The 45,378-nt window shown below is 55.3% G+C and carries 41 protein-coding genes, 1 rRNA gene and 3 pseudogenes (1 of these 45 running past the window's edge); 14 read left to right on the top strand and 31 right to left on the bottom strand.

Annotated elements, in window-relative coordinates; genetic code table 11:
• Positions 1–1,051: the 3' portion of an MFS transporter gene (locus tag AACY09_RS17825; RefSeq protein ID WP_339489915.1), read on the top strand. 320 nt of this gene lie to the left of the window's left edge; 1,051 of the gene's 1,371 nt are visible here — the last part of the coding sequence; its start codon lies beyond the left edge, outside the window; its stop codon occupies positions 1,049–1,051.
• Between the two features lie 13 nt (positions 1,052–1,064).
• Here AACY09_RS17825 and AACY09_RS17830 read toward each other — a convergent pair whose 3' ends face one another.
• The gene (locus AACY09_RS17830; RefSeq protein ID WP_339489916.1) at positions 1,065–1,808 is read right to left on the bottom strand and encodes a glutaredoxin; all 744 of its coding nucleotides are present in this window, start codon (positions 1,806–1,808) and stop codon (positions 1,065–1,067) included.
• 33 nt (positions 1,809–1,841) lie between these two features.
• Here AACY09_RS17830 and AACY09_RS17835 point away from each other — a divergent pair, with 33 nt between their 5' ends.
• Complete coding sequence (locus tag AACY09_RS17835; RefSeq protein WP_339489917.1) at positions 1,842–2,045, top strand: hypothetical protein; 204 nt, start codon at positions 1,842–1,844, stop codon at positions 2,043–2,045.
• Here the strand turns inward: AACY09_RS17835 and AACY09_RS17840 are convergent, their stop codons facing one another.
• The 3 genes from AACY09_RS17840 to AACY09_RS17850 all read right to left on the bottom strand — a co-directional run bounded on the left by AACY09_RS17840 (position 2,046) and on the right by AACY09_RS17850 (position 5,183).
• Complete coding sequence (locus tag AACY09_RS17840; protein ID WP_339489919.1) at positions 2,046–2,537, bottom strand: GNAT family N-acetyltransferase; 492 nt, start codon at positions 2,535–2,537, stop codon at positions 2,046–2,048. It abuts the gene before it with no gap.
• A gap of 160 nt (positions 2,538–2,697) precedes the next feature.
• Positions 2,698–3,882 (bottom strand): M20 aminoacylase family protein, encoded by a 1,185-nt coding sequence (locus AACY09_RS17845; RefSeq protein WP_445323867.1) that lies wholly within the window; start codon positions 3,880–3,882, stop codon positions 2,698–2,700.
• The gene (locus tag AACY09_RS17850) at positions 3,882–5,183 is read right to left on the bottom strand and encodes an MFS transporter (RefSeq protein WP_339489920.1); all 1,302 of its coding nucleotides are present in this window, start codon (positions 5,181–5,183) and stop codon (positions 3,882–3,884) included. Before AACY09_RS17850 ends, AACY09_RS17845 begins: the two co-directional genes overlap by 1 nt.
• Before the next feature lie 387 nt (positions 5,184–5,570).
• On the opposite strand from AACY09_RS17850, the gene AACY09_RS17855 reads away from it, so the two are divergent.
• Positions 5,571–6,710 (top strand): porin, encoded by a 1,140-nt coding sequence (locus AACY09_RS17855; RefSeq protein ID WP_339489921.1) that lies wholly within the window; start codon positions 5,571–5,573, stop codon positions 6,708–6,710.
• Positions 6,711–6,715: 5 nt separating this feature from the next.
• Here the strand turns inward: AACY09_RS17855 and AACY09_RS17860 are convergent, their stop codons facing one another.
• Positions 6,716–7,627 (bottom strand): LysR family transcriptional regulator, encoded by a 912-nt coding sequence (locus AACY09_RS17860; protein WP_339489922.1) that lies wholly within the window; start codon positions 7,625–7,627, stop codon positions 6,716–6,718.
• Positions 7,628–7,946: 319 nt separating this feature from the next.
• Between AACY09_RS17860 and AACY09_RS17865 the strand changes: the two are divergent.
• Positions 7,947–8,500, top strand: a pseudogene (locus tag AACY09_RS17865) (HD domain-containing protein).
• A gap of 65 nt (positions 8,501–8,565) precedes the next feature.
• Here the strand turns inward: AACY09_RS17865 and AACY09_RS17870 are convergent.
• From AACY09_RS17870 to AACY09_RS17895, 6 genes are all read right to left on the bottom strand, one after another.
• Positions 8,566–8,853 (bottom strand): type II toxin-antitoxin system RelE family toxin, encoded by a 288-nt coding sequence (locus AACY09_RS17870; RefSeq protein WP_339489923.1) that lies wholly within the window; start codon positions 8,851–8,853, stop codon positions 8,566–8,568.
• Positions 8,843–9,082, bottom strand: coding sequence for a type II toxin-antitoxin system RelB/DinJ family antitoxin (locus AACY09_RS17875; protein WP_339489924.1), 240 nt, complete (start codon positions 9,080–9,082; stop codon positions 8,843–8,845). The genes AACY09_RS17870 and AACY09_RS17875 overlap by 11 nt, the downstream gene beginning before the upstream one ends.
• A 180-nt stretch (positions 9,083–9,262) precedes the next feature.
• Complete coding sequence (locus AACY09_RS17880; protein WP_339489925.1) at positions 9,263–10,552, bottom strand: NAD(P)/FAD-dependent oxidoreductase; 1,290 nt, start codon at positions 10,550–10,552, stop codon at positions 9,263–9,265.
• Complete coding sequence (locus AACY09_RS17885) at positions 10,549–11,295, bottom strand: amino acid ABC transporter ATP-binding protein (RefSeq protein WP_339489927.1); 747 nt, start codon at positions 11,293–11,295, stop codon at positions 10,549–10,551. Before AACY09_RS17885 ends, AACY09_RS17880 begins: the two co-directional genes overlap by 4 nt.
• Positions 11,292–11,948 carry an amino acid ABC transporter permease gene (locus tag AACY09_RS17890; RefSeq protein WP_339489928.1) on the bottom strand — a complete coding sequence of 219 codons (657 nt, stop codon included), beginning with the start codon at positions 11,946–11,948 and terminating at the stop codon, positions 11,292–11,294. Before AACY09_RS17890 ends, AACY09_RS17885 begins: the two co-directional genes overlap by 4 nt.
• A 60-nt stretch (positions 11,949–12,008) precedes the next feature.
• The gene (locus AACY09_RS17895) at positions 12,009–12,755 is read right to left on the bottom strand and encodes an ABC transporter substrate-binding protein (protein ID WP_339489929.1); all 747 of its coding nucleotides are present in this window, start codon (positions 12,753–12,755) and stop codon (positions 12,009–12,011) included.
• Between the two features lie 160 nt (positions 12,756–12,915).
• On the opposite strand from AACY09_RS17895, the gene AACY09_RS17900 reads away from it, so the two are divergent.
• The 3 genes and pseudogenes from AACY09_RS17900 to AACY09_RS17910 all read left to right on the top strand — a co-directional run.
• Positions 12,916–13,692 carry an IclR family transcriptional regulator gene (locus AACY09_RS17900; RefSeq protein WP_339489930.1) on the top strand — a complete coding sequence of 259 codons (777 nt, stop codon included), beginning with the start codon at positions 12,916–12,918 and terminating at the stop codon, positions 13,690–13,692.
• A 496-nt stretch (positions 13,693–14,188) separates the two neighbouring features.
• Positions 14,189–14,389, top strand: a pseudogene (locus AACY09_RS17905) (purine permease); the annotation flags it as partial.
• Positions 14,375–14,559: pseudogene (locus AACY09_RS17910) on the top strand (nucleoside deaminase); the annotation flags it as partial. The pseudogenes AACY09_RS17905 and AACY09_RS17910, both read left to right, overlap by 15 nt.
• 2 nt (positions 14,560–14,561) lie before the next feature.
• Here AACY09_RS17910 and AACY09_RS17915 read toward each other — a convergent pair.
• The 5 genes from AACY09_RS17915 to AACY09_RS17935 form a co-directional block, all read right to left on the bottom strand.
• On the bottom strand, positions 14,562–15,398 hold the full coding sequence (locus AACY09_RS17915) for an energy transducer TonB (protein WP_339489931.1): 837 nt from the start codon (positions 15,396–15,398) through the stop codon (positions 14,562–14,564).
• A complete protein-coding gene (gene tolR, locus AACY09_RS17920; protein ID WP_339489933.1) occupies positions 15,395–15,838 on the bottom strand; it encodes a protein TolR in 444 nt (147 codons plus the stop codon). The genes AACY09_RS17915 and tolR overlap by 4 nt, the downstream gene beginning before the upstream one ends.
• A gap of 10 nt (positions 15,839–15,848) precedes the next feature.
• The gene (gene tolQ / locus AACY09_RS17925) at positions 15,849–16,556 is read right to left on the bottom strand and encodes a protein TolQ (RefSeq protein WP_339489935.1); all 708 of its coding nucleotides are present in this window, start codon (positions 16,554–16,556) and stop codon (positions 15,849–15,851) included.
• A 135-nt stretch (positions 16,557–16,691) separates the two neighbouring features.
• Complete coding sequence (locus AACY09_RS17930; protein ID WP_339489936.1) at positions 16,692–18,629, bottom strand: phytase; 1,938 nt, start codon at positions 18,627–18,629, stop codon at positions 16,692–16,694.
• Positions 18,630–18,730: 101 nt separating this feature from the next.
• Positions 18,731–21,256 (bottom strand): TonB-dependent receptor, encoded by a 2,526-nt coding sequence (locus AACY09_RS17935; protein ID WP_339489937.1) that lies wholly within the window; start codon positions 21,254–21,256, stop codon positions 18,731–18,733.
• A 326-nt stretch (positions 21,257–21,582) separates the two neighbouring features.
• On the opposite strand from AACY09_RS17935, the gene AACY09_RS17940 reads away from it, so the two are divergent.
• Both AACY09_RS17940 and AACY09_RS17945 read left to right on the top strand, forming a co-directional pair.
• Positions 21,583–22,500, top strand: a complete 918-nt coding sequence (locus tag AACY09_RS17940) for a GGDEF domain-containing protein (RefSeq protein WP_339489939.1) — start codon at positions 21,583–21,585, stop codon at positions 22,498–22,500.
• Between the two features lie 9 nt (positions 22,501–22,509).
• Positions 22,510–23,547, top strand: a complete 1,038-nt coding sequence (locus AACY09_RS17945) for an AraC family transcriptional regulator (RefSeq protein ID WP_339489941.1) — start codon at positions 22,510–22,512, stop codon at positions 23,545–23,547.
• 98 nt (positions 23,548–23,645) lie between these two features.
• Here the strand turns inward: AACY09_RS17945 and AACY09_RS17950 are convergent, their stop codons facing one another.
• The 9 genes from AACY09_RS17950 to AACY09_RS17990 all read right to left on the bottom strand — a co-directional run bounded on the left by AACY09_RS17950 (position 23,646) and on the right by AACY09_RS17990 (position 32,474).
• The gene (locus AACY09_RS17950) at positions 23,646–24,392 is read right to left on the bottom strand and encodes a fumarylacetoacetate hydrolase family protein (RefSeq protein WP_339489942.1); all 747 of its coding nucleotides are present in this window, start codon (positions 24,390–24,392) and stop codon (positions 23,646–23,648) included.
• The gene (gene hydA / locus AACY09_RS17955) at positions 24,389–25,825 is read right to left on the bottom strand and encodes a dihydropyrimidinase (protein ID WP_339489943.1); all 1,437 of its coding nucleotides are present in this window, start codon (positions 25,823–25,825) and stop codon (positions 24,389–24,391) included. The genes AACY09_RS17950 and hydA overlap by 4 nt, the downstream gene beginning before the upstream one ends.
• A gap of 117 nt (positions 25,826–25,942) precedes the next feature.
• On the bottom strand, positions 25,943–26,854 hold the full coding sequence (locus tag AACY09_RS17960) for an allantoinase PuuE (RefSeq protein WP_339489944.1): 912 nt from the start codon (positions 26,852–26,854) through the stop codon (positions 25,943–25,945).
• A gap of 44 nt (positions 26,855–26,898) precedes the next feature.
• On the bottom strand, positions 26,899–27,759 hold the full coding sequence (locus tag AACY09_RS17965; protein ID WP_339489946.1) for a MurR/RpiR family transcriptional regulator: 861 nt from the start codon (positions 27,757–27,759) through the stop codon (positions 26,899–26,901).
• A gap of 21 nt (positions 27,760–27,780) precedes the next feature.
• Entirely contained in the window at positions 27,781–29,028 is a 1,248-nt protein-coding gene (locus AACY09_RS17970; RefSeq protein ID WP_339489948.1) for a cysteine desulfurase-like protein, read from the bottom strand.
• A 19-nt stretch (positions 29,029–29,047) separates the two neighbouring features.
• Entirely contained in the window at positions 29,048–29,782 is a 735-nt protein-coding gene (locus AACY09_RS17975) for an amino acid ABC transporter ATP-binding protein (protein ID WP_339489949.1), read from the bottom strand.
• Entirely contained in the window at positions 29,779–30,456 is a 678-nt protein-coding gene (locus AACY09_RS17980; protein WP_339489950.1) for an amino acid ABC transporter permease, read from the bottom strand. Before AACY09_RS17980 ends, AACY09_RS17975 begins: the two co-directional genes overlap by 4 nt.
• 33 nt (positions 30,457–30,489) lie before the next feature.
• Positions 30,490–31,266 (bottom strand): transporter substrate-binding domain-containing protein, encoded by a 777-nt coding sequence (locus AACY09_RS17985; protein ID WP_339489951.1) that lies wholly within the window; start codon positions 31,264–31,266, stop codon positions 30,490–30,492.
• 269 nt (positions 31,267–31,535) lie between these two features.
• The gene (locus AACY09_RS17990; protein WP_339489953.1) at positions 31,536–32,474 is read right to left on the bottom strand and encodes a LysR family transcriptional regulator; all 939 of its coding nucleotides are present in this window, start codon (positions 32,472–32,474) and stop codon (positions 31,536–31,538) included.
• Between the two features lie 125 nt (positions 32,475–32,599).
• On the opposite strand from AACY09_RS17990, the gene araD1 reads away from it, so the two are divergent.
• Both araD1 and AACY09_RS18000 read left to right on the top strand, forming a co-directional pair.
• Entirely contained in the window at positions 32,600–33,595 is a 996-nt protein-coding gene (gene araD1 / locus AACY09_RS17995) for an AraD1 family protein (protein ID WP_339489954.1), read from the top strand.
• 166 nt (positions 33,596–33,761) lie between these two features.
• Positions 33,762–35,345 carry an aldehyde dehydrogenase (NADP(+)) gene (locus AACY09_RS18000; protein WP_339489955.1) on the top strand — a complete coding sequence of 528 codons (1,584 nt, stop codon included), beginning with the start codon at positions 33,762–33,764 and terminating at the stop codon, positions 35,343–35,345.
• Positions 35,346–35,470: 125 nt separating this feature from the next.
• On the opposite strand, the gene AACY09_RS18005 is transcribed toward AACY09_RS18000, so the two are convergent.
• The 4 genes from AACY09_RS18005 to AACY09_RS18020 form a co-directional block, all read right to left on the bottom strand.
• Entirely contained in the window at positions 35,471–37,207 is a 1,737-nt protein-coding gene (locus AACY09_RS18005; RefSeq protein WP_339489957.1) for an IlvD/Edd family dehydratase, read from the bottom strand.
• Between the two features lie 66 nt (positions 37,208–37,273).
• Complete coding sequence (locus tag AACY09_RS18010; RefSeq protein WP_339489958.1) at positions 37,274–38,578, bottom strand: TRAP transporter large permease; 1,305 nt, start codon at positions 38,576–38,578, stop codon at positions 37,274–37,276.
• Between the two features lie 15 nt (positions 38,579–38,593).
• A complete protein-coding gene (locus tag AACY09_RS18015; RefSeq protein ID WP_339489959.1) occupies positions 38,594–39,151 on the bottom strand; it encodes a TRAP transporter small permease subunit in 558 nt (185 codons plus the stop codon).
• 56 nt (positions 39,152–39,207) lie between these two features.
• The gene (locus AACY09_RS18020) at positions 39,208–40,236 is read right to left on the bottom strand and encodes a TRAP transporter substrate-binding protein (protein WP_339489960.1); all 1,029 of its coding nucleotides are present in this window, start codon (positions 40,234–40,236) and stop codon (positions 39,208–39,210) included.
• A 192-nt stretch (positions 40,237–40,428) separates the two neighbouring features.
• Here AACY09_RS18020 and AACY09_RS18025 point away from each other — a divergent pair, with 192 nt between their 5' ends.
• Positions 40,429–41,394, top strand: coding sequence for a LysR family transcriptional regulator (locus AACY09_RS18025; protein WP_339489961.1), 966 nt, complete (start codon positions 40,429–40,431; stop codon positions 41,392–41,394).
• 36 nt (positions 41,395–41,430) lie between these two features.
• On the opposite strand, the gene AACY09_RS18030 is transcribed toward AACY09_RS18025, so the two are convergent.
• On the bottom strand, positions 41,431–43,077 hold the full coding sequence (locus AACY09_RS18030; protein ID WP_339489962.1) for a L,D-transpeptidase family protein: 1,647 nt from the start codon (positions 43,075–43,077) through the stop codon (positions 41,431–41,433).
• Between the two features lie 127 nt (positions 43,078–43,204).
• Between AACY09_RS18030 and AACY09_RS18035 the strand changes: the two genes are divergently transcribed.
• Complete coding sequence (locus AACY09_RS18035; protein WP_339489964.1) at positions 43,205–43,924, top strand: murein L,D-transpeptidase catalytic domain family protein; 720 nt, start codon at positions 43,205–43,207, stop codon at positions 43,922–43,924.
• A 217-nt stretch (positions 43,925–44,141) separates the two neighbouring features.
• Positions 44,142–45,029, top strand: coding sequence for a serine hydrolase domain-containing protein (locus AACY09_RS18040; protein ID WP_339489984.1), 888 nt, complete (start codon positions 44,142–44,144; stop codon positions 45,027–45,029).
• 253 nt (positions 45,030–45,282) lie between these two features.
• Here AACY09_RS18040 and rrf read toward each other — a convergent pair.
• Positions 45,283–45,378 (bottom strand): 5S ribosomal RNA (rrf, locus tag AACY09_RS18045); the annotation flags it as partial.

The following is a 45,378-nucleotide window of genomic DNA, read 5'->3' on the forward strand; positions in this document are numbered from 1 at the left end:
GACCCTCGCCCGAGTCCTGCAAGGCTTTGGTGGCGCCGCCTTAATGAGTGTTAACACCGCGCTGATACGGCTTATTTATCCACAGCGCTTTCTCGGCCGGGGCATGGGGATTAATTCCTTTGTCGTGGCCGTTTCATCTGCGGCAGGCCCGACTGTTGCGGCCGCCATCTTGTCGGTTGCGTCTTGGCAGTGGCTGTTCTTAGTCAACGTGCCCATTGGAATTTTCGCGTTGCTGCTGGCACTGAAGTTTCTTCCGCCCAATCAGCAAAAAGCCGCCAATCAGCGTTTCGACATTCCAAGCGCAATCATGAATGCATTGACCTTTGGCTTATTAATTTCAGCCATCAGTGGATTTGCACAAGGACAACCCGGCTTATTAATTGCCAGTGAGCTCGCAGCCTTTGTGGTGGTTGGGTACTTTTTTATTCGTCGCCAACTGAAACTTCCGGTCCCATTACTGCCCGTTGATTTACTGCGAATTCCTATTTTCTCGTTATCGCTGTGCACCTCGGTCTGTTCGTTTTGTGCGCAAATGATGGCACTGGTATCGCTGCCGTTTTTCATGCAAACAGTCCTGGGCAGAACCGCCGTTGAGACGGGCTTACTGTTAACCCCATGGCCACTGGCAACTATGGTTTTGGCACCGGTTGCCGGTTATTTGATTGGCCGCGTCCATGCCGGTTTATTAGGCTGTATTGGGCTGGCGGTTATGGCAGTGGGTTTGTTTGGCTTGGTCCTGCTGCCTCAAGACCCCAGCAGCCTCGACATTATTTGGCGCATGGCCTTGTGTGGCGCCGGCTTCGGTTTATTCCAATCGCCCAATAACCACACCATTATCTCGGCCGCCCCGAAAAACCGCAGTGGCGGTGCAAGTGGCATGTTGGGAACGGCGCGTTTGCTTGGGCAAAGCTTAGGTGCGGCGTTGGTAGCCTTGATGTTCAACCTGTTTCACGACAACGGCACCCACGCCTCACTAATTTTGGCCGGATGCTTTGCGGTGCTGGCCGCCATCGCGAGCAGTTTACGCATGTCACAATCCAGAACCTCGTAAACCGCCGAATCGCCTAATGAGCGACTAACATCCACAGCCCCATACCGACCATCATCAGGTTCTCGGTTAAGGATACAAACCCCAGCGGAACGTTGCTGTCGCCGCCAACGCAAGCGCACTTCAGCTCTCGTTTATCAAGGTATACCGCTTTAAACACGGAATAAGCGCCGATACTGCCAATGAAAATGGCCAGCGGAGCTGAAAGCCAAACCAGCGAACCGGATATCATCAGCACGCCGGCAATGAGTTCCCCGAACGGGTATGCATAGGCATACCTAACCACCCGGCGAGCCAATAAGTCGTAGCCCAGAAACATGTTGGAAAAGCTTTCCAGGTCGCGCAACTTGAGCGACGCCAAGATGCACATGCTGAACGCCACGAACCACTCAAGGGCTTGTAGTGTAAACAGGCTGCCAAACGCCAACCAGGATGCAGCCAACGCCATCAGCGCCGCCGTTGCAAACACCACGATTACCGGTTGATAGGTGACTTCATCCGGGTCTTTAACGGGTTTGCCCAGGTGCTTTTTCAGATCATCAAAACCACCAATTCGGTCGCCGTTGATAAAGACCTGCGGCGTTGTTTCTACCGAGTGTTTAGCCATAAATGCATCGGTTTCTTCGCGAGTGCGAAGCCAGTTGTCCTCGACTTCGAAGCCTTCTCTTTCAAGCAGGTCGAGTGCTTTCAAACCGAACGGGCACAGGTGCTTTTCCATAACCATTCGATAAATCGTTGCGTGCTTCTGATTGTTACTCATGCGTAATCCCCATTCAGCCTGGAGGCTTTTCGCATGCCAAGCGCCGTAGCGAACTGCCTCGCGCATGATGCTAAAAAGCCATTTGGTGTACAAAAATGGGAAAATTGTCAGGTGTTAAAGTTCATTGAGAATGAGCAGGCGCATACGTCAGGACAGTTCAGAGATCGAAAAGAGAACGGGCATATTTCCAAGGTAGCCAAGCAGAAAGGTAAATCACTTTGGGCTAAAAGGGATTGATCACTGGCAGCCGCTATCAACAGTCCAGACCATTGTCTGGACGGTGATATGCGGATGGCTATCCAGGGGTTCCCATTCCTCAATAGGTGAAAAACCCTGCTTAAGGTAGAAGTTCAAGGCTCTGATGCTGTCTGAGGAGACCTCAAGAAAAACCCGATCATGGCCTTTCTCAAGCGCACGAGACTTGACTGCCGCAACGAGTTGAGTTGCCACGCCAGAGCCGCGTGCAGCGGGTTCGACCCACATGCCTATCAAGTTATAGCGATTCGCGCTGCTGAGCACTGCCCCCACCATTCCCACCGGCTTATCATCACAGATGGCCAACCAGAACTCTGTTGTGGCGGACGATGCGCGTACCTGCCACTGTTCGTCACTGTAATTCGCTGCAGTTTGATAGCTCACGGCAAACGCTGTCGGCGTGTCCAAAAGCGCGGCAAGCCGGACGTGCTTCAAAAGCATCCAGTCCTTTGCTTGGGTCAATCGAATACCCATGGTCTTCCTGATAATCGGTAAAACCTCAACGTCTCACAACAATGTTGAGGGAGCAACCGCAATGAAAGACCCACACCAGCCGTTACCCAAGCAAGAGCAAGAGCAACGGCGGACAAACCGCCAAGGGGGCATCAGGCCTTTGACCCAGCCTGTTAAACCACTAGGCCAAGTAACGCTCGGTCAGTTTGATCCAACAATCTGCGCCGAGGTCGATCAGTTCATCGTTAAAGTCGTAATGCGGGTTATGGACCGAGCAACCGTGGAACTCGCCAGTGCCGTTGCCCAACATGAAATAACAGCCGGGCCGTTCTTCCAGCATATAGGCGAAGTCTTCGGTACCCATGACTTTTTTCGGCAACGTCGAGAGCACCTGACCTTCGGCAAACAGTGGGCTAAGGCTCTGGCGTAGTATTTCGGTTTCATGTTCGTGGTTGACCAGAGCCGGAGCCAGCTGAGCCATGCTCATGTCGATCTTCACGCCAAAGCTCAGCTCATGGCCTTTAACGATCTCAGTCAGACGGGCGTTGATCTTTTGCTGAGTCTCGGTGGTGTCGGTGCGCACGCTAATCAGCATCGACGCTTCATCAGGAATGATGTTGTAGACCGTGCCCGCTTGCACGGAGCCAATGCTGATGACGGCATACTCCTGCACTGCCAGCACCCGAGATTTGATGGTCTGGATGGCGTTGATCAGGCTCGCCAATACCGGAACCGGATCCAGGGTTAGCTCAGGCATGGCGCCATGGCCACCCTTGCCGGTGATATTGATGGCGACCCGCTCTGAAGACGCCATGGTTGGCCCGGCCTGAACGACACAGGTTCCGACAGGGATGCCTGGCATATTGTGCAATGCGAAGACGGCATCGCAGGGGAAGCGCTCGAACAAGCCGTCGTCGATCATAGCCTTGGCGCCGGCAAGGCCTTCTTCGTCGGGCTGGAATATCAGGTTAAGGGTGCCATTGAACTGGCGCGTCTCAGCAATTCGCGCAGCGGCGGCGAGCAGAATCGTCGTATGGCCATCGTGACCACAGGCATGCATGCGGCCTGGGACACGGCTGGCATGTGCGAACTGATTTTTCTCACTCATGGGCAGCGCGTCCATGTCGGCCCGGATGCCCAGCGAACGGTCACTGTCGCCGTTGCGCAGCACGCCAACCAAACCATGACCACCCACATTGCGATGCACTTCGTAGCCCCAGCCCTCAAGCATTTCAGCGACCATCGACGCGGTGTTGGGCGTATCGCCACCCAGTTCGGGCGATGCGTGAATCTGGCGGCGAATATCGACAAAGGTGGCGCTGTCATAGTTCGCAGCAGTTTTTTGCAGGGCAGTAGACATAGTCATTACTCACGTCCTTTATGTTCAGGAAAGTAGTTGAGGCAAATCAGGCTCACGACACCACCCGCCACCAAGTAAAAAGCCGGGGCCATCGGGCTGTCGAATGCGGCGGTCAGGGATGCGGCGATCAAGGGTGAAAAGCCGCCAAATAGCATCACGCCAAAGCTGTAGCTCACGGAGGTGCCCAACGCGCGATTCTCCTTGGAGAAACCCTCCATAATCAGCGAGAAAAAGGCGCCGGCGCCCACACAGCTTGGCAATACCAATGCCGCCACCATCAGCATCGCCAGCGGCAAACTGGCGGTATGGCCGAGAACATAAAAAGCCGGAACCACCAACACCACAGGCAGCGCAACGGTCCAACCCAAGAGGCTCTTACGCAATTGATAGCGATCGGCGAAACGTCCCGCCAACGGGGTGATGATGGCGATACAGGCACTCGCAACGCAGGCAATGGCCATGGCGCTACTGCGCGGGTAGTTCAAGGCGGTGACTAAATAAGTCGGCATATAAAACACAAACAAATACATGCCAATGGTCGCGCTGGCCATCAGACCGATGCCCAGCCCGATACGCCGCCACAAGGCCGCAGAGGTGGCCGAGGCCGCAACTGATTTAGCCGGAGCCTGCTCATCGTGAGTCTCAGGCAGGCGGGTGCGGATGTACCAACCAACGGGGCCAATCAACAAGCCAAAGATAAAAGGAATTCGCCAGCCCCAACTCTCCAGTGATGCGGTATCCAAAAACTGGCTGAGGGCAAAACCGAATCCTGCACCGATCAAGGCAGCATAACCTTGGCTGGCAGGCTGCCAGCTAACCACTTCACAGCGGCGGGCACGGGTTGCGGACTCCATCAGAAACACCGAAGCAGTGCCGATTTCGCCTCCGGCTGAAATCCCCTGAATCAAGCGTCCGCAAACCAAGATGACCGTGGCGAGCACCCCAATCTGCTGATACGTCGGGCAGAAGGCAATCATCGCCGTGCCCAGCGTCATAAGGCCAATCGTCAGGCTCAAGGCCGCTTTACGCCCCTTTATGTCGGCGAAACGGCCAATCAACACTGCGCCCACTGGCCGCATCAGAAACCCAACACCGAATGTCGAGAGCGATAATAATAAAGAAGCAACGGCCGACTCGGTCGGGAAGAAATGCTTGCCGATCAAGACGGCGAAAAAGCTGTAGATAGTGAAGTCATACATCTCCAGCGCGTTACCCAAAGAGCATGCAATAACCACTTTGCGCTCTTGCTGGCGTGCCGGGGTGGGAGTGCTGTCGACACTCGTGACTGATAGCGTTTGCGCTTGCATAAGAGCCTATCTCCATCACCGTAGTTGTTGTGAAATCACTATCTGGCAAATGGAAAAACAATACACATGCACATTCGGCTAGGCATTAGCTATTGGTTAACTTGCTCGGCATGAAAGGCTCTAGCCTGCTTTATTGCGGGGCACAATAGGCCTCAGATAAGAGCGCCGCCCCAGATTAGCCCAGTGTTGCGCAGCTTAGGGTTGGCGAATCGGTTTCCATCCTTCACGTTATCTATTGGCCAATGAGTCATAAAAACCCACTCCACCCGCCACCGCTAAAATTCAATTAACTGTTTCGCATAGCATGAGCAAATAAACAATTACGTCCTTGGCGAAATGTTCACCGACTCTAGGGGTGAACCCAGTTTTCGCGAAAAGGACGACACAATGATCAGAACTTATGCCGGCACAGCTTCACTGGTTCTGCTGCTTCAAGGTGCGGGGCTGGCGCCAGTTGCCCACGCGGATGGCTTTCCGGCAATCAGCAGAATTGCTTCAGGCTTCGGTTACTACGGCGTCAACAATGGCTACGACGATATGTTCAAGGTTTACGGCAGCGTGGATGCATTCGCCAGCTACCACGACTCTGATCATCATTCAGGCTATAAAGTCGAAGGCGGCGGCGCATGGACCAACAAGCTCGGCGTCTATTCGCGCACGTCTCTAGCTCCAGACACTGTGGTTGAAGTCGACCTCGAAGAAGGCTTCAACCTCAATGGTGAGGCGCTCGACGGCACCTGGAGAGATGTTGGCGCATTGCGCTTGGCCGTCGTCGCTTTACGCTCCAGGCAATATGGCAAGTTAGAAGCAGGCAAGACCTACGGCATGGGCACGCCAACGTATGCCGATCCGTTTTTGGCCGTCTATGGCTCGCCCTACACCTATCTGACTACGCCAGCAGCGGGCAAAGGCGCCTATTATCTCGACCTGCGTCCCAAGCATACCTTGGCCTACACCACGCCAAGCTTTAATGGGTTGACCGTCGGTACAGCACTGACCTTCGGCTTCGATGATGTCGCCAGCGCCGGCAAAACCGTGCGCGGTCGTGGGATGAAGCTGCAATACAACAGCAGCCGCACCATCCTTCTGGCCTCTTACAACCAATATTACAGCGACCCCTGGGAGGACGCCGGACACCGTAAACAAACCCGCAATGACTACAAAAGCCTATCGGCGTTTTATGACTTTGGGCCGCTGTCGTCCAGCTTCACGTGGCAACGCCAGGATGTCGACGAGAGTGGTTCTCCGAGCATGACCGCTTATACCCTGGGTTTGATGATGCCGGTGGGCAAAGCCGATGTGGCGCGGATGGTGCTGGTCCAGCGAGAAGTCGAGTTCGGCAGCAAGGACGCGACCGGAATCATGCTCGGCTATGATCACTTTTTCACACCGCAGTGGGCGGTTTATGGACGCATCGGCATGGTCAGCAACCAAAGCCAATCATCGCTCAGCTATGCCGGTACACCCGTTGACCAGCCCGGCGATGACCCGCAAAACCTGATGCTGGGTATGTATTACCACTTCTGATCAAATCAAACCTGCTCTGGCGCAAACAACCGAGCTTTCATCTCTTGATATAGCTCTTCTGCGGGCGCGGTAAGGCTATGCCGGTCGATGCACACCAGATTGATCGGGTAGTCCGGAATGAGCTCCTGGATTTCCACTTGAGCCAAATCTTCACCCTGTGGATAACGGTTGAAATCCTTGACCGCCAACTCGCTGATGGTCATCAGCGACTCGGTGTTTCTGATCAGGTTCAGCGCCAGCATGATTGATGTGCACTCAATCGCGCTCTGCGGGCGTCGCACATCGTTGACCTCGAACAACTGGTGAAACTGCGACGCGGGTTCGTCCAGTTCGTCCAGGCTAATCCAGTTGGCGTATTGCAAGGAACGTAGCGAGCGCGAGAACTTGTGCTGATTACTTTTATGGCAAACCACCAATCCTTTGACGCTGCCCAAGGCTTCCCAATCCAGATTCAGCCGGCTTAGGGGTTGCTGGGAGGTAACGGCAAAGTCCAGTGAGCCATCACGTAGGCGTTGCAGTATCTGATTCGGGCGCAGGTCAGTGATGCTGATGGTTAACCGCGGGAATTTGCGGCGGATCGCCAGTATGGCTTCATCCAGACCTTCGAGCATTGCCGTTAACGAGGTGACCCCAATCGCCACTTGTCCGACCGTGGCATCTTGGATATGCGCGGCGTCCACCTGTAAGCGCCGGATGCTTTCCACAACCAGATTGGCATGCCGAATCACCCGCCGCCCTTCCTCAGTCAGCGACATTCCCTTGTATGAACGCTGAAGCAGGCCAAAGCCCAACTCTCGCTCCAACTCTTTGATAGAGCGGCTCAATGCGGGCTGGGTAATGTGCATGACTTTAGAGGCTTCCTGAATACTTCCAGACTGGTGAATCGCCACCAGCGCCTTAAGTTGATGAAGTTTCATCCCTGCTCGCCCCCGCCTAATCAAGCGCTGGAATTAACCATAGGCGCAGAGCAAAAGCAAACCGTTCTCGGTGGTGTAGATAGTGGCTTATGCACAGTATGGACGGCGGTTTTACCGAAAAAAACGGGATCAAAACCAAGTCATAAATGCAAACATGCGAGACTAGTCGCCGAGCGGAACATCACCTGCAATTAGCTATGATCACGAGCCTGCCTGCTGAACAATTACGCCGTCACAACGCGGTCTTTCCCGGACTCCAGGAGCGCAATCCATGACAGCTTTGCCCACTGATCAGATCGCCCAACAGCTGGCCTTTCTTATGGAGCTGGATAAGTTGAAGTCAGTGCTGCGCCAATCGCCACTGATCAATCAGAGCCGCAAAGAAAACTCGGCGGAACACTCCTGGCACCTGAGCATGTTTGCCCTCGTCCTTTCAGCCCACGCGCAGGAGAAAGTCGATACGCTGCATGTGATCAAACTGCTGATGGTTCATGACATCGTCGAGATAGACGCGGGTGATCACCCGATACATTCAAGCAGCGAGCCCAGTGCGCTGATTGCACACGCAGAACAACAAGCCGCAGAGCGAATTTTGGGCTACTACCAGACGCCAGTGGCCGCGAAATGCTGGAACTCTGGCGCGAATTTGAAGTGGCGCAAACCCCCGAAGCGATCTTTGCAAAAGCACTGGATCGGTTACAGCCTTTGCTGATCAATACCCTGTCAGAAGGGGGCACATGGAGCGAAAATGGTGTCAGCCAGCAACAGGTAATTGAACGCTACGGCCCAACGATCGCCCGAGGTTCACCGGCACTCTGGGAGGTCGCACGCAAGCATGTCAGTGAGTTTTTTGCCACGAGAGACAGTCACTAACTGGGCGATTCGATTTCGGGCAAACGAACGCTTTGATGCGCTCGCCTCGCCGTGGTGATCAAGCTTCATTTGAGCCGCTCGGATGCTTTTTGATACACGGCTTCATTCTCACGTTTATCGATAGCAACTACGAACACCACAACCTCTTGGTCTATGACCTGGTAGACAAGGCGATAGCCCGCGCTACGCAGCTTTACTTTGTAGCAATCTGGCAGCTCGCGTAAGCGGTTGGCCTCGATACGTGGGCTTTTCAGGATCGCCGCCAGCTTTTTCTTGAATTGTTGTCGAACCGTGTCTCCCAGTTTTTGCCACTCCTTCAGTGCGCGCTGGTCAAACTCAAGGCTAAAGGTCACCCAGCGTCACCTTAACGCGCTGAGGTGAAGCCAATCGCTCGCGTACAGTGTTTATGAGGATTTCATCTTCTTCTGTCATGAGGACAGGTCGGAAGGGAAGCTGCCCGCGGTCAGCGACGTACTGCAAGGCTTGGCGCATGAGTTCAGACGGTGTCACACCCAAACGCTCTAGTTCGCGATAAGCGCGGGTTTTGAGGTCATCATCCACACGGACATTGATCGAGGCCATGGCTAAGACTCCTGTAAAGACATATGTCTTTACATTGGCATAGCAGGACCCATTATTCAAGTACAGTAAACCTTAATCAGGACGGGACAGCAGTGTGCGCATGGCTTAACGTCACGCTGAGCGGGGATGCCACCGCCTAATCGTAAATTGAGCCCGGTAATATTCATAGCATTCAGCACCTCAGCGCAGCGCATCAAGCAAGCGGTAATAAGCAATACCAGCGCCCAAGTAGAGGCGTTGCAATCCATGCAGTGGGATTGAACGCATGGCTGTTACTGGGAACGGAAAGTGATTGCTTAAGCCTGACACTCTTGCCGCCAAGTGCTTACCCAGAGCAGTCGATAACGCTATTCCCCGGCCGTTGTAACCCAGCAAGATCGACAAGCCCGGAGCAGGCTCATGCAGCTGTGGTAGGAAGCCTTGGTTCAATGCAACCCGTCCACTCCATCTGTATTCGATTAGAGTGCCCGCTAGCTGCGGAAACAAAGTCACTAGAGAGCGTTCCAAGTGCCCCCAGTCAGAGTCGTGCCTTGGCTCAGAAAAGGGGCCGCGCCCGCCAAGGAGCAAACGACCTTGAGCGTCCTGTTTAAAATATAACAACAGGCGCCGGGCATCAGAGCAAACTTCACCTTGCGGCAAAATGCTCTGCCGTAATTCGTGACTCAGCGGCCTCGTCGCAATGATAAAGCTGTTGGCAGCAATAACCGTCTGGCGCAGGCCCGGCCAGAGGTCATCGGTATAGCCATTGGTGGCGAGAATTACCCGATCGGCGCTGACTTTCGGCCCATGACTGGTTGTAAGCGACCACTTTCCACCCTCGCGTCGCATTGCCCTGACTCGGCTCTGTCCATAAATACGGACCCCATGTTGCACTGCGGCGGCGGCCAATCCCCGCGCATAACTTAATGGCTGTACGCTACCCGCACGCGGATCAACCCAGCCGCCGTGGTAATGCTGACTGCCAATACGCGAATTCACGCCATCACGATCCAGCAGTTCAACCTTCACACCACGACGCCGCCATTGCTCTGCGCGCGACTCGATGGCTTTCATGCTGCTCCCCGAATAGGCTGGCTGTATCCAGCCTTTCTGAGTGGCATCACAACTGATTTGATACTGGCTGATAAGCCGAAAAACATCATCGGCGGCACCGCCAGCTGCACTAAGCATTGCCTCTGCCTGGTCCGAACCGTACTTAGCCACAAGCTGATCGGGGTCAAACTTTAATCCCGGGATTACTTGCCCACCATTACGCCCTGACGCACCCCAGCCCGGCTCACCGGCATCCAGTACACAGACGTTGACGCCCTGCTCGGCTAGGTGCAGAGCAGTAACCAAGCCGGTATAACCAGCACCGACAATTACCACGTCGGCGTGGCTGTCTCCGGCCAAGGCTGGAGCAGTAATCGCTTGGGTTGCGGTGGCGGCCCATAACGAAGAAGGCATTTGCAGCGATTTCTGCAACATCATACTGAGACCTCAGAACCTTGGTTAAGCATGCGCCGAAGGAAATCTTGAGTCCGAGGATGCTGCGGGTCGCTGAGCACCTTCTTTGCGGGCCCCTCCTCAACAATGGTTCCGCTGTGTAAGAAACACACTTTATCTGCAACGTCCTGAGCGAAACCCATCTCATGCGTGACGACGATCATCGTCATACCTTCGTCAGCCAGTTTGCGCATCACTGCCAGTACCTCACCGACCAACTCTGGATCGAGTGCTGAGGTTGGTTCATCGAACAAAATAGCTTGCGGGTCCATCGCCAAAGCGCGCGCAATGGCCACCCGCTGTTGCTGACCACCCGATAATTCATCCGGGTAGGCATTCATGCGATGAGCCAAGCCCACCTTCTCTAACAAAGCCTCAGCCCGCTCAAGTGCAACTTGGGGGTTCTGATGCTTAACGTAAATAGGCCCTTCGGTGACATTCTGAAGCGCAGTACGGTGCGGAAAAAGATTAAATCGCTGGAAGACCATTGCAACTTTGGTGCGCAGTTCGTGAATGGATTTACTGTGACGATCGACTCGCTCACCACTGATTAAAATGTCGCCCTTCTCATAGCTTTCAAGCCCATTGATGCAACGCAACAATGTTGATTTTCCGGAGCCAGAAGGCCCGATCAGACAAACAACCTCGCCACTTTTAACGCTGAGATCGACCCCTTCGAGAACAGTGACATCACCAAAGCTTTTATGAACGCTTTTGATCTCAATCATGACTTTCTCCGGGTATTAAAACGGGCCTCTAAGCGACGCAAGGAATAGGACAAGGGCAAGCTCATTGCCAGATACAGCAGCGCCACCAAGGTGTACACGGTCATGTTCTCGAATGTCGAAGAGGCTATTAGCTGACCTGCGCGAGTCATCTCCGCAACTGTGATCGTGGACACCAACGAGGAGTCCTTGAGCATCATTACAAGGGTGTTTCCATAGGGCGGCAAAGCAATGCGAAATGCTTGAGGAAGTACCACACGACGCATAATCATGCCGCCGCGCATTCCAATGGACTCAGCTGCCTCAATTTGCCCTTGATGAATAGCCTGGATACCTGCGCGAAAGTTCTCTGCTTGGTAAGCCGAGTACGCGATCCCGAGGCCAACCACGCCGGCTTGCATTGCGCTCAGCTGGATGCCGAAATCGGGCAGCACAAAATAGATGTAGAACAGCTGAACAATGATTGGTAGCCCACGAATAACATTGACCACGCCAATGGCCAAAAGCGAAATCGAGCGTATTTTTGACACCATCATCAGTGCAAAAACGAGCCCTATCAGTGAGCTGATCACGAAAGATCCAGCTGTGACCTGCAGCGTGACGACCGCCCCTTTCAAAAGAATGGGCAGGAAGTCCAGAGCATTCTGGAGGAACATAAGAGAGCCCGTTAATTCAGAAATGAAGTGGGCCGGCCCTAAGCACGGCCCAAAAAGTGATTAATTAAGCTTCCACTTCTTAATAATCTGCTCGAGAGAACCATCGGCCTTAATGGCTGCGATGCCGCGGTTGACTTGGTCCAAGGTCTGGGTGTCGCCCTTACGCACGACCAAGCAAACGTCACCCATGACCACGGGCTCGTAGCTCTTCACCAACTTGACCTTTGACTGCTTGCCTTGAGCGAGTTGGTAGGCAAGGATCGGGTGATCGGCGAAGCCGGCTTTAACGCGGCCCAGTGCAATATCGCGCATGAGATCAGGAATGGAGTCATAACCTCGCACTTCTTTAAAGATCCCACGCTTATTCAGCTCATCAATGAAAACAGTCCCGACCTGAGCTCCAACCACTTCGCCTGCTAAATCTTCCATGTGCACGTATGCAGTCGAGTCGTCTGCCTTGACGATCAATCCTTCACCGTAGCTAAACACTGGGTCAGAGAACTGAACCACTTTCTCCCGCGGGGGCGTGCGCAGCATTGCTGCGGAGATGATGTCGATTTTGCTTGTTGTCAGCGAGGGAATCAGCGAAGCAAACGTCGTTTGTTGAATTTCCACATCAAAACCGCCTGCTTTACCGACTGCTCGGGCGGCATCAATCATCATGCCCTCGATAGTCTGGCTCTTAACATCGAGAAATGTGAACGGGATGCCGGTAGCGGTTGCCCCTACTTTGTAGAGAGGATCAGCAATTGCAAAGTTGGCTAAGAACGCACAGAACAATGCAAGAGCACGAAAACGATTTTTCATAGCGAATCTCCGATAGGACACTTTTATTGTTTGAAGTCCGTTTTGGATAACCTGATTGTGGGCAGCAGGTATAATTCGACTATAAACGATTTACAAAAATCGTAAAGAGATTTATAAATATCGCATATCGATACTTAAAGCGCAAAATCAAGGGCCTCCCATGAGTGAAAATAACAACTCACTATTCAACCAATCGCTGGAAAAGGGCCTCGCTGTTCTCCGCGCCTTCAGTGCAGCACAGCGCACCATGAACCTAGCTGAAATAGCCGACGCCGCAGAAATCACTAAAAGCTCTGCACAGCGGATGATTCACACACTGGAACAGCTCGGTTACGTGCGTAAGCACCCTCAGACGAAACGCTTCCAACTAACGCCTCGGGTGATGGAGATCGGCTACAACTACCTAGCCGCCGACACACTCGTAGACGTTGCCAACCCCTTTCTTGCAGAACTGGCGCAAGCGACAGGCGAGACCACCAATTTAACGGAGCCGGACGGGCTCGATATGGTTTATGTCGCACGTTTTGTTGCGCCAAAATTTATTCCGATCCACATGCCAATCGGCAGCCGCATACCCATGTATTGCACGGGCTCTGGCCGTGCGTACCTAAGCGGCCTGCCTAAGCCAGAAGCACTCGCGTTGTTAAACGCAAGCGAGATCAAGGAACACACCCGCCACACGCTTACGTCGATACCCGACATTCAGCAGGAAATTGAATTCACCCAACGCCGCGGCTATGCCTTGAACAAAGAAGAATTGTTTCTCGGTGATATGAGCATCGCCGCGCCGATCCTAAGCAGCCAAGGGCGACCAGTTGCCGCCGTCCACGTTGTGATTCCGAGCAGTAGGTGGAGCCTGGAAGAGGCCGAGCAAAAGCTGGCACCCTCTGTCATTGAATGTGCGCGTGCAATTAGAACCTCAATCCGCAACCTCTAAACACTGTCGCTGACTCAGACTTAAATGACGACCAGCCTGCACGCACGCCTTGAAAAACCTGAAACGGATCTCCTTACCCAAACCGGCAATACCCCTCTGCTGACTTGTGGCGTTCCCTTGGCGAGTCGCTTATTGAGCAACACTTCCAGCAGTCTCAGCAGGGCGACTTATTGAGAATAATTAACAAGTCATCTTATGACCTAACCAATAAGCAACCTCCTCTCAACTCTCTTGAATCAAATAGCACCTGCGTAAATACGCCGTTTTAGAGGCATAACCTACGAATAAATCCAGTAAAGCAGTAAAGGGGACTGATTTATTTATGGAAGGCGAAGGTCGACTTTGAGTTGAAAACGACCTTTCGCGACAGGCCACTATTGGCCGACATTTTTCTTATCGTCATTGCACCTTGTAATGGTCAAGTCGAATGCAAACACTTGGTCGGCACGAGTGCAATTGGCTGGTCAGAGGGAATGCAACGGGTGGTCAAGTGGAACGCAATTTCCCAATTGGCAGCCTGATTACCATTATTGGAATCTCACTGATGCCTGCTGCGGCCATCTGGCTTGACGGTGGTAATCTAGGCGCCGATGATTTTGGCTCGCCTGCCAATCTTCTGCTTGGCTTGGTAACAGTCACAATCACAATCACGCTGGCGGTCTACGCCAAATTTTCAGGTTTTATTGGCAACCTCACCCCTGCCAACGCGTCTGAGCTCGATAATGATCTACTGCGTCAAACCATCCAACTGTCAGAGGAATCCAAGCCACGCGGCCGGCACCCTTTTGCAGCCTTGGTCGCCGATCAAAATGGCAAGGCCAGTGCACGTTGTACACCAGTGCCGAACCTTGCTGCATGTGCGCAGGCGATCACTCGATACGGTAATGAAAGGTATTTTTCACCCCGTCAACTGCTACCGCCTTGCCGTTCTCCAACCGTGGCTGATAGCGAAAGGTTTTCGCAGCAGCCAGTGAAGGCCGGACAAACAAAGGATGGCAGTCACCGACCACCTCTGGACTCTCAACCCGGCCTTGGGAATTAACTCGATAGCTGACGGTGCAGTCGCCTTCAATATTTTTATCCAACGCGCGATCAGGATAGTCTGGTGCCTCCTTGGCGATCGGCAGGTACTGTCGACTGGCCGCTGCGGCGGCTTCCGCCTGACGCGCAGCAACTGCAGCCGCCTCGTGCGCCTGACGTGCTTGCTCTTGGGCCAAACGTTGTTGGGTTTCGGCTTGTTGGGCTTCACGCCGCTGGCGCTCCAGCCTTCGCTGTTCGGCAAGGCGTTGTTGCTCGCGTTGTTGCGCTTTTTGCAATTCTCGCTGCTGTTGCTCTTCCACACGCTTGCGGGCCAATGCTGCTTGTTCGAGTTTTTGCTGCTGGATTTGAGGCTCCGGCGTCGCGTCGATAATTGGCTCGACGGGTTTTATGGGCGGCACATCTGCCACAGACGCAGGCTCAGGGGGTGGTGCAATCATCTCAGGCAAAGCCGGTGGAGCGGGCGCAGGCAAGCTAATCAATTGGGTGGTTAAGGTGCGCACTTGGGGCGCTTCAGGTTTACTGCTGGGCCATTGCGCCAGCAGCAGGGCTACGACCAAAGCGTGTATACCGACAGCAACCCCAGCAGCCGTAAAATTACGCCAACTGCTGCAACTGGGCAGGTGCGACAGGCTGAAGCTCTGGTTCGACATCAGCACGGCACTCACTGCGGCGCCTCGGTAATCAACCCGAGGTTCGTCACCCCACCCTGCTGCAATGCGGCCATGCCAGCTACCACGCGTGAGTAGTCGACAGCGCCGTCGGCGCGGATATACACCTGAGTGTCGCCACGTGCCGCCAGCAACTCACCGACCTTGCGGGTCATTTCCGGCAAATCCACTGCGCTGTCGCCACGGCTGTCGATGTCCAGCTCCGGGCCGAGGTTCCAGTAATAGCCACCGTCAGCTTGCACCGAAAGGGTCAGAACCTGTTGCTGACTATCGCTAGGCAGTGCCTCGGCGGCAACCTTGGGCAACTCGACCTTGACCCCTTGGGTGAGCATCGGTGCCGTGACCATAAATATCACCAACAGCACCAACATTACGTCTATATAGGGCACCACATTCATCTCGGCCTTGGCCGCGTACTTGCTGTGAGGCTTACGCATAACGGTCTCCTCAGGCTGCTTGTGACAGGTTCGGAGCAGACTGCAATTTGCGCTGTAAACGGCCCTGCAACTCGTTACCGAAGGCGTAGAAGCGCGAACTAAGGGTCGCGACTCGGGCAGCGAACCTGTTGTAAGCAATCACCGCGGGGATCGCTGCGAACAAGCCGATTGCGGTGGCAATCAATGCCTCTGCAATGCCTGGCGCGACAGTCGACAACGTCGCCTGCTGCACTTGTGACAGGCCGATGAATGAATTCATGATTCCCCAGACTGTGCCAAATAGACCGATGTACGGGCTAACCGAGCCCACTGTGGCCAGAAATGGCAGCCCCTTTTCCAGACGCTCATCCTGCTCGGAAATAGCCACCAACAGGCCACGCTCGACACCATCAATCAGCGCATCAGGCGTGGCGCCGGGCTGACGTTGTAATTGGGCGAACTCGCCGTAACCGGCACGAAAGATCAATTCCAACGCCGCATCGCCATCGACCTGCTCTGCCCCTTCGCGATACAGCTGTGCAAGGTCGCTCTGTTGGCGAAATCGCTTGAGAAAGTTCTTCTGCAACCGCTCACAGCGACCGAGTAACAAACTGCGCTGGATGATCAGATACCAGCTGGCCACTGAGGCAAGCAGCAAAATGAGCATGACCAGTTTGACCAGCACACTGGCGTCGCCGATCAGGCTCCATACTGTCATTTGTTCAAGAGAGTTTTGCATGATGAGGCTCCTGCTATAGACAGCCACCGCGTGTATGGCGGCGGCTGGCTGCCGGTGATTTCAGCCACAACAGCTGAGATCAGGACCGTGAAATATTGGCCATTGGATTACATGGCGGTTACCGATTAATGACACTCACTGCAACTTCAGCGCCTTGGCCACATCGCTCCAAGGCACGAATTTGAAATTCTGGGTGGTCTCGGGCATGCGCTTGCGCCCATCCTGCACCACTAACATGCCGCTCCCCCACGGGCCGCCAAGGTTGGCAGACGTGACTTCGAGACCATCTGTTTCCGAAGCGCCATCAATGCCCTGCTCACCGTTAAGGCCAACACGAATGGCACCACGAATGGCGAATGGTGGCGCTGCATCAAGCAGCACATAGCTGTCATTGCCCTGGCTGGAAATCACCAGATAACCTTGCGTCTTGGACTGGTACAGGCCAAGCCCTTCGACATCGGCCTTAAGCACGTCGCCCACCGCCAGTACGGAAGTCAGTTCTGTTGCGCCATTGGCGCGGGCATCCACAGCCCATACACCGACATCTTCTTCACCTAGAAACAGACGCTGCTGGCGATCATCGGCAACGCAGCCCTCAGGCTGGCTGGCAACGGCAAAGCGGCGTACCAATTGCCCGGCGACCTTGCCGTTGGCATCGCTTATGCGGTATTGCAGGAAGCTGCCGTCCTTGCCGTTGGCAAATGCATACAGCTCACCGGGCTTAGGCTGAAACAGGCAAATGCCATAGATTTCCTTTAGCGGTGTTGGAATCTCACCGGCAGCGCTGATCTTTCCGCTGCTGCGATCAATCTCGAACAGACTGATGCTGTTGTTATCGCGGTTGCTGGCCACAGCCAGGTCAACCTGACGGCCAGCTAGGTTGAAGTTGCTTCGCACATCGACGTTATTCAACCGGCCCACTGGCAGGTCTTGCAGCAGCTTGCCATTGAGATCGTAAGACAGCAGGCCTTGCTTCTTATTGGTGCCGAGTACTTGCGACAAACTCGGCTGGGTTGGATGCACCCAAATAGCAGGGTCATCTGCGGCGTCGCCCTGACGCCCAACAGGTTCGGTCTGACGTATAGCCGCAACATTCGGCAGCACCGATGGGGTGGTCACAGGCTTGGCCTGCCACTTGAGTTGCCCCTGATAAAACTGGCCGCTGGCATCATCCTGCACCAGGAGCTGCAACCCTTCTGCGCTAGGCCGAACGGCTATTCGCTCTGGCTCTTGCAAGCCAGGAAGCGGCAGACTTGTCACCGCGTTCCAGCGTTCATCTTGTTGCTGATAAAGGTGCAACTCGCGCGAAGATGGATCAAGCGCCAGCAAGCCACCGGGCACGCTGGCCATGGCGCCAGCAACCGCTTTGAGGCTACCGAAAGGAGCACGCATATCCACTGGCAAACGGCTGACATCGGCCTCGGGATGAGCTGGATAGGCCCACAACCCGACATTTTCTTCATTAACGAAGAGCAAGTCTGCGCTGTCATCAGCCTGACAGTATTCAGCCTGCGGCGGCAGCGGCAAGCGGCGCACGCGTTTGGCGCTGGTATTCAAATGGCTGCCGGTGCCGACCAGCCACTGCTCGCCCCGACCTTCCTCACCTAGCAAAAATACAAAGAGGTTACTGGCCTCATCTCGATACAAACACAACCCGGCAGTAGCGAAATCGCGGGCAGGCAATGTCAGCTGTTGCTGCCACTTTCGAGCTGAAACATCGAGGCCGACCAACGTGGTTTGCTGAGTGGCGGTATTGGTGCTGGCAACGATCAGGCTATCCCCAGCCACTCGACTGTCGAGCATGGCGTAGTTGCCCGGCAGGCGCGCCAGTTCAGCGCCCTTGTCATCAAGTAGCAGCAGGCCACGTTTTTCACTGGCGGCGATACGTAAATCAGTGCCCGCGGCCACCTCGGTCGGAACAAAAGCTATGCTTTCGGCCTTGAGCTGAATTGGCTTGCTCCATGGGGCAAGCTCCATACTGGTCGTTGCAGCATGGGTTTGCGACGGTATCTGATCGCAACCTGCGAGCGCTAAAGCAGCAAATATCAGAGAGCGGGTAAACAGCGAATTCATTATGGGATTTGTCCTTTTGTGCAGCGCGAGCAGCAACACTTCACCCTCGCCAAGCCCTGGCTCAACACCAATGAGGGCTTGGCGATTCGGCGGGTCGCAGATCAGAAGTTGGTGTAGGTCAGGCCGAGTTTGTAGGTTGGGCCGTACTCTTCGTACTGGCCGTTGTAGGAGCGGTTGCCGGTATAGACGTAATAGTTTTCGTCGGTGATGTTCTGCGCCTCGAAGCGTACCTGCAGGCCCTTGGTCAAAAAGTAACCGGCACTGAAATCGACGAATACCTGATCATCCACATGCTGGTCGTGGGCTTTGTCGTCGATGCTCGCCACTTCAAACAAGTAGTCAGATTTGTAGTTAGCAGATAAGCGCAGGCTGAGCGTGTCGTCTTCCCAGCCAAGCATCAGGTTGCCGATGGTGTCCGACTGAAACGGCAGATCGATATCCCGCGAACGAGCACCGCCGGTCGCCGGATCATTGCCTGAGATAGAGGCATCGGAGCGGCTGAACGTGGCGTTTGCGCCCACCAGCAAGCCATTCCAGGGTGCTGGCAGCCAATCAAATTTTTGCGAGTAAGCCAGTTCCAGCCCGTACAGATCGGCGCTGTCACCATTAGCAAAGGTATTGGCTTCGGAGAAATCTATCCAAGTGCCGGTGCCCGATAAGTCCGCGTTGTAGACAAAATCGTCGATGTCTTTGTAGAACACAAAGGCCGACACCACCCCTGCGCGGCCCAGATAGTGCTCAATACCGAAGTCGTAGTTACGCGACTGCAATGGGTCCAGCTCCGGGTTACCAAAGCTGGCTTCATCACCATCAATGACGAAACCTGGGGCCAGTTGGCCGAAGGTTGGTCGTACGACCGAGTTTGTGATTGCGCCACGCAGCTGGGTGTCTGAGTCCAGTTGATAACGCAGGTGCAGGCCCGGCAACCAGTTGTGGTATTTGTTGTTTGATTTGATGGCTTCATAGTCGCCATCGCGCACGCCAGTGCCTTTGGCCTCAAACTCAGTGCCCTCATAGCGAACACCGACAATTACACTCAAGTCGTCGATGTCGAGGGTATGCATCAAGTACGCAGAGTTAATGTCTTCGCTCATTTCGAAGTCATTCACGCGCGACTCTTCTTCGTTGTAAAAGGCATTGCGGTCGAGACCCGCGATCAAATCCTCGACTCTGCCAGCAGATAAACCGGGACCAAGACGGCCCAGACTGTAGTCAACATCGCCTTTGCTGAATTGATCCATATTCAGTTGATCGTCACTGAAACCAAAATCGGCCAGGTCTTCGTAGGTCCAGATATTGGTGTCGTTATCCTTGTCGCGACGGCTGAGCTTGCCGCCAAACTTGACCCGTGCTGCATTGCCAGCCAGGTCGTAATCGCGGGCCAGGTCAAGCTTGATGTTCTTCTCGGTGTCTTCAGTGTTTTCTTCAGCCCACTCCACTTCATCAAGGGCGAAGTTGCTCGGGTCGTAAAAGTCATTGCCTATGTTCAACCGCGGCTTTTTACTGTCGCTAAAGCCCGCATCGGCAAAGTCATCAAGGCCTTCAAACACCGCGCCGCCAATGTGCCCCGGCGTATCCTGATTAGCTTGGCTGTAACCGGCCTGGCCTTGCAGCGTCCACTGGCCGATCAGGCGTTCAGCGCCGAACACGTAAGATTGAATTTCCTGAGTTTCTTCGCGGTCTTTCAGTTCGCGCCACCCCTCGGCATCACCGCTCTCTCCCGCAAGCTGTGCGTCGGCAAATTCAACACCTGCAGCATTGCGGGTTTCGGTGTCTTTGAAGCGGCTGTAGAGCGTTCGCAGGTAATAGCTGGAGTAATCGTCTGGACGATAGTCGAAGTTCAAACCCAAACCGCTACGCTCACGGCGAATGTCATAATCGCGCTGTTCAAACTGCTCCAGTCGGTCACCGTCGGAGAAATCCCAATCACCGCCGGTTTCGACGTTGTCTGAGCCAAAGTCACGCTGCTGGACACTAAAGGCTGCGGCCACACCGAAGTTATCCACACCCCCGCCGAGGCTGAATAAATCACTAACCGCCCCAGAAAATTTAGGGCTGGTTTGATTGGTGTTGTCGTCGTAGCTGGCCTCAGTGCTGCCGGTGTAGAACAACCCTTTATGATCGAAGGCCGACAAGCTCTCGACCTCGATGGTGCCGCCCAAGGAGTTGGCATCCATATCAGGCGTCAGGGTTTTCACGACCGACAATGACTGCACCAGCTCAGCAGGCAAGACATCGAGCGCAACGGCGCGGCGATCGCTGTCTGGCGAAGGCACCAGCGTGCCGTTGATGGTCACACTGTTGAGATCCGGCCCCAAACCCCGAACGCTGACGAATCGACCTTCGCCTTGATCACGCTCAACCGACACCCCGGGCAAGCGCTGCACCGCTTCTGCCGCGTTCTGGTCCGGTAACTGGGCTACACCGTCGGCATGCACCACACTCTCAATCTGCTCGGCGCGGCGCTGCTCTTTCAGCGCTTGATCCAGGCTCGCAGCTTGGCCGACCACGTTTACGTGCTCGGTACTGTCCTGCGCGCTGGCCCAAACCGGTGTGAAGGCCACCGCCAACGCCAGCGCGCTGACACGAAACCCCACACGGCGGGCATTGAGTTGGTGCTTTAGCATACTGCTCTCCCCAGATAAGTCTGCTGACCGAGCAATGCCCGGCGATCTGCAGCGCAAGCTAGAAGCGCAGCGTGACAGTTAGGTGACAGACAATTGCCTCAAGCCGGTAAATGCCGTGCTTGGGCAAGGTTTTGAGCCAAAATGACCCGCCTTGGCCGAGCTAAATTGACCCCTCAGTAAACCCAACACCAGAGCCACACACACCGACCAACAAAACCGGCAAAAAAGTTGAGCGTACAACTGAGCTGATCTGACCTCCCCCATTGCAACCAATTGGTAACAAGACTCTGTTGTGCTGCGCGCTACTTCACTCGGAATCCAAGGCCATGACTTCACTGCTCAGACTGCATCGACTGAAATTGGCCGTACTCTTGATCGCCACCAATCTCGCTCTATTGCTGCACCTCGCAGCAGGGCATATCAAGCCAATGAGCGAATGGGTGTGGCTGGATATTCTTGGCGAAGGCGGCTCCACATTGCTCTGCCTGGTCTGGCTGGGATTAGTGCTCAAAAGCCGCCCGGCAGGAAGGGTGACCAGCTTTCTGGCGATGGGATTGGGGCTGGTATTTTTTTCATGGTGGGTCGATACCCTCGACGAATTCATCCGCCTGCCGGACAGCATTGTGTGGGACCACTGGCTTGAATCCGCCCCCATGCCGTTTGGCTTGTTGCTGCTGACGCTGGGCATTTATCACTGGCACCGTGAGCAGCTGGCTATAAGCGCGCAGATGGAAAAGCGTGAACAGCTATTTCGCGAACATCGCTTATTCGACTCACTGACGCCACTCAACACTGCCGAATACCTGCGCCAGCATTTGGACAAAGCGCTGTGCCAGACACGCAGCGAACAGCAACCGCTGTCGCTGCTGATTCTGGATCTGGACAACTTCAGCCGCATCAATCACCTGCATGGCCATGCCGAGGGCGACCGCGTGCTCCAAGCCTTGAGCCAACTGTTGGTGCTGAACCTGCGCCATCAAGACCTGCTCTGCCGGTTGGCCGGTGATCGCTTCGTGGTGTTACTGCCACATACCGGTGAGCGTCAGGCACAGCAACTGGCTGAAGACCTGCGCCTGAGCGTCGAGCACTTTGCGCACAAGGCCCGCGCCCATGGTGAGCGCTTGCAATTACGCGCAAGCGTCGCCTGTGTAATGGCCCTTCAGGATGATGCCGAAAGTTTGCTGCAACGCCTCAACTTAGCGCTAGCGCAGGCTAAACCCGCTGTCTATGCGCGCAGTGCATGAGGTGCGGCGATGACGCGTAATAACAGCTGGTACGAGAATGACAGTCGCTTTATACCAGGCCACTGGCAACCTGCTGTACTAGTCGATTTGGCGCTGTCACGTGGTATCGATAGCCATCGTCTGCTGCGCGGCACCGGCTTGTTCCATGAAGACTTACAAGCCGGCCGTGCGCGTCTCAGTGCACAACAGTTTTTGCAGCTGATCGAAAACAGCGAGCGTTTATTAGCCGCAGCCGATACTCGTTTTCTATTTGGTCAGCGCCTGCTACCCGGCTATTACGGTGCAGCCAGCCATGCCCTGCAACACTCCGCAGACTTGGGTCAGGCGCTAGACACCCTCTGCCGTCACCGCGCACTGCTTAGCCCGTTGCTTAGCCCACGGGTGTTACTGGATGAGAAGAATGTTTATGTGTATTGGCTGGACAGTTGCGGGGCCGGGGCGCAGCAGCGCTTTTTAGTCGAGTCCGCGATGACTGCATTGCTGGCCATGAGTCGCTGGCTGGGGGGGATGCCGCTGCCTTGGAAAGTCAGCATTGCTCAACCACAACCCCGACAAGTCGAACAGTACTGGGTCAACTTCGGAGAAGATGTACGCTTCGATGCGCCGGTAGACTTACTCAGTTTACCGCGAGAATTCCTACACCAGGCTTGGCCGTCAGCCTCGCCAACTGCCGGTCTTGCAGCTCAGCAACAAAGCCTGCAGCACTTGCAAGAACTGGGTTTCGATGCAAGCTTTCTTGATTCTCTGTATCGTCACCTGTTGGCGAACCTGCGCCGTCAACCGCAACTGGAAAGCGTTGCTTTGGCCCTTGGCATGAGCCCTTCGACCCTAAAGCGCAAACTGCAGAAACACGGCACCCATTTTCAACAGCAACTCGATTTGGCTCGCAAGCACATGGCGTTGTATCTGTATCAGATAAAAGGCCAGAGCAATGATGAAGTCGCCGCCTACCTGCAGTTCCACGACTCCACTAACCTACGCCGTTCATTTAAGCGTTGGACGGGACTGGCCCCAAGTGTGCTGCGTCAATTTTGGCAGAGCGACTAAAACCGCTTAGCCGCTTGGCCGCTCAAACCTCCCAGTTGGTTTAGAAATGAGCAGGATCCGCGAGGGATAAATACCTCACCCACATTTAGGGCGATAACTCAGGTCGAAAAAGTGACTATCCCCATACCTGCAAACTCAATTTCAACCTCTGCCCCAGCTGGCGCCCAATAGATGCCAGTCCAGCTGCCGGTGGCAATCAGGTCTCCCGCACGCAATGGATTGCCCTGCTCGACGGCATGTCTTGCCAGCCAAGGGATCGAGTTAAGCGGCTCTGCGAAGGGGTGGCTGCCGGTATTGATCAGTTGCGAAACACCGTCTATACGCAGCTCGGCTGTTTGCATTGACCAATCAGGCAACTGCGCATAAACACAAGTCTCACCGAGTATCAGCGCACGGTTTGACTGTTGGTCAGCAAGGCGCAACATTGGCGCGGCGTTTTCAGCCTCCAGCCAACGGGTATCGCATAGTTCGATACCTGGTAGCCATGCATCAATTGCTGAATAGGCCTTTGCCAAATCGGTGTGCTCATCCAGATCACAACTCAAACGCACAATCAGCTCGCCCTCGATCCCGAATCCGTGACAATAATCGCCCGGCGCCTTCCAGCCCGATAGGTGAACTGCGCCAGCCGGTACGCCTGCCGCGCTAATAAAACTACTGGGCGCGCCGCCAAGCTTCCAGGCCCGAGCGGGCGCTTGAGTAAACCAACCCAGCGCTTCCGCCACACGGTCCTGAACGGCATAGGCCTGCGCTTCGCTTTCAAGCATCAAACCTTCATGGGACTGGCGCTGGCCTGTGCGCCAGCCTTGAATCAACTTTGAGGCGACTTGTTCAACCGTGCTCATAATGGCAACTCCGTTTTGCGCCGCCGCAACTGCGCGGGGGCGGGTCGTGCGCACGCCAGGAACTGACCCCTTCCAGCTGCGCCGCGCGGCTCACCATCCCACACCACCTCACCACGCGACAAGGTCATGGCGGGCCAAGCAGTCAACTGCATGCCGGCGTAAGGGGTGTAATCAACGTTGTGGTGCAGCAGTTCATTGCGCAGATCAATCGTTTGGCCTTCATCCCAAATAACCAGATCGGCATCAGCGCCAATCGCAATGCTGCCTTTGCGCGGGTAGAGGCCATACATTTTCGCTGCATTGGTTGCGGTCAGGGCGACAAAACTTTGCGGGGTAATACGCCCAGTGCGCACCCCTTCAGACCACAACAATGCCATGCGCGTTTCCACACCGGGAATTCCATTGGCAATCTTGTCGAATGATATGTCTTCGCCGTGGGCTTTCTTGCCGTCTGCGCCGTCAAAGCGAAACGGCGCATGGTCAGATGAAAAGATCTCGAAGGCGCCATTCTCCAGACCATCCCATATCACCTGCTGATTGGCGGCGTCCCGAGGCGGCGGGCTGCAGATGCATTTGGCGCCCTCAAAACTGTCGTCACAGCCAAGAGAGTCCGCAGTCAGAAACAAATACTGCGGGCAGGTCTCGGCATAGACCTTCAATCCTTGGCTCTGCGCCCAGCGGATCTGTTCAACCGCTTCGCGGCCAGAAACGTGAACAATAAGAATCGGCACATCAACCAACTCAGCAAGCGCAATTGCGCGGTGAGTGGCCTCACGCTCGACCAACATTGACCGCGATGTCGCGTGATACTTCGGTGCGCTTAACCCTGCAGCCAGCAACCGCTCGGTTAGCCAGGCGATGCAATCACTGTTCTCGGCGTGCAGCATGACCATGGCGCCTTCGCGACGCGCCACAGACAGGGTTTCTAGAATCTCGCGATCGCCCAGTTTAAGAGCGTCATAGGTCATGTAGATTTTGAACGAGGTGTAGCCTTCAGCAATCAGCGCGGGCAGCTCTTCGTGCAACACGTGCGGGGTTGGATCAGTCACGATCAAGTGAAATGCGTAATCAATCACCGGTTTGTTGCCGGCGCGACGGTGGTAGTCATCAACAGCGGCACGCAGTGACTCGCCCTTCTGCTGGCACGCAAAGGGGATCACCGTTGTGGTACCGCCGCAAGCGGCAGAAAGGGTGCCACTGAGGAAGTCATCGGCCATGACCGAGCCATCCCCGGTCGGTTGATCCAGATGCACATGGCTGTCGACGCCGCCCGGCGTGACATGCCGTCCAGCAGCATCTATTTCATTCAGCCCTCGTGGAAGATCCAGCCCCAGCGCAGTGATACGCCCGTCACGAATACCGATATCGCTGCTAAAGGTGTCCGCAGCAGTCACCACGCGGGCATTGCGAATGACCGTATCGAAAGGTTGCATATCTGGCCTCATAAACAGGCGCCGCCCTGCGGATCGGTATATCAACAGCACCGCGAGTGACGAAATCAAGTGGGCGAGGTGACAATAGCGACACCTCGTAAAAACGCTCAGTGCGACTTAGCGGGCCAGGGCCGCGTCGCGCTGCAACCAAGCGTGAGCGATTTGCTCTCGGGTAGCGAACCAAACGCCTTCGTGGCCTTGGGCGAACTCGATAAACTTCTTCAGCGCACGTACCCGGCCCGGGCGCCCGACCATGCGTGGGTGCAAACCGATGGACATCATGCGCAGGCCATCGGCAGATTCTTCGTGCAGCACTTCGAAGCTTTCTTTCATGTATTCAAGAAAGTCCGACGCCTGCGATAAACCCGGCGAATTCCAGTAGCGGAAGTCATTAACATCACTGGTGTAAGGCACAACCAAATGCCGCTTGCCTTCGACCTCGACAAAATACGGAACATCATCGTTGTAGGCATCTGAGTCATACAGAAAACCGCCTTCCTCGGCGACCAAACGGCGCGTACGCACACTGGCGCCATAGCGGCAGTACCAACCCACCGGGCGCTTACCGCAGGTGCGTTCGAATGACTCGACAGCCAGTCGAATATGCTCACGCTCCTGCTCTTCGCTGAGACGAAACACTTCTTCCCAGCGGTAACCATGGCTGCAAATTTCATGGCCAAGGGCAACAGCTGCTTTGGCCACATCCGGATTTTGCTCGAACGCCACTGCGCAGGCATGGAAAGTCGCGGGTACATCGGCCTTTTGCAGAATATCCAGGATCCGCCAAATACCGACGCGCGAGCCGTATTCGTACATCGACTCCATCGCCAGATTGCGCACCCCGTCCGGGAACTGGTAACTGCCCCACTCGGTCATGCTTTCCTGGTCAGCGTCACCCATGGCCAAAGAGCGCTCGGAGCCTTCCTCGTAATTGATGACGATACTAATGGCTAAACGCGAACCATTGGGCCAAGTGCCTTGCGGTCGTTGTTGGCCATAGCCAACCAGATCTCGAAGGGGTAACGCCATGGGGAAACTCTCCTAAAGGTTTGGCAAATCACTCAGGCCTGAACTCAGCAATCAATCTCTTTCAAGGCTTCATGGTCGGTTTGGCCGTCGGCAAACGCCAAGCCCATGGCCAGGGTTTGAGCAATGCAAAAGGCGGCGGTAAGCGAGCGAAAGCCGAGCAACTCGGCATCGTTAACTTCGATCATCACCGAGGCACATTGGCCAATTGGACTAAGGATGCTGTCGGTGATCGCCACGATCGGGGTGCCGGCAGCCAACGCCTGTTCGCACGCATCAATGGTCTCTTGCGCGTAAGGCGGAAAGCTCACAGCGACCAGTACATCGTCGCCGTGCAATGCACCGACCTGCTCACGCAAGCTGCCGCCCAACCCACTGATATGCACGGCACGGCGCCCCACGCGACTCAAGGCATAGCTCAAGTACGCGGCCATCGGAAACGAGCGACGCATGCCTACCACAAAGGTCGTACGCGCCTTCTGCAAGAGCGCGATTGACTGCTCAAGCGCCTGCACTTGCTGGCCTTCTGCTAGATGTTCAAGCGAGACAATATTGGCTTGGCTGAACGCACTGAGCATGGCGCCAATATCGGTGGGATCATCCAGCAGCTGTTCACCGCGATAATGACGAATACGCTCTTTAAAACTGCCTTGGCCGGCCTTTTCCAGGGGTGCTTTAAATACCCGTTGCAGGTCGCTGAAACCGCCGTAACCTAAAGATTGGGCCAAGCGAATAAATGCCGAAGCCGGAATACCTGAGCGCTTGGCCAGCGCCGCTAAGGTGTTGAGCGCGACATCATGTGGATGCTCGATCAGATAATGTGCGGCATCGCGCATACGTGCGGTGAGCTTTTCCTGGCCCGACGCAATCGCAGCGCGTAGTTCATCCAAGGTGTGTGGCAGTGACATAGGCAGATCGCTCGGTATAAATCAGGACTGACGCAGTTCGGCAATAGCCTCGGCCAAACAGGCCACTAAACGCGTTATTTCATCGACAGTGTTGTAGTGTGCAATCGACACGCGCACCACCCCGCCTTGTGGCGCCAGGCCCAGTTCGTTGATCAGGTGACGGGCATAGAAATCGCCAAAGCGAATGCCGATGCGCGCCTGATCAATGCGCCGCACGATAGCGTCGGACTGCACCCCTTCGACGACAAAGCTGATGGTCGGCACTCGGTCACCGTTGGTAACCCGTGGCTTGCCGATGATACGCACTCCCGGCGCCTCACGCAGATAAGCCAACAGCGTCTCGGCCAATAGGTTTTCCTGCACTTCAAAGGCATCAAATGCCGCTTGCATAAGCTCGCGCTCACTGCCTTCAGCGCCGATGCGCTGCCCGATATCAATCAGGTAATCGCTGATGCCGATGCACCCGTATGACAATTCATAGTTGAGGTTGCCCGGCTGCAATTTGTAAGGCAGTACTTCGGCTCCGATGAAGAAATGGTTAAGGCTCGGCAACTGTAAAAGCAGTTCTCGCTTGCCCCAGAGTACGGCGAAGTGCGGGCCGAAGACTTTGTAAAAGCTAAACACGTAGTAATCCGCGCCGCTGGCCTGCACGTCGACCAACCGATGCGGCGCATACGCTACTGCATCGACACACAGCTTGGCACCGACTGCATGCACACGACGCGCAACTTCAGCCACCGGGTTAACGCTGCCCAGGATATTCGACGCGTGGGTCATGGCCACATAGCGCGTTTTCTGGCTGAGCAACGCATCCAGGTCAGTCAGCTCCAGCTCAAGGCTTTGGCTATCCACATGCCACACGCGTAACACCGCACCGCGCTCTTCGCATAAGCGCTTCCACGGGCCGATATTCGCCTCATGGTCACTGTGGGTGACGATAATTTCATCGCCCGGCTGGATTGAGGGCGCAATTGCACGCGTCAGAATTTGCAGCAAATGAGTGGTCGAGCCACCCATAACGCACTCTTCCGGATGGTACGCATTGATCAGCTGCGCAACTGATTCACGCGCTTCTGTGACCTTGGCGCCAGCCTGCACTGAAGGCTCATACGAGGCGCCCAGTTGTACCGCATGGTTGAGCAAGTAGTGGCTGATGCGCTCAGCAACAGGCTTGAGTACCGCCGAGCCACCGGCGTTGTCGAGATAGGCATAGCCATCGGCCAGAGCGGGGAACTGGCTGCGAACGTAATTGATATCGAGCAAAGTCAAGTTAAGTCTCCCGGGAGGATCAGTGGTGCAGAATCGCCTGCAGAAAAGCCTGGGTTCTTGGCTCTTGCGGGGCAGTAAAAAATTCCTGCGGATTGTTCTGTTCGATGATTCGCCCGCTCTCCATAAAGATCACCCGATCGGCAACTTTGCGCGCGAAGCCCATCTCATGAGTGACCACGATCATGGTCACGCCAGAGCGTGCAAGGTTTTGCATGACGTCGAGCACTTCGCCGACCATTTCCGGGTCAAGGGCTGAAGTTGGTTCATCAAAGAGGATGACGCGTGGCTCCATGGCCATGGTTCGGGCAATGGCCACACGTTGTTGCTGGCCGCCAGACAGCTGACTCGGATACTTGTCCGCATGTGCCGCCATGCCCACTTTCTCCAGCAGCGCACGAGCGCGATCCTGCGCATCGCGTCGGGACATGCCACGCACCCGTATTGGCGCCAGCGCAACGTTGGCCAACACCGTGAGATGGGGGTAGAGGTTGAAGCCCTGAAACACCATGCCGACTTCGCAGCGAATGCCAGCAAGCTTCGGACCGTTTTCCACGCGTTGGTCAGCGACCCTGATGTCACCGTCCTGATACGCCTCCAACAGGTTGATGCACCGAATAAGCGTGGATTTACCCGAGCCTGACGGCCCGAGAATAACCACCACTTCGCCCTGTTCAACCGTCATGTTGATATCGCTCAACGCTTGGAACTGGCCGTAAAACTTGTTCATGTGTTCGATTTCGATGACGTTGCTCATGCGCTTTTACCTCCAGCAGCATTGCGCCGCTCCACCCAACCCACCAACTGCACCAGCGGCAATAACAGCAATAAGTACATCACCGCCGCGCCAACCAAAGGTGTCGGGTTTGCAGACAAGGCCTGGGCCTGTGTCGCCTGCTTGAGCAAGTCCGGCATGGCCACCACCGACGCCAGCGCGGTGTCTTTCATTACGTTAATGCAGTTGCTGGTCATCGGCGGCATGACGATGCGCATGGCCTGCGGCAGGATCACATCGCGCATGGTGTTGAAGAAACTCATGCCTTGCGACGCAGAAGCCTCAAACTGGCCACGTGGAATGGCTTCGATGCCGGAGCGAAAAATCTCCGCCGAATAGGCGCACGACACCAGCGACAATGCTGCCGCCGCAGCCGCGAAGGACGAAAGGCGAATGCCCACAAAGGGTAGTGCGTAGTAGATCAGCACCAGCAGCACCAACAGTGGAATCGAGCGCAGTACATCGATGTATGCGCGTGATAACCAGCGAATCGGGGCAAAGGCGTAGAGCCTTAACATGGCCAGCAACAAGCCGCCGACCAAGCCAAGAATGATGCTGACTACGCCCAGTAAAACGGTCACGCCAAGGCCGCGCAGCATCAGTGGCAGCGCATCTACGAATACGTCCCAGTTGAAGAATGTATGTAGCAGCTCCATAGAAAGCACCTTGATCGTGAGCGGTAAGTCGGATTACTTCGGTGCGTCAGTGACCTTTACGGTGCTCGAGTCTGCAGCTGCTTCAGCACCAAACCACTTCTTGTGCAGCTCAGCGATGACGCCTTCCTTCTTCATGGCGGTGATGATCTCGTTGACCTTGTCGCTTTCAGGCCAGTTTTTAGCGTGCATCAGCGAGTACTTTTCGCCCGTCGGAATACGCGCAACCACGGCGTATTGCGGCTTGTCTTTGATGTAATAAAGCACTGCAGGAATATCGCTGACGTAGCCATCCAAACGGCCAGAAGCCAAGTCAAGCATGGCGGGCGACAAGCCTTCGTAGCGCGAAACATCTTTGAACTTGTACTCAGCCTTATGCTCGCCTACCCACATATCACCGGTTGAGCCGGTATCGACGCCAACCACTTTGTCTGCCATGCCATCCAGGCCTTTGATACCTGATTTGGTCAGCACAGACAGCGACTGATCGCTGTCGTAGTAGGGTTGAGCGAAACCGACCGACTCAAGCCGCTTGGGGGTGATGGTGATCGATGAAATGGCAATATCCGCGCGCTTGGATTGCACGGCGCTGAACAGGCCATTGAAAGGGATGTTGACGAACTCGACGCTTTTACCGGCGCGCTTGGCGACTTCATTAACCACGTCAACTTCAAAGCCAACGATCTCGCCCTTGGCGTTCTGGAACTCCCACGGAACGTTGCCGACGTTGGCGCCAACCGTCCAATCGGCGGCTAGGGTCGATGCTGAAAACGCAGTGGCGATGGCCATGCCCAAGAGTACTTTCACGTTCATGTCTAGCTCCTCGATTCAAATCAATTCCGCAGGCCGCCTGCTAAGCTGAACAGGCGTTTCGAGATCGAGCATAGGCGCATGAATTAAATAATTCAACGATTTAGTTAATTGAATTAAATGCTCCAGAGGAGTGCAAATACGAACCTGTTTAGTGCACCGGGCCAGAGCCTGCACGGTCTGCTTTCAGCGATTTTATTGATGATTTTGCCTGCCGACACGCACTGCGGCGGGGCAGGAAAATCAACCGGATCGGCGACCGCTGTGGGTGATCAATCGTGCTCAGTGGGGGTTTCGCGCTGCAGCTCTTCAAGTAAAAGTTGCGCGGGATAAGACAATTGGCTGGCGTGGCGAACAATCACCCCGTAGGGCTCACGCCGGGATTGCAACTGCAGATTGAGGCGCTTGATCATGCCGAAGCCCTCGCTGAATTCAGCGACTTCACGGGGCATCAAAGCCACTGACATTGAATCTTGCTGCAACAGGCTGAGCATGGTGAAGGTCGAGGCAGTCTCCAGCGGGTAACGCGGAAACTCAAGCCCGGCCTGACTAAACTCGTGCTCGAGGATCAGGCGCATGGGCATATTGGCCGGGTAGATAACCCAACGACATTCGCTGAGTTGGTCCAGTTGCAGCGCCTCAGCCCCCAACAGCGGGTGGTCGGGGTGTGCAACCAGCACCAACTCTTCTTCGTAGACACTCAAGCAATCATAGGCATCGGGCCGGCGACTGACGCTGCTGCGGCAGATGGCGAGGTCCAAACGGCCTTGATCGAGCAGGCTCAGCAAACGCTCGCTCGTGTCCTCAACTATTTCCACCGACAACTCTGGCTGCTTGTCACGCAAGCGCGTCACCGCACGCATCAGTTGGGGCACAGCGCCCATAATCACCCCGACCGAAAGGCGCCCGCCATAGCCTTGCATGATGCCGATCATTTCCTCTCGCAGGTGCGCAAGATCGCTGTGAATAAGTCGCGCATAGCGAATCACACAACGGCCCAAATCATTCGCCTCCAGCCCCTGACTGGTACGGGTAAATAAACTGGCGCCAAAGGTCGTTTCAATTTCGTGCAGCGCCTTTGTGGCACCGGGCTGACTAATTGCCACCTGCTCGGCTGCACGATGCAGTGAGCCTTGTTCATCAAGGGCTATAAGCAAACGCAGTTGCTTGAGACGCAAGCGCGAAACAATTGAAGGTAGGGACGCGATCATGGGGATCACTAAAAGTTATCACTCAATCAGAAGCTTTCATTAGGCAGCATCGCCAAGGGTTTTTAAAGTAGTGGTTATTAATTACCGCTGTGCATGCGGCTATTACATCAACAGGAGCCACGGCAATGCGCTTGATTCAATTTGAAACCCAGCAAGGCCAACGCCAGGTCGGCGTGGTTAACGGCGAACGTATTGATGTTGTGAGAGGTACGCGTAGCACCCGTGAACTAGCGCTCACCGCCATTCGCAATCAGCGCAACCTGCAAGCGCAAGTAGAGGCTCAAGGTGTTGACGCAGGGCCGCTCTATCGCGAACTACTAGACGCTAAGCGCGTGCTGGCCCCGCTCGACCATGAAGACCCGGCACATTGCCTGATTAGCGGCACCGGCCTGACTCATCTGGGCAGCGCCTCGACCCGGGACAAGATGCACCAGCAGGCTGAAGAGGCTGAAACCAAACTGACCGACACCATGCAGATGTTTCGCTGGGGCATGCAAGGCGGTCGTCCTACGCCTGGCACACCGGGCGCGCAACCTGAATGGTTTTACAAAGGCGACGGCAGCATTGTGGTGCGTCCCGGAGCCAACTTTCCAGCACCTGACTTCGCTGAAGACTTTGGTGAGGAGCCCGAACTGACCGGACTCTACGTAATTGGCGATGATTGCCTGCCGTACCGAATCGGCTACGCACTTGGCAACGAATTTTCAGATCACGTCGTTGAGCGCAAGAACTACCTGTACTTGGCGCACTCAAAGTTACGCTACTGTTCATTCGGCCCAGAAGTACGCCTGGGCGAATTGCCCCGCCATCTAGCAGGCATGAGCCGTATTCACCGGGGTGACACCCTGTTGTGGGAGAAAGAGTTTCTATCCGGCGAAGAAAACATGTGCCACAGCCTGGAGAACCTTGAATACCATCACTTCAAGTATGCGCAGTTCCTGCGTCCGGGCGATGTCCATGTGCATTTCTTTGGCACCGCTACATTGTCATTCGCCGATGGCATCAAAGCGCAACCGGGTGATCAATTCGAAATTAGCCTGGACGCCTTTGGCGAGCCATTGCGCAACGGTATTGAAATCAAGCAAACGGACTTTATCGCCGGTACAGTCAAAGCGCTTTGATCCAATTTTCTTGGGGCATCAGGACGATGCGCTCTAATGCCGTGGAACTGGCAACTCGCCGCGGTTTCAAAAAAACAACGAACCGGGCCCTCATCATTCGCGGGCTTATGCCCACCGCCTCGACTCATTTCGGGGCCTCTGAACCTACCAGGTAAAGGAGTCGAACATGTCCGATATTCTCGGTCAAAATTACATCGCTGGCAGCCGTAGCGCTGCTGGTAACACCACTCTGCAGAGCTACGACGCCCAAAGCGGCGAAGCGCTGCCATTTAAGTTTCATCAAGCCACCGCGGACGAAGTCAATGCCGCCGCCGAAGCAGCAGCGACTGCATACCCGGCTTACCGCAGCCTGCCTGCGGCAAAGCGCGCTGAGTTCCTTGAGGCCTGTGCGAGTGAAATTGACGCATTGGGCGATGATTTCGTAGCACTGGTTTGCCGTGAGACCGCTTTACCAGCAGCGCGTATTCAAGGCGAGCGTGGCCGCACCAGCGGTCAGATGCGCCTGTTCGCCCAGGTTCTGCGCCGCGGAGATTTCTATGGTGCACGCATCGACCAAGCGCTGCCAGATCGCCAGCCAATGCCACGTGTGGACCTGCGCCAATACCGTATTGGCGTAGGCCCGGTTGCGGTGTTCGGCGCCAGCAACTTCCCACTGGCATTCTCCACTGCCGGCGGCGATACCGCAGCGGCATTGGCAGCGGGTTGCCCAGTCGTTTTCAAAGCACACAGCGGCCACATGGCCACAGCTGATTGTGTGGCTAGCGCAATCACCCGCGCTGCGCAGAAAACCGGCATGCCAGATGGCGTGTTCAACATGATCTACGGTTCTGGCGTTGGCGAGCTACTGGTCAAGCACCCCGCCATCCAAGCCGTCGGTTTCACCGGCTCGCTCAAAGGCGGCCGCGCGTTGTGCGACATGGCGGCCGCACGCCCGCAGCCGATCCCGGTATTTGCCGAGATGTCGAGCATCAACCCGGTACTGATGCTGCCTGAAGCCTTGAAAGTTCGCGGCGAGAAAATTGCAGGCGAACTCAGTGCTTCGGTGGTAATGGGTTGCGGTCAGTTCTGCACCAGCCCAGGCCTGGTAATCGGTATTCGCTCGCCGGAGTACAGTGCCTTCCTGAAAACCCTTGCCGAGCGCATGGGCGATCAGCCTGCACAGACCATGCTCAATGCCGGCACACTCAAGAGCTACGTCAGTGGCCTTGAACGCTTGCATGCTCACGCGGGCATCAGCCACTTGGCCGGTAGCGATCAAACCGGCAAGCAAGCTCAGCCACAGCTGTTCAAAGCCGATGTAAGCCTGCTGCTCGAAGGTGACGAACTACTGCAAGAGGAAGTGTTCGGCCCGGCCACTGTGGTGGTTGAGGTTGCAGATCGCGCGGAGCTGCTGCGTGCGTTACAAAGCCTGCACGGTCAACTCACCGCTACGCTGATCGCCGAAGATGCCGACTTGCAGAACGCAGCCGACCTGCTGGCGATCCTTGAGCACAAGGCCGGTCGCCTGCTGCTTAACGGTTACCCAACGGGTGTTGAAGTCTGTGATTCGATGGTCCATGGCGGCCCATATCCGGCAACGTCTGACTCGCGCGGCACCTCGGTAGGCACCTTGGCAATCGATCGCTTCTTGCGCCCGGTTTGCTATCAGAACTGCCCGGATGCCCTGTTGCCAAAAGCGCTGCAGAACGCCAACCCGCTGGGCATTCAGCGCCTGGTTGATGGCAAGCCAAGTACTAGTGCCTTGACTTAAGTCGTTAACGGCATACGCCTGACGCGATAGCGCTACATAAAATGCCCGGCCAATGTGCCGGGCATTTTTCTGCCAGAGAGGTCAGTAAACCCGACACACCTGTCATATGCCGGGCGGGCTGCTGATTAGTGCGAGTGGCGTGGCACGTCGGCACCGCGGCAGCCGACCAGAAAATCGAAGTCACAGCCTTCGTCAGCCTGCAGGACGTGTTCAACATACAGACGGCGATAACCACTATTCCAGATCAAGCCCTGTGGTGCTTGCCATGCCGCTAGACGTGCTTGCAGCTCTGCATCCGGGATATCCAGATGCAGACGACCGGCATCACAATCGAGCTCAATAAAGTCACCATTTTGCACCACTGCCAACGGCCCACCGGCTGCTGCTTCCGGGGCAACGTGCAGCACCACGGTGCCATAGGCTGTACCGCTCATGCGCGCATCGGAAATACGCACCATGTCGGTAATACCCTTGGCCAATACTTTAGGCGGCAAGCCCATATTGCCTACTTCAGCCATTCCCGGATAACCTTTGGGCCCGGCATTTTTCAGCACCAGTACACAGGTCTCGTCGACGTCTAAATCAGGATCATTGATCCGCGCTTTGTAATCGTCAAAATCTTCAAAAACCACAGCTCGGCCACGGTGCTGCATCAGCTCTGGCGAGGCCGCAGAAGGTTTTAAAACCGCGCCTTTAGGTGCCAAGTTACCACGCAATATACTGATACCGCCGTCGCGACGCAGGGGGTTATCAAGCTGACGAATCACTTCGTCGTCGCCATAAATCGGCGCATCGATACAGTTTTTCCACAAGCTGCTGCCATTGACCGTCAGCGCATCAGGATTAGGCAACAGGTTGTTCTCACCCAGACGACGGATCACCGCTGGCAAGCCCCCCGCGTAATAGAACTCCTCCATCAGGAAACGTCCAGAAGGCTGCAAGTCAACAATGGTCGGTGTGCCACGGCCCACGCGAGTCCAGTCATCCAACTCAAGCTCAACGCCCATGCGTCCGGCGATCGCTTTGAGGTGAATCACCGCATTGGTCGAACCACCGATGGCCGCATTGACCCGAATCGCATTTTCGAAGGCGTCGCGGGTAAGCACTTTCGACAAGCGCAGGTCTTCACGCACCATCTCGACAATGCGCATGCCCGACATGTGCGCCAACACATAACGACGCGCATCCACTGCCGGAATCGCCGCGTTGTGTGGCAACGATGTGCCCAGTGCTTCTGCCATGCAGGCCATGGTCGAGGCCGTGCCCATGGTGTTGCAGGTTCCTGCCGAGCGCGACATACCGGCTTCAGCAGCCATGAAGTCGTGAATCGAAATTTTGCCGGCTTTGACTTCTTCGCTGAGCTGCCAGACCACAGTGCCCGAGCCAATATCCTTGCCCTTATGCTTGCCATTGAGCATCGGCCCGCCGGTGACTACGATCGCCGGAACGTCGCAACTGGCAGCGCCCATCAGCAGCGCAGGCGTGGTCTTGTCGCACCCCGTGAGCAACACAACGGCATCAACCGGGTTGCCGCGAATCGACTCTTCAACGTCCATGCTCGCCAGGTTACGCGTCAGCATGGCGGTAGGCCTTAGGTTGGACTCACCGCTGGAGAACACCGGGAATTCAACAGGAAAGCCGCCCGCCTCCAATACGCCTTTTTTCACGTGTTCGGCGATCTTGCGAAAGTGCGCATTGCACGGCGTCAGTTCCGACCAAGTGTTGCAGATGCCAATAATTGGCTTGCCCTGAAACTCGTGATCAGGGATGCCTTGGTTCTTCATCCAACTGCGGTACATAAAACCGTTTTTGTCGGCTGTGCCGAACCATTGGGCCGAGCGAAGCGGGCGTTTCTCAGTCATGATTGCAACCTGTCAGGCAAGGGGAGGCTCGCCGGGAGCATCCCTGGGTAATCGGAAAAATTCGGTTTAGAGCAAGCCCGTAGAGAGCACGGGGAAGAACAACAGCAGGCTGAGGACGCACAGCTGAATGATGATGAAGGGCACCATCGATTTGAAAATGTCAGTCAGGGTGATGTCCGGAGGCGCCACACTTTTCAGGTAGAAGGCGGCGGGCCCAAAGGGCGGCGAGATGTACGAGACCTGCATGCTCACAGCGAAGAGAATCCCGAACCACACCGGGTTGTAGCCCAACTGCACCACAATCGGTACGAAGATTGGCAGGCACAGCATGGCAATGCCGATCCAGTCGAGGATCATCCCAAGCACCAGAAAGATCAGCATCATCACCATGATGATCACGATAGGGGCAACATCGAGCCCGGTGATCGCTGAAGACACAAAGCGATTGCCGCCCATCAGGTTATAGACACCCACCAAGCACGCCGCGCCAATCCCGATCCAGACGATCATGCCGCAGGTTTCCAGCGTCTGGGTCAGGCTGGCCTGAAGCATCTTCAGACTGAACTCACGGCGTAAAACAATCGCCAGCAGTACGCCCAGCGCGCCCATCGCCGCCGCCTCAGTAACCGAGGCGATACCCCCATAAATGCTGCCAAGCACCAAACCTGCGATCGCCACCGGGTAGAACATGCCTTTGATCGCTTCACTTACCGTTAGGCGTGGCAAGCCATCGGCATCTTGTTTGATATGTGCGCCACCCATTTGTGGATAACGCATGCACATCACCACCACATAAAGCATGTAGCAGCCCATCAGCAGAACGGCAGGAATCACGGCAGCTTTGAACAAATCGGCAATCGACACGCTGGCGATCAAACCGTAAATGATCAACACGATTGAGGGCGGCACCATGGTGCCCAGCGAACCACCGGCGCATACCACGCCAATTGCGATGCGCTTGTCGTAGCCCAGACGCAGCATCTGAGGCAGTGCCAATAAACCCAGCAGCACGATCTCGCCGCCAATGATGCCGGAGATAGCAGCCAGGAAGAACGCCACCACCAAGGTTTGCACCGCAACCCCACCAGGCATCCTGCCGGCAAAGAAACGCATTGAGTTGAATAAGTCCCGGGCCAGACCCGACCTGTCGAGCAACCCCGCCATAAACACAAACATGGGCACGGCGACGAGTGAATACTCGGTGATAAAACCATACATGCGGCTGGCAACCAGTGGTGTAGCCATCGGGCCAAACCAACCAAGGGTAAAACCTGCAGCAACCAGACCTGTAACAAACGCCAGCGGCAGCCCCATAACCAGCAGGCCAAAGATGGCAAAAATCATCAGATACGTAGCAATTTCAATACTCATGGCGCTGATCTCTTGTTATTGCTTGTTGCGCCATTGGCGACCAATACGCACCACCTGTTGCACCGCCATAATGGCAATCGCAATGAGGATGACGATCTTGGTAAAAGCAGGCAGCGGCGGGTTCCAGGAGGAACCTGAAGTTTCCAGACGCCATGCACCGGTGGGCGCGTGAGTGGCGTTAAATGCCAGCACCCAAGCGGCGTAGCCAATAGCCAGGCAAAACAGCACCCCCAGCAGCAAATTGAAGATTTCCAACCATTTGCGCTTACCCGGGGTTAACCGATCCAGCAGGATACGAATTTGGATATGCCGATTGGTTGCCAGCGCATAAGGCCCGCCCAAGGCGAAGATAGACGCCACCAGAAAGGTGGTAGTTTCATGCGCCCAGTCAGTGGGGGCATTAAAGGCGTAACGCATGATCACTTCATATACGCTGACCAACATCGCCAAGAAGACCAACCAGGCAATGGCTTGGCCGACACGTTGGATGAACCGGTCAAGAGGATTGCTGGGCACTGATTCGGGCTCAGCAAAAACGAGCGGATCGTCGCTCGAAGGCGGGTTCGCTTTCACAGGTAACTCCTGACTTGCAGACCGGCCTGTGCCGATAGGCACAGACCGTACAGGGATCAGAGCAGGTCTTTGCTCTGCAGATAGGCCTTGATTGAATCCACGGCTTCTTTGGCTTCAGGGCTGCTATTGCGCCAGGTGTCCCACTCAGTGCGGGCAATCTGACGGAATTTCTTCAGCTCTTCGGGGGACAACGTGGTCAAGGTCACATCGCCACGTTTGGTGGCCAGTTCAACCTGCTCTTGGTCTTTCTTGTGCAGGTCGCTGATCAGCGTCGCGGTGAATTGGTCAACTGAGTCCTCGAGGACTTTCTGTTGTTCCGAGCTCAAGCCATCCCAAATGGTTTTATTGATCGAGATGTCTTTCATCGGCATCGAGTGAAAGCCCGGGTGCACAGCGAACGGCGCGTACTTGTAGTAGCCCTGCTCATAGTTGGTGGAGAACACCGTGTAATCTGCGGCATCGATTACGCCCTTCTCCAGCGCAGTGTAGACCTCAGATGTGGGCAGGTTCACCGGCGCGGCACCCACCAGCTTGAAGATGTTTGAAACCATGCCTTCAGGAGCTCGCACCTTCATGCCTTTGAAGTCGGCCAGGGTGTTGATCCGTTTCTTGCTGATCAAGGCTTCTACACCAACCGCGCCCGCACGGATCAGGTGCACGTTGTAGGGCTCAACCAATTTGTTGTAACCCGCTTCGCCACCGCCGTTACGCATGTAATCAAGAAAGCTCGAGGTGTCGCTCCAGGCGCCGACCATATTGCCGTACACAGCAAAGGCTGGGTTCTTGCCTGAGAAGTAACCGGGGTCGGTGATCTGGCCTTGAATGATACCGGCGCCTACAGCATCCAATGTCTCGTTGTTGCCGACGATGGTGCCGGTGGGCATCACTTCAATGACGATCTCACCCTTGGTTTTCTCAGCCACATCTTTTGCCCAGTTCTGAGCAATGCGGTACTCATCATCGCCAGCGTTGACGTTGATCTGAAACTTCCATTCTTCTTTGGCAAAAGCAGCAGAGGAACTCATGAGCACTGCCATTGCAACGGCGCTCAGTGTCAGGCGTTGGGAATAATTACGGGATTGCATGGTGCCTCTCCATTTATTTTTATCAGGCATTTTGATGGCAGCACCGTCTAGGGCGCTGCTTGTACGCAGGTGTACCAAGTCAAAAAGCAGGATGGCACACGCGTTCCAAGGCCAGAGAGTAGACAGATCACGGATAATCAACAAATATGTAATTTGACCCATTGCATATACAAATGGATATACCTCGACCCAATGAAACCGCTCAATAACAATTGGTTCGTCCGTGCCCGCCTTAAAAGCCGCCACATTCCGGTCCTGGTCGCCCTCGGTGAAACCTGCAACCTGAACCGAGCAGCGGAAGGGCTGGGTATTTCTCAGCCGGCCATCTCCAAACTGGTCAAAGAATTGGAAGACGGACTCGAAGTGCCGCTGTTCGATCGCCACGCTCGTGGCGTAACGCCGACGCTATACGGCGAAGCTGTGATCCGTTATGCGCGGCGGGTGCAAACCAGTCTCGACAGCGCTTTTGATGAAGTCACCGCTTTGCGCGCCGGTCACCACGGCCATGTCCGCATCGGCACTATTCTCACCCCTTGCGCCGACCTGTTGCCGGAGTTGATCCGCCAGGTCAAACAGCTGCACCCCAATCTCGAACTGAGCATCCGCACAGGTTCAAGCCGCGATTTGATGACGATTTTGAATGACGGTGAGTTAGATTTTCTGGTGGCCCGCTTCTTTGCCGACGTTGGTCTCAGTGGCATGCACTTCGAAGCGCTGCACAAGGAGCCGCTGTGCGTTTGTGCGCGTGCCGGATTAATCGACCAGCAACTGTCTCGCGAACAGTTGCATAAAGCCGACTGGGTGCTGCCACCCTCCGGCAGCGTCCTGCGCTATGAGTTTGATGCCCTGTTTCAACAAAAAGGCATGCTCCCGCCGAGCAAGGTGGTTAACGCCGAAAATCTGCTAATGGTCACCACCCTGCTTGAGCACAACGACATGCTCACCGTGCTGCCGCGCGAAGTGGTCGCCCATTACGCACGCTATAACATGCTCGCTGTGGTCAAGGTGGCACCGGGAATCGAAGACGACCTCAACCGCAGCTTGATGACCTATGGAATCATTACTAAGCATGAGGATTTACTTTCGCCATCGGCCAGAAGCGTGCTGGCCCAGCTAAGAAGAATTGCTCAGAGGTTGGAGACGGCGGCCAGCCCCTGACATGACCTATCTCCGTTACTGGCGAGCCATAACGCTTTAGTCATTCATATCAGGCCGCCGCGAATCAGCAATGGCTGGATTATCGTCGTGCAGTTGCGCGGTGATGATTTTCTGATCGTTGCTGTACATATCGGGGAAGTAGTGGACGACGCCATCGGCTCCTACTTCAACTGTCCAGTACGCCATTACTAGATTGAGTTGCTGGTCGAGGCGGTACTGGCTGGTCTTTCCTGAGTCAAGTCGGGCCTGGACAGTGCGCAGCTCGTCCTCACTGAGTATCTTAGTCAGCAATGTCTCGATGGACTCGACCCGCACGCATCCGGAACTAAACACCCGCGGCGAACGATCAAATAGACGCTGGCTTGGCGTGTCATGCAGGTAGACCGAGTAGGGGTTATCAAAGCGCAGGACCACACGGCCCAGCGGGTTATTCACCCCCGCTTCCTGACGCAGCATGATTGCACCGGGTGACGCCCAGTTGATTGTATGGGGATCAAGACGCTGACCTTGGTAGTTGTAGACATTCATCTGGTGTTTATCCAGATAGCCAATGTCACTGCGGATCGCGGGAATTTTATCCTCGCGCAGAATAGTCGGCGGTACCGTCCATGTCGGATTCAAGGTCACGCGATTAATGCGCGAAACCAACAACGGTGTTTTGCGCTCAGCACGACCAACTTGAGTACGCCTGCGCCAGACTTCGGCGCCTTTGTCCATGAGCAAAACCTCTGCCCCTGCGACGTTTACCGCAACCTGAGCCTGGCTCAGATCATCCGCCAGCCAGCGTAAGCGCTCCAGATTCACGCGCAATTGTTCGCGGCGAACCAGTGGCGAAACATTCAATTCTGTTAAGGTCGCTGCGCCAAGCACGCCATCATCGTTAATACCGTGGCGCGACTGAAATACTTTAAGCGCGGCTACCGTACCGTCATCCAACCGGTTACCGGATGGAATACTGCCTGAGCCAGTTATGGTGTTATAGCCTTCGGCATTCAGTCGGGTGCGCAAGGCTGGCACCCGAGGATCAGATTGACCTGGATGAAGGGTTGGCCCTTCGTCAATCGCTTGCCAGGTAGACAGTGGTCTTTGGCGCAGCGCTGCATAAGCTGCACGTAACTGCAGGTACTGCATAAGGCTTGGCCGCGCAGCTTTAAAAGCCACCTCGGGCTCGGCTGTATTGGCCATTGCAAGCGGCATGATGGTGGCGTCCGCTTGCGGTCGCTTCGGCATATCAGGCGATCGCCAAATACTTTCCAGTTTTTGTTGTGAGAATCGGCCGTAGTGCAAATCATGCAAAGCTTGAAGGTAGCTGCGTGTAGTCTGAATATCGATACAAGCGCGCAGCTTCGGGCTGGCATCGAGGGGCATGCTCGCTAGTGGGTAATCAGTAGGCGACAATCCATCATCGGCTAATTGATTGATCTGCTCCAGCAGCATCACCCGTGCGGCCTCATTGGGCCAAGCGAGCTCACCTGCAAGCGGTTGGTAAAAGGTATGCAGTTGCGATCTTGATAAATCGTCTAGGCTTGTCGGCAGCGGAGCACAGCTTGTGGATAGGGTATCAATGAGCACGCTCATGCTATCTGCCGGGTTCGAGTCCAGTGGCGGCAACGTCACTGCATGACCGACAAATGGCGCCAGAAATAGCGCAAAGACACTGTAAACTGCTCGTTTTTTGATCAAGATACTGCTCCATCCTTAGCTATACAGATCCGCCACCTCTTATGTGGCCGAACAATAAGTATAAGCGAGTCATCGCAAGGTCGACGCCAGGATGCATAGAAGTAACTGTTCTAGAGGGGAAGTGTGTATGTCTGTATGGGTTCGTCGGCTCTGCGTTGCGGGGCTACTGTCTTTCTGTGGTCCTATTTTAGCGGCCTCTACTCAACCAGTTAAAAACCCGCTGGTTGCTCAGCTCTCTAAAGTCGCACCGGGCATTGATCAAGAAGCCCTACGCCACGCTGTTGCTGCCATGCAGTGTGCGGTTAATAACGGGGCCGCCAGCGCAAATAGCCTGGCCGTCATCGATTACTCTCAGCCCTCGTCGGCTAAACGCCTGTGGATATTTGACCTCAAGCAGCACAAATTGATTTTGCGTGACTACGTAGCCCATGGCCGTATGTCAGGTGAAAACATAGCCAGTCAGTTTTCCAATCGATTGGGTAGTTTTCAAAGCAGCCTAGGACTGTTTCGCACCGCTGAAAGCTATAGCGGTAAACACGGCCTTTCTTTGCGCATGGATGGCCTCGAGCCGGGGTTAAACGACTTAGCCCGCGAGCGGGCCATTGTTATTCATGGTGCGAGCTACGTTGACCCTAGCTTGATCCGTAGCCAAGGCCGTATTGGCCGTAGCTTAGGTTGCCCGGCAGTTCGCCCCCAAGTGGCGCGGATGGTGGTCAACAAATTGAGTGGCGGGCAGTTCCTGTTCGCATGGCACCCCAAAGCCCGCTGGACTCAACAGTCCGCCTACTTCAACTGCAAGCCGCGTCAGGTTGCCAGTATTATCAGCAGTTTGGGGCCGCGTATCTGACACCCTCTGCATAAGCGTTAAATCACAAAAGGCAGACCCATCAGCATGGGCCTGCCTTTTTTGCTTTAAGCACGACCCTTTCAACCGGGCCTTGACTGCCTGTAGTCTCTGCACTCGCATAAAGGCAGGCATGCTGCCTCGCGCCTCCTAATAGTCTGTGTTTTGCCCTGCCTGAAACGACGGTGGAATCGTGTACCCTCTGGAAAAAGGTCTAGAAATGCTTTGTTCGATGATAGTGAATGGTCAGCCATTGCCGGCAGAACAATCCCATGTCGTTGTCCCTTGGTGGAGCTTTACCAAACCGGTGCTGGCTGCAGCAGCGCTGACACTTGTTCGCGACGGCTTGGTCCAGCTTGACGAGCCACTAGAGGATGCTCAGTTCACCCTTCGCCAACTACTCAAACATCAGGCCGGGCTTGCCGACTACTCAGAGCTCAAGGCGTATCACGCAGCGGTTACGGACGGCCAGACACCCTGGCCAGCTGACGAAATGATGCAACGTCTCGACGCCTCGCGATTGCGCTACACACCCGGGGCGGGCTGGCGATACTCCAATGTGGGTTACATGCTGGTTGCCAGGCTGATTGAGCGCGTTACAGGGTTGTGCATCGATGATGCATTGACCCAGCGGGTATTTATACCCCTTGATGTGACCGGTGTTCAGTTTGCCAATAAGCCTGAAGACCTTGCCGATGTCTATCCACCCGCCATCGCATCGTACAACCCTGGCTGGGTCTACCATGGCTTGTTGGTCGGTCCACTTTCACAAGCAACTCGTCTACTGAATCGACTTTTGACTGAAGGCTTGCTCCCTGACTCATTACTACAGGAGATGCAGGAATCGTTTGCCCTTGGTGGGCCTATATCAGGCAGGCCTTGGGCCGCGCCTGGCTACGGCTTGGGTTTGATGATTGGCAAAACCAACAGTGGGCATCTTCTTGTTGGACATACAGGTGTTGGGCCAGGTGGGGTCATCGCGGTTTACTACTGCTCAAACGGCAGTAATCAGGCGACTTGTTCGGTTTTTGCCAAGGGCAATGATGAGGGGCAAGTTGAAACCCAGGCTCTGGATCGGCTAATAGCGGCTGTCGGCCCCTGCCAGTGAGCCTATAAACAGTGGCAGGCTAAAGCGTCCGCACATACTGCGAGCACTCCACACCTCGGTGGCCAAGCTGCGCGTTGCTCCCCTACGTCACCAGGGCTAAACGCGGTCTCTGGTAGGGTAATCGACGCTCTTTTCGGCCACCATCAGCCCCCACCACTATCTGCGAACGCTCAACACCTTGGCGGTCTAAACTTTTCTTTGGCGCAAAGTAAAACCCCAGACCATTTTCATGATCTGGGGTTTTGGTATAGGCGCTTGACGATGACCTACTCTCACATGGGGAAACCCCACACTACCATCGGCGATGCATCGTTTCACTACTGAGTTCGGGATGGGATCAGGTGGTTCC

Origin of the sequence: Pseudomonas sp. EL_65y_Pfl2_R95 (assembly GCF_963971045.1) — a bacterium.
Classification (GTDB): Bacteria; Pseudomonadota; Gammaproteobacteria; order Pseudomonadales; family Pseudomonadaceae; genus Aquipseudomonas.

Bases quoted from the DNA above. Each gene is read 5' to 3' on its own strand.
- AACY09_RS17830 (WP_339489916.1), bottom strand. From the start codon at position 1,808: ATGAGTAACAATCAGAAGCACGCAACGATTTATCGAATGGTTATGGAA.
- AACY09_RS17835 (WP_339489917.1), top strand. From the start codon at position 1,842: ATGCCAAGCGCCGTAGCGAACTGCCTCGCGCATGATGCTAAAAAGCCA.
- AACY09_RS17840 (WP_339489919.1), bottom strand. From the start codon at position 2,537: ATGGGTATTCGATTGACCCAAGCAAAGGACTGGATGCTTTTGAAGCAC.
- AACY09_RS17845 (WP_445323867.1), bottom strand. From the start codon at position 3,882: ATGACTATGTCTACTGCCCTGCAAAAAACTGCTGCGAACTATGACAGC.
- AACY09_RS17850 (WP_339489920.1), bottom strand. From the start codon at position 5,183: ATGCAAGCGCAAACGCTATCAGTCACGAGTGTCGACAGCACTCCCACC.
- AACY09_RS17855 (WP_339489921.1), top strand. From the start codon at position 5,571: ATGATCAGAACTTATGCCGGCACAGCTTCACTGGTTCTGCTGCTTCAA.
- AACY09_RS17860 (WP_339489922.1), bottom strand. From the start codon at position 7,627: ATGAAACTTCATCAACTTAAGGCGCTGGTGGCGATTCACCAGTCTGGA.
- AACY09_RS17875 (WP_339489924.1), bottom strand. From the start codon at position 9,082: ATGGCCTCGATCAATGTCCGTGTGGATGATGACCTCAAAACCCGCGCT.
- AACY09_RS17880 (WP_339489925.1), bottom strand. From the start codon at position 10,552: ATGATGTTGCAGAAATCGCTGCAAATGCCTTCTTCGTTATGGGCCGCC.
- AACY09_RS17885 (WP_339489927.1), bottom strand. From the start codon at position 11,295: ATGATTGAGATCAAAAGCGTTCATAAAAGCTTTGGTGATGTCACTGTT.
- AACY09_RS17890 (WP_339489928.1), bottom strand. From the start codon at position 11,948: ATGTTCCTCCAGAATGCTCTGGACTTCCTGCCCATTCTTTTGAAAGGG.
- AACY09_RS17895 (WP_339489929.1), bottom strand. From the start codon at position 12,755: ATGAAAAATCGTTTTCGTGCTCTTGCATTGTTCTGTGCGTTCTTAGCC.
- AACY09_RS17900 (WP_339489930.1), top strand. From the start codon at position 12,916: ATGAGTGAAAATAACAACTCACTATTCAACCAATCGCTGGAAAAGGGC.
- tolR (WP_339489933.1), bottom strand. From the start codon at position 15,838: ATGCGTAAGCCTCACAGCAAGTACGCGGCCAAGGCCGAGATGAATGTG.
- tolQ (WP_339489935.1), bottom strand. From the start codon at position 16,556: ATGCAAAACTCTCTTGAACAAATGACAGTATGGAGCCTGATCGGCGAC.
- AACY09_RS17930 (WP_339489936.1), bottom strand. From the start codon at position 18,629: ATGAATTCGCTGTTTACCCGCTCTCTGATATTTGCTGCTTTAGCGCTC.
- AACY09_RS17935 (WP_339489937.1), bottom strand. From the start codon at position 21,256: ATGCTAAAGCACCAACTCAATGCCCGCCGTGTGGGGTTTCGTGTCAGC.
- AACY09_RS17940 (WP_339489939.1), top strand. From the start codon at position 21,583: ATGACTTCACTGCTCAGACTGCATCGACTGAAATTGGCCGTACTCTTG.
- AACY09_RS17945 (WP_339489941.1), top strand. From the start codon at position 22,510: ATGACGCGTAATAACAGCTGGTACGAGAATGACAGTCGCTTTATACCA.
- AACY09_RS17950 (WP_339489942.1), bottom strand. From the start codon at position 24,392: ATGAGCACGGTTGAACAAGTCGCCTCAAAGTTGATTCAAGGCTGGCGC.
- hydA (WP_339489943.1), bottom strand. From the start codon at position 25,825: ATGCAACCTTTCGATACGGTCATTCGCAATGCCCGCGTGGTGACTGCT.
- AACY09_RS17960 (WP_339489944.1), bottom strand. From the start codon at position 26,854: ATGGCGTTACCCCTTCGAGATCTGGTTGGCTATGGCCAACAACGACCG.
- AACY09_RS17965 (WP_339489946.1), bottom strand. From the start codon at position 27,759: ATGTCACTGCCACACACCTTGGATGAACTACGCGCTGCGATTGCGTCG.
- AACY09_RS17975 (WP_339489949.1), bottom strand. From the start codon at position 29,782: ATGAGCAACGTCATCGAAATCGAACACATGAACAAGTTTTACGGCCAG.
- AACY09_RS17980 (WP_339489950.1), bottom strand. From the start codon at position 30,456: ATGGAGCTGCTACATACATTCTTCAACTGGGACGTATTCGTAGATGCG.
- AACY09_RS17985 (WP_339489951.1), bottom strand. From the start codon at position 31,266: ATGAACGTGAAAGTACTCTTGGGCATGGCCATCGCCACTGCGTTTTCA.
- AACY09_RS17990 (WP_339489953.1), bottom strand. From the start codon at position 32,474: ATGATCGCGTCCCTACCTTCAATTGTTTCGCGCTTGCGTCTCAAGCAA.
- araD1 (WP_339489954.1), top strand. From the start codon at position 32,600: ATGCGCTTGATTCAATTTGAAACCCAGCAAGGCCAACGCCAGGTCGGC.
- AACY09_RS18000 (WP_339489955.1), top strand. From the start codon at position 33,762: ATGTCCGATATTCTCGGTCAAAATTACATCGCTGGCAGCCGTAGCGCT.
- AACY09_RS18005 (WP_339489957.1), bottom strand. From the start codon at position 37,207: ATGACTGAGAAACGCCCGCTTCGCTCGGCCCAATGGTTCGGCACAGCC.
- AACY09_RS18010 (WP_339489958.1), bottom strand. From the start codon at position 38,578: ATGAGTATTGAAATTGCTACGTATCTGATGATTTTTGCCATCTTTGGC.
- AACY09_RS18020 (WP_339489960.1), bottom strand. From the start codon at position 40,236: ATGCAATCCCGTAATTATTCCCAACGCCTGACACTGAGCGCCGTTGCA.
- AACY09_RS18025 (WP_339489961.1), top strand. From the start codon at position 40,429: ATGAAACCGCTCAATAACAATTGGTTCGTCCGTGCCCGCCTTAAAAGC.
- AACY09_RS18035 (WP_339489964.1), top strand. From the start codon at position 43,205: ATGTCTGTATGGGTTCGTCGGCTCTGCGTTGCGGGGCTACTGTCTTTC.
- AACY09_RS18040 (WP_339489984.1), top strand. From the start codon at position 44,142: ATGCTTTGTTCGATGATAGTGAATGGTCAGCCATTGCCGGCAGAACAA.